We start from the raw sequence: 49,230 nt of genomic DNA on the forward strand, positions 1-49,230 counted from the left end.
GGCGTAGGCCAACAGCAACGCCTTGGCAGCGTCGTTGATACGGGCCCGGTTGAGCAGCTTGCGATAGGCGCCGACCTCGAGCAGTTTGGTGACCGGATCGCTCTCCAGGCTGACGGTCCAGCCGTCGCCCAGGTATTCGCGAAAGGTCTGCAGATCGGCCTGATAGAGGGCTTCGTAGTCGAGGTCCTCCAACAGTTGCGGAGCTGGCAGTTGTGACAGGTCGACCTGGCTCATACACGCACCTCCAGCAACGCTTCATCGCCCAGGTAGCGACCCTTCAAGGCCAGGCTGACCTGGCCATCGAGCACGGCGACGACCTTGACCCGATCCAGTTGCAAACGGGGCTCCCAACGGCCCAGTGCGCGAGCCACTTCGGCCTGCACGGCACTCTTCCAGCCCTCGTTGACCGGCAAGTCGACGAAACGCCGCAGCTGGCTGCCGTATTCAGGGCGCATGCGCCGGCTGCCCAGCGGCGTGGTCAGGATGTCTTCAATGGACTGGCGCAAATGATCGATGCCGGCCAGCGGCTGGCCGGTGCGGCGGTCCATGCCGATCATGGTGCACCGCCCTGTTCATGGGTATGCATGGCATTCTCCTGTTATGAAAAAGCCCGCATGCGCGGGCTTGATTCAATGTTTGTGGTTGGCCGTATTGCCGGCGGTGTCGATGATCCGCCCACCGCCATTGATGTCGCCGCTCACCTGCAGTGGGCCGTCGACCGTGACATTGCCTGTGAGATGTATCGCTGCCGCCTGCAGGCTGATCGCCGCTTCACTGACCTGCACGGTGCTGGCGCCGACCTTGATCGTCGCGCTGCCGCCAGGTAGTTCGATGTCGTAGTGGCTGGCCTGCCAGTCGTAGCTGAGCGAACCGCCATCGGCGAAACGCCAGACCTCGACATGCGCGCGGGTGTCCGGCGCACTGCCGGCATTGCCATAAAGCCCTGGCAGGAAGGTGCCCTGGGCCGGCTCGCAGCTGGGGCTGAGCAACACGCCCTGCTCGCCCAGGCTGGGGGCTCGCCAGTGCTGCGCCTGGCCGGCCGCCTGGGCGTGCCAGCGCAGCCAGGCGCTGGTCCAGCCGCTGCCGTCCGACACCCGCACCCGGGCGGCGGCAAGGTCAACCGCCACCACCCGGCAGGGAATGACCAGGCAGGCCAGCATGCGGTCATGCATGGCGCTGACATAGCTCATGACAGCTCCTCGGGGGCGATGTACTGCGCTTCATTGCCCACCCCGACTTCCGGCGCGAAACCCAGCACCAGGCTACCGGGAGGCTGGTCCGGCCAGTTCCAGCGGGCCTCGCCAAGCAGCACCGGCTGGTCCCAGCGCACGGTCCAGGCGCTGCCCTCGAACTGCGCCTGCACGTTGCGGCTGGCCTCGACGAAGTCCAGTGCCCAATGCTGCTGGCGCAGCAGGTCCATCAGTTGTGCGGCGAGCAGGCTGCCCTGCAGGCGCGCTTGCGGGTTGGCGCTGTCGGCGGTGATGTCGGCCTCGAAGGTGGCGATCAACACCGAGCGGCCATCGCGCGGCGCTGCATCTGCCGTCATTTGCACGATGCCGTGGCGCAGTGCCGGTCGTTCCGGGGCATTTCCTACAGCGGTATAGGCATCGACCGAGGCCAACTCCGGCATTGCCTCACGAATGGTTGCGGTCACGGCCGCATGCAAAGTGGCCAGTTCGCTCATGCATATTCTCCTTATCGCTCGTCGGCTCGCGTACTGTCGCGCAAGCCCAGGCGCCGGATCGCCCAGCGTTCGTAGAGGCGCATGGCGACATCGGCGCCGTCAACCGCAGTCATGCAGCCCAATGCACTGGCCGCCCAGATCGACAGGCCACCGGCATACAGCAGCATCACCGTCGACACGCCGCAGACCATGCAGGCCCCGGAGCGCAGCGCCAGCCGTCGCAGCAGCGACCAGCCCGTGGCACCGGCCTTGTCAGCCCGCCACATCTCTCCGCTGAGGCCCCCCAGCAATGCCAGGACGATTACCAGCCAGAGCGGCATTTCCAGCAACGCTTGTTGCTCGTTCGTCACTGTCCTGTCTCCTGTGTTATGCCTGTTGGCGGAGGCCAGCAGGCGGGTTGTGGGTACTCTGTCTCTTTCAAAAGTCTCGGCATTCCAAAAGGCCCGGCTCGCAGGCCTTTCAGTAATGCGTTGTCGAACCGCCGGACACGACTGGTGACGCCGCGCGGTTCCGCTACAAATTGGTGACTCCGACCGCGGCCGCCTGCCCGCCGGATAACTGTTCGTGGTGCTTTACGCTGCACACCCGGGCCAGTTGCCAACCCTCTGGACAGTTGAGGCCTGTCCATCGCTGCCTGTGTAACAACCGGTTTCCGTCCGGCTTGAGACACAGGCTATGCATTCATGCATATGCAGTCAATGCATTTCTTCACTTTCCTATGCATTGATTTTTGCTGATATGCATGCAGGCCATGCGCGGCCTGGTTTGTAGGGCTTTTCTGCAGACGAAAAAAAACCCGCCGAAGCGGGTTTGTTTGGCAGTGAGACTGTCAGCGAGCGTACATGCCCCACCAGAATACATGCCCAAGCAGGCTGATCTGCTCGTCCTGCATCTGCTGGAAGCTGTAATCCTCGTCGGGATGCTCATCGCGGTTGAAACTGCGCAGGCGGATGCCGGTAGGCAGGCGGTAGACCTGCTTCACCCGCAGCTGGCCATTATGGTTGATGGCGTAGAGATCACCATCGATGATGTCGCCAATCGAACATTTGCCGGTATTCACCCCGACCGTCGCCCCGTCCCGCAGCACAGGCAGCATGCTGTTGCCACGCACGGTCACACACTTGGCCTGGTCGAACTGCACACCATTGTGACGCAGGCTGCGCTTGCCGAAACGCAGCCGCGCACGCTCGCTCTCTTCGATGACGAATCTTCCTGATCCTGCTGCCAATTCGACCTCACGAAGGAAAGGTACCGACACCTCGTCATCCTCGACGGGGGTTTCATCGTCCCACAGGCTGATGTCGCTGAGGTCCGCGTGGCCGTGGGCCGGCAGCGCGGCTTCGCGCGACTCGCCAAGCTCGGCACGACCGCGCAACTGTTCGGTGCTCACGCCGAAGTATTCGGCGATCTTCGACACGTGCTTGTCGGAAGGGTCGACGATCTTGCCGCCGAGAATCCGCGACAAGGTGGATTGAGGGACACCCGTGCGCCGGTACAGCTCCGTCGGGGACAGGCCGTGGCGGTCGAGCAGTTCTCTGAGTACGGAGGCTACGTTGCGTTTTTGCATAGCGTGCATAATGCAGGCATAAGGCAGTGAATGCAATGCAGCGTTCAGCACACCTCGAGGCTTTCACGAGCCATTGCCATGACCACTTGCTCGTCGGTCTCTGGCAGACGTGGCAAGCCCCGGGGCCAACCGGTCGACCAGTCGCAACCACCCAGCCGGCGCATGTCCTCGACCGCCGAGCGCCACCAGATCACCTTGCATGCCTGTTGATACTCGTCGTTGCCGATGAAACTGCCGTACAGCAGCTTGCGGCCGATGCCACGCATTTCTGGCGGTAGCCGCTTGAGACTCCACTTGGCGATAAGGCGATCGAACCACGAGGGTTCTGGCCTTCGCACCGGCACCTGCAACGCCAGCTCGAGCATGCGCGCATCGAAGCGATCACCATAGCGCGCGAAGAAGACTTCAAGAACGGCATGAATAAACGGCTTCATCGCGAAGTAGTGGCTGATGACGCCCCGCGCCTGGTTGATCTGCCTGCCATGTAGCTCGAATGAAAAGGCGATCTGCTCAATGGTATGCAGGGTAGCAGCATAAGGCGTCCAGGCGTCTATGCGATGCACGGCACGCTCGGCGATACCGGCGTTTTCCAGGGAAAAGCCCAGTACTCCGCTGTTACAAAGCCGCAAGTCGCTTGCCGGCGCGTCCCCGCAGTCGGTCAGCGCCTGGGTGAAACTTGCGTAGTAGTTGGCGCGTGAAGCCTCTAGCCAGCTCATCTCGATTTCATCCACCAGGAACTGGCGAGCATCGACCTGCTGGAACAACTGCATCGGTGACTGCAGGAACACCGTATCGGTATCGATGAAGATGGTCTTTTCTGCCCACGGCGCAGCATGGGCGATTGCGCATGCCTTGCGGCGGTGAATATAGCCACCGTCGCCGCTCCAGGCCTGGAGCTGTTCAGCCTCAAGAGTGATCACTTCCACCGGCCAGCCATCGAAGGCCTGTGGCTGGTCGGTCAGCACGCGAATGGTCGGCAGCTCCCCAGGCTTGTTGCGCGCCAGCGCAGTGAGGATGCTCAGCTTCGCCTCCAGCTGGTAGATCCGCCGCTCACCATAAAGTAGGTAGATCAGCTGCTGTTTGGCAAAAGAGACCGTGCTGGAAACATTCATCGTGAAATTCAGGAATCGCGCTGCAAAGGGGGGGCATTGTAGGGAAGTGCGCGGCGCTTAACCACACTGCTTGCCGCGCGCCTCGCCTGCAACTCGGCGAAAAAGCCTGTACCATTGCCGGTTTCACAATCGCCAACCAGATCACCCGCTGTAAGGCCCCGAATGTCTGATCTTTCCGCACACACACCGATGATGCAGCAGTACTGGAAGCTGAAAAACCAGCACCCGGACCAGCTGATGTTCTACCGCATGGGCGACTTCTACGAAATCTTCTACGAAGATGCGAAGAAAGCCGCGAAGCTGCTGGACATCACCCTGACCGCGCGCGGTCAGTCGGCCGGCCAGTCGATCCCCATGTGCGGGATTCCGTTCCATTCGCTGGAGGGCTATCTGGCCAAGCTGGTCAAGCTTGGCGAGTCGGTGGTGATCTGCGAGCAGATCGGCGACCCGGCCACCAGCAAGGGCCCGGTGGAACGCCAGGTGGTGCGTATCATCACCCCCGGCACGGTCAGTGACGAGGCCTTGCTCGACGAGCGCCGCGACAACCTGATTGCCGCCCTGCTCGGCGACGAACGCCTGTTCGGCCTGGCGGTACTGGACATCACCAGCGGCAACTTCAGCGTCCAAGAGATAAAAGGCTGGGAAAACCTGCTGGCCGAGCTCGAGCGCCTGAACCCGGTGGAGCTGCTGATCCCCGACGACTGGCCACGCGACCTGCCCGCCGAGAAGCGCCCGGGTGCCCGTCGCCGCGCGCCGTGGGACTTTGACCGAGATTCGGCGCGCAAAGCCTTGTGCCAGCAGTTCGCGACCAAGGATCTCAAAGGCTTTGGCTGTGACAAACTGACCCTGGCCATCGGTGCCGCCGGTTGCCTGCTGACCTACGCCAAGGAAACCCAGCGCACGGCCCTGCCGCACCTGCGCAGCCTGCGCCACGAGCGCCTGGACGACACGGTGATCCTCGACGGTGCCAGCCGCCGTAACCTGGAGCTGGACATCAACCTGGCCGGTGGCCGCGACAACACCCTGCAATCGGTGATCGACCGCTGCCAGACCGCCATGGCCAGCCGCCTCTTGACGCGTTGGCTGAACCGCCCGCTGCGCGACCTCAAAGTGCTGCAGGCACGCCAGGACTCGATCCGCTGCCTGCTCGACGGCTACCGCTTCGAAAAGCTGCAGCCGCAGCTCAAGGAAATCGGCGATATCGAGCGCATCCTGGCCCGTATCGGCCTGCGCAATGCCCGACCGCGAGACCTGGCGCGCCTGCGCGATGCTCTCGCTGCCTTGCCCGAACTGCAGAACGCCATGAGCGAACTGGAAGCACCGCACCTGGCACGCCTGGCCGCCATCACCGGCACCTACCCGGAGCTGGCCAGCCTGCTGGAGCGCGCGATCATCGACAACCCGCCAGCGGTCATCCGTGATGGCGGCGTGCTCAAGGCCGGCTACGACAGTGAGCTGGACGAGCTGCTGGCGATCAGCGAGAACGCCGGGCAGTTCCTCATCGACCTGGAAACCCGCGAGAAGGCCCGCACCGGCCTTGCCAACCTCAAGGTCGGCTACAACCGTGTGCACGGCTACTTCATCGAGCTGCCGACCAAGCAGGCCGAGCAGGCACCGGGCGACTACATCCGCCGCCAGACCCTCAAAGGCGCCGAGCGTTTCATCACGCCCGAACTCAAGGCCTTCGAGGACAAGGCGCTATCGGCCAAGAGCCGTGCCCTGGCGCGCGAAAAGATGCTCTACGACGCGCTGCTGGAAACCTTGATCAGCCACCTGGCTCCGCTACAGGACAGCGCCGCCGCGCTGGCCGAGGTCGACGTGCTGAGCAACCTTGCCGAACGTGCGCTGAACCTCGACCTGAACTGCCCGCGCTTCACCGACGAGCCGTGCCTGCGCATCGAGCAAGGCCGCCACCCGGTGGTCGAGCAGGTGCTGACCACGCCGTTCGTGGCCAACGACCTGAGCCTGGACAACAGCACGCGCATGCTGATCATCACTGGCCCGAACATGGGTGGTAAGTCCACCTACATGCGCCAGACCGCCCTGATCGTGCTGATGGCGCACATCGGCAGTTTCGTTCCGGCCGCCAGCTGCGAGCTGTCACTGGTCGATCGCATTTTCACCCGTATCGGCTCCAGCGACGACCTGGCCGGTGGGCGTTCGACGTTCATGGTCGAGATGAGCGAAACCGCCAACATCCTGCACAACGCCACCGACCGCAGCCTGGTGCTGATGGACGAAGTCGGCCGCGGCACCAGCACCTTCGACGGCCTGTCGCTGGCTTGGGCTGCAGCCGAGCGCCTGGCCGAACTGCGTGCCTACACCCTGTTCGCCACCCACTACTTCGAACTGACCGTGCTGCCGGAGAGTGAACCACTGGTGGCCAACGTGCACCTGAATGCCACCGAGCACAACGAGCGTATCGTCTTCCTGCACCACGTGCTGCCTGGCCCGGCCAGTCAGAGCTACGGCCTGGCCGTGGCGCAGCTGGCGGGCGTGCCGGCGCCAGTGATCCTGCGCGCACGCGAGCATTTGGGCCGGCTGGAAACCACCAGCCTGCCCCATGAAGCCCCGCTGAGCAAAAAGGCCAAGGACGAGCCGCAAGTCCCGCACCAGAGCGACCTGTTCGCCAGCCTGCCACACCCGGCCATCGAGAAGCTGGGCAAGCTGGACCTGGACGACATGACCCCGCGTCAAGCTATCGAAACGCTATATCAACTAAAGAACCTGTTATAACGGCGCCCACTACAAGCTGGTAGAATCCGCCGCGGTTTGCTGGTGCTGCAGGCTATTAGCCTGGCCTGCAGCCACATGCCCGTAAACCGCGCGGCCCTGAGAGGAAGGGCCGCCGCCGTCGCCTGAGGAGAGAACTAGAAATGACCTTCGTCGTCACCGACAACTGCATCAAATGCAAATACACCGACTGCGTGGAAGTCTGTCCGGTGGACTGCTTCTACGAAGGCCCGAACTTCCTGGTGATTCACCCGGACGAGTGCATTGACTGTGCACTGTGCGAGCCTGAATGCCCGGCCCAGGCGATCTTCTCTGAAGACGAGATCCCCGCAGGCATGGAAAACTTCATCGAGCTCAACGCCGAGCTGGCAGAAATCTGGCCAAACATCACCGAGCGTAAGGACGCCCTGCCCGACGCAGAAGAATGGGATGGCAAGCCTGGCAAGATCGACGCTCTGGAGCGCTAAGCGCCCGGACACGAAAAAGGCCCGCAATGGGCCTTTTTTCATTTTCTGCAGGCGAAAAAAAGGGGCGGTTTGACCCGCCCACATTTTTTCCGTAGTCCCTGCTTGTCCCAAACATCGTCCTGATGAAATCGCTTCTTGCGATGTCCTTGGCTTTCTTCCTGAAAGCCTGTGCATGTCCGTGTGCACAGTTCGAATACTAGCGAGTTCCCCAAGCCGGGCAACTGCCAGATATCTCAGGATATTACTGGGGACACATTTCCACATAGCCAAAAAAATCATGAATTTCAGATGGTTACGAAAAAACCTGATGTGAAAACGGCTTTGATTTACTGGCATTTACACTGATGGCTTACATAAAGAGTAAGCAAAGGCTTACACGCCATGCATCAAGGGTAGCGCCGTACATATTGCTCGGCTCCGGATTACCGCCAGTCTGTTCCGGCCTCTTCGCGGGTAAACCCGCTCCCACAAAGGGAGTGCGAGACCTGAAGACTTTGCAAAATCAGTGGCAGCGGGTTTACCCGCAAAGAGGCCGGAACAGGCTGGCTCAATCTTGAATGCAAAAACGCCCCGAGGTGATCGGGGCGCTTCAGATGCGGTGAAACCTGTCTTACTGGAACAGCGACTCGCTGGAAAGCCCGTTCTTCTCAAGGATCTCCCGCAGGCGCTTAAGCCCCTCCACCTGAATCTGCCGCACGCGTTCACGGGTCAGGCCGATCTCCAGGCCAACATCTTCGAGGGTGCTGCTCTCATGCCCACGCAGGCCGAAGCGGCGCACCACCACCTCACGCTGCTTGTCGGTCAGCTCACCCAACCACTGATCGATGCTTTGCGACAGGTCGTCATCCTGCAGCAATTCGCACGGATCGGTCGGGCGGTCGTCGGTCAGCGTATCGAGCAGGGTCTTGTCCGAGTCCGGGCCGAGCGACACGTCCACCGAAGACACTCGCTCGTTCAGGCCCAGCATGCGCTTGACCTCGGCGACCGGCTTTTCCAGCAGAGTGGCGATTTCTTCGGGCGAAGGCTCGTGGTCGAGCTTCTGGGTCAGTTCCCGCGCGGCACGCAGGTAGACGTTGAGCTCCTTGACCACATGGATCGGCAGGCGGATGGTGCGGGTCTGGTTCATGATCGCCCGCTCGATGGTCTGACGGATCCACCAGGTCGCGTAGGTCGAAAAGCGGAAGCCGCGTTCCGGGTCGAACTTCTCCACCGCGCGGATCAGGCCCAGGTTGCCCTCCTCGATCAGGTCGAGCAGTGACAGACCACGATTGACGTAACGGCGGGCGATTTTCACCACGAGGCGCAGGTTGCTTTCGATCATGCGCTTGCGGCCGGCAGGGTCACCCTTTTGCGACAGGCGCGCAAAGTGCACTTCTTCTTCCGGCGAAAGCAGAGGCGAGAATCCGATCTCGTTGAGATACAGCTGGGTGGCATCGAGCGCCCGGCTGTAATCGATGTACTTGTGTTGCTTGAGCGAAGAGCCCGATTTCGCTCTGGTCCGAACCGAAGGTACAGCAGGTTCGTCTGACACCACATCCGTTTCCAAAACGATGCCCGTCTCCATGAGGAGGACGTCATCGTCGATGTCAAACTCCGGCGCTTCTTTACTGAGAGCCATTGTTATAGTCCTTTGCTGAGTTCGAACTCAGACTCTTGCGGCGCCTGTCTCCCTGGCATCGCAGGAGCCTGTCCCCTCTACATCCAAGGAACAGGCCGGGGTACAACGATCAACGGCGTGGCAGGAACTGGAGCGGATCGACGGGTTTGCCCTGGCGGCGAATCTCGAAATGCAGCTTCACCCGATCTGTGCCCGTAGACCCCATTTCAGCAATCGACTGCCCTGCTTTGACCTGCTGCCCCTCCCGAACCAACAGCCTGCGGTTGTGACCGTAGGCACTGACGTAGGTGTCGCTGTGCTTGATGATGATCAGTTCGCCGTAGCCCCTCAAGCCACTCCCGGCGTAGACCACCGTACCATCAGACGCAGCAAAAACAGGCTGTCCCAAATCACCGGCGATATCAATGCCTTTATTCAAACTACCGTTTGAAGCAAATTTTCCAATCAGCACGCCATTGGCCGGCCACGTCCAGTTCCCCACCGCACGCTCTGCGGCGGGCACCGTGGTAACCACCGGAGCAGGCGTGGCGGGGGTTGTTGGCGTCGACTTTCCGCCGTTTCCAGCGGGGCTGATAGGTGTCCCGGCAGGGCGACGAATGACCGTTGTCCGGCTCGATGAGGACGGGCTGGAGACCACGGTACTGCTGCCGGAGGAGCCGCTGCTGAAACGAATGGCCTGGCCCGGGCGAATGGTGTAAGGCGCGGCAATGCCGTTACGTGCCGCCAGCTCCTTGTAGTCCCATCCATAGCGGAAGGCGATGGAGAACAGCGTATCGCCAGGCTTGACCACGTACTGCCCCGACGTCACGGCCGGCCGCTTGGGCGCTGCAGCGTTTCGATCGACCACGCGCGCACCGCTGGAACTGCTGCTGGTGCTGGAGCAACCTGTCAGCAAGGTGCCCATGGCCAGTGCAATCAGCAGAAGCTTGAAAGCCGACCGATCCTTGCGCTGCCGAATGACTGTGTGCCCCACCCGCGCTCCCCTCATGGTGCCGAAAATCGATAAGACGAAAAGAAATGCAATATTGTTGCAATTATAACCAAGCCACACGACATTGGCAGGGCTCTGGCCCCGCCAGATAGACAGGGCCGTGCCGCAAGAATTCGTTGCTGCTGCAAATATTCCCGGCGCTTCAGGCCAGTGGGCCGTTGAGCAGCGGCACGAACCGGACCGCGCCCAGGACGCGACGGGAGAAACCGTGCTCTTCGCGCACGATCAGCATCAACTGCTGCACCTCACCGGCCTGGCCTACCGGGATCACCATGCGCCCGCCCGGCGCCAGCTGATCGAGCAGCGCCTGCGGCACTTCCGCCGCCACTGCCGTGACGATGATGCCATTGTAGGGCGCCAACGCCTGCCAGCCGTCACAGCCATCCCCCCAGCGAAACACCACGTTACGCAGGTTGAGTTCGACCAGGCGCTCCTTGGCTCGATCCTGCAGCACCTTGATCCGTTCCACCGAGAACACCCGCTCGACCAGCTGGGCCAGGATCGCGGTCTGATAGCCGGAACCGGTGCCGATCTCCAGCACCTTGTCTAACGGCCCGGCTTCCAGCAGCAGCTCGCTCATGTGCGCCACCATGAACGGCTGGGAGATGGTCTGGTTGTGCCCGATCGGCAGCGCCGTGTCTTCATATGCCCGATGCGCCAGCGCCTCGTCTACGAACAGATGGCGCGGGGTACGGCGAATCACCTCGAGCACCTTGGCGTTCGACACGCCTTCCTCGTAGAGGCGCTGGATCAGCCGCTCGCGGGTGCGCTGAGAGGTCATGCCGATACCGCCACGGCGCTGCAGATCGTCCTGTTCACGCATCAGAGCAGGCCCTCCAGCCAGCCGTCGAGCTGTTCGAAGGCATCGTTGAACGTGCGGTCCAGCTGCAAGGGCGTTATCGACACATAGCCTTGCATGACCGCATGGAAATCGGTGCCAGGCCCACCGTCCTCGGCATCGCCGGCCACGGCGATCCAGTAGCCTTCCTTGCCGCGCGGGTTGACGACCTTGGTCGGTGCCGCCGCCCGCGCCCGATGGCCGAGGCGGGTCAGCTGGATGCCGCGGATGTGCTCCAGCGGCAGATTGGGGATGTTGACGTTGAGCACGGTGCGCGGCGGCAATTGCAGGCGTGGCAGTGCCTCGACCAGGCGCCGGGCGATGTGGGCAGCAGTCGGCAGGTTGTCGGGCTGGCGCGACAACAGCGAGAACGCCAGCGAGGTACCGCCCAGGAAGCGGCCCTCCAGCGCGGCGGCCACCGTGCCGGAATAGATCACGTCATCACCCAGGTTGGCCCCCAGGTTGATGCCCGAAACCACCAGATCAACCGGCTCGGGCAACAACCCATTGAGCCCCAGGTGCACACAGTCGGTCGGCGTGCCGTTGAGGCTGATGAAGCCGTTGGACAGGGTCTGCGGGTGCAGCGGCCGGTCCAGCGTCAGCGAACTGCCGGCGCCGCTCTTGTCTTGATCCGGGGCGATCACCACGCACTCGGCATAATCCGCCAGCGCACCGTGGAGCGCGGCGAGGCCAGGTGCCGTAACACCGTCGTCATTCGAAATCAGAATACGCATGGGCTGTCCGTCTGCCCTGCCGGCACCAGATCGACGAGTTCGCGCACCACCACGGTGGCGAAGCATCCGGCCGGAAGGACGAATTCCAGTTGCAGGATATCAGGCTCGGGATAATGCCACGTCAGGCCGCCAATAGGGAGCCGCAGGATGCGCCGTTCGTGACTCATGCCCGCATATGCCAGCCATTGGCATAGCGCCAGGTGCTGCTCGCCGATCGCCGCTTCCCGCTCGAAAGTCGCACCGGTTGCGGGCGACGGCCCTTCTCCCCACATCGGGCCGGTGGGATGCAAGTCAAGTATTGCCAGGCGAGGATCAGAACACTCCTGCTCACCCGCCAGAAAGAAACTACGGCTGTCGGTGAATGCCAACAGATCCCCGACCTGAGCGCGTTGCCAGCTGCCATCGGCGACTCGCGCCGCCAGCACCTGGTTGAACACGTAGCTGCGTGCTGCCGAAAGCAGGCGCGAACGCACGTTGCGCTGCTCTGGCAGGGCCTTGCGCGATGCCCAGTCCTGAGCATCGTGGACATTGCCACCGCCGTAGCCGAAACGCTGGCTGCCAAAGTAGTTCGGTACGCCCTGCACCTTGAGCTGTTGCAGGCGTGCATCAAGGGCCTGGTGGTCGGCTGCCAGGGCGGTCAGGCGCAGGGTGAAGCCGTTCGCCGAATGAGCGCCGCGCTGCAGCTTGCGCTGGTGGCGCACTTGCTTCAATACGCGCAGGCTGTCGTCTTCGGCCCGCGACAGGTCCGGGTCGGCCTTGCCCGGCAGGTGCAGGCTGAACCACTGGCGGGTCAGGGCCTGGCGGTCCTTGAGGCCGGCATAGCTGATGGCACGCACCGGTACACCAGCAGCACGGGCCAGGCGGCGCGCGGCTTCTTCGGTGTTGAGGTCACGCTTCTCTACCCACAGCCACAGGTGCTCGCCCTGGCCGGACAGCGGTATGTCCAGCACCTCGTCGACCTGGAAGTCTTCGGCGACGGCTTTGAGCACTGCGCTGCCCAATGATTCACCCGACGCGCGCGGGCCCAGCAGGTCCAGTTCGGTCATGCTGGCAGCAGCAGGGCGACCGCATGCACGGCGATGCCCTCCTCGCGACCGGTGAAACCAAGCTTCTCGGTGGTGGTGGCCTTGACGTTGACCTGGTCGAGTTCGACCTGCAGGTCTTCGGCAATCAACTGGCGCATGGTTTCGATATGCGGAGCCATTTTCGGCGCCTGGGCGACGATGGTGGCGTCGACATTGCCGACCTTCCAGCCCTTGGCCTTGACGATAGCGACCACATGACGCAGCAACACGCGGCTGTCAGCGCCCTTGAATTGGGGGTCGGTATCCGGGAAGTGCTTGCCGATGTCGCCCAGCGCCGCAGCACCGAGCAAGGCATCGCTCAAGGCGTGCAGCAGCACGTCACCGTCGGAATGGGCCAGGAGGCCGTATTTGTGAGGGATACGCACCCCACCCAGGGTAATGAAATCACCGTCGCAGAAACGGTGCACATCGTAGCCGTGGCCAATACGCATAGAAAAACGCCCTGATTGAGTCAGGGCGTGATTCTACCTGCTTTGGACGCTATTGGGGCCGTCATGTAGGAGCGGCCTTGCGTCGCGAAAGGGCTGCGCAGCAGCCCCAGCGACTGAAGCGGTGGCGCCGAAATCCCGGGGCCGCTTTGCGGCCCATTCGCGACACAAGGCCGCTCCTACAGCCGTCCGAGTGCCATCGCGTGATGGCGCAGGTGCTCATCGATGAAGCTGGCGATGAAGAAGTAGCTGTGGTCATAGCCAGGCTGCAGGCGCAGGGTCAGCGCATGCCCCCCTTTGCGTGCGGCCTGCTCCAGCGTTTCAGGCTTGAGCTGCTTTTCGAGGAAGTCATCCCGGTCGCCCTGGTCCACCAGCAACGGCGGGCATTCGCCTGCAGCGGTTTCCGCCAGCAGCACACTGGCATCCCACTCGCGCCAGCGCGCACGATCTTCACCCAGGTAGCGGCTGAAGGCCTTTTCGCCCCATGGGCAATCCATCGGGTTGCTGATCGGCGAGAACGCCGACACCGAGCGATAGCGCCCTGGGTTGCGCAAGGCACATACCAGCGCGCCATGGCCACCCATGGAGTGGCCACTGATGCTGCGCTGGTCGGACGCCGGGAAGTGCGCCTCGATCAGTGCCGGCAGCTCCTGCACGACATAGTCGTGCATGCGGTAATGCTGCGCCCAAGGCTGCTGGGTGGCATTGAGGTAGAACCCTGCGCCGAGGCCGAAGTCCCAGGCGCCTTCAGGGTCGCTTGGCACCTGCTCGCCACGCGGGCTGGTGTCGGGGGCGACGATGATCAGGCCGAGCTCGGCAGCCAGGCGCTGGGCGCCGGCCTTCTGCATGAAGTTCTCGTCGGTGCAGGTGAGGCCGCTGAGCCAGTACAGCACCGGCAGCTTCTCGCCCTGCTCGGCCTGCGGCGGCAGGTAGACGGCGAACACCATGTCGCAGCCCAGCACCTTGGAGTGATGCCGGTAACGCTTGTGCCAGCCGCCGAAGCTCTTCTGGCAGGAGATGTTATCCAGGCTCATGGCTCACCTCAGAAGTGGATCACGCTGCGGATGCTCTTGCCTTCGTGCATCAGGTCGAAGGCCTTGTTGATGTCTTCCAGGCCCATGGTGTGGGTGATGAAGGTGTCCAGCGGGATCTCGCCCTTCTCGGCCATGTCCACGTAGCTTGGCAGTTCGCTGCGGCCACGTACGCCGCCGAATGCCGAACCACGCCAGACACGGCCCGTCACCAGCTGGAACGGACGGGTGGCGATTTCCTGGCCAGCACCGGCGACACCGATGATCACCGACTCGCCCCAGCCTTTGTGACAGCATTCCAGGGCCGCGCGCATCAGTTGCACATTGCCGATGCACTCGAAAGAGAAGTCCACGCCACCGTCGGTAAGGTCGACGATCACTTCCTGGATCGGGCGGTCGTAGTCTTTCGGGTTGATGCAGTCGGTGGCACCCAGCTGGCGGGCGATCTCGAACTTGGCCGGGTTGATATCGATGGCGATGATGCGCGAGGCCTTGGTCTTGACTGCGCCGATCACTGCCGACAGGCCGATGCCGCCGAGGCCGAAGATGGCCACGGTGTCACCGGGCTTGACCTTGGCGGTGTTGAGCACGGCGCCGATCCCGGTGGTGACGCCGCAGCCGAGCAGGCAGACCTTCTCCAGCGGCGCTTCCTTCTGGATCCTGGCCACGGAAATTTCCGGAAGCACGGTGTACTCGGAGAAGGTCGAGGTGCCCATGTAGTGGAACAGCTGCTGGCCTTTGTACGAGAAGCGAGTGGTGCCGTCCGGCATCAAGCCCTTGCCCTGGGTGGCACGGATGGCCTGGCACAGGTTGGTCTTGCCCGAGAGGCAGAACTTGCACTTGCCGCATTCGGGCGTATACAGCGGGATCACGTGATCGCCCACCGCCACCGAGGTCACGCCCTCGCCCACTGCTTCGACGATCGCACCGCCTTCATGACCCAGGATCGACGGGAAGATGCCTTCCGGGTCAGCGCCGGACAAGGTGTAGGCGTCGGTGTGGCAAACACCGCTGGCGACCACGCGCAGCAGCACTTCGCCGGCCTTGGGCATGGCCACGTCGACTTCGACGATTTCCAGGGGTTTCTTGGCCTCGAAGGCTACGGCAGCACGGGACTTGATCATCACAGGGTCTCCAGACAGAGGATCGGTTCAGTCCCGCAGTGTAATCCAGGCGCTTTTGGTGAATAATCCAGGCAAAGCCAAAACATTATTGCCATACAGGGATAATCCATGAGCAGCCGTTGGGAAGGCATCGACGAATTCGTCGCCGTGGCCGAGTCGGGCCAGTTCACGGCGGCAGCCGAGCGCCTGGGCGTGTCGTCGTCGCACATCAGCCGGCAGATCGCCCGCCTGGAAGAACGCCTGCAGACCCGCTTGCTGTACCGCAGTACTCGCCGGGTGGCCCTGAGTGAAGCCGGGCAGACCTTTTTGCAGCATTGCCAGCGCCTGCAGGACGGCCGCGAGGAAGCGCTGCGCGCCATGGGCGACTTGGCCAGCGAACCCAAGGGGCTGCTGCGCATGACCTGTGCGGTAGCCTATGGTGAGCGTTTTATCGTGCCGCTGGTGACGCGTTTCATGGCGCTGTATCCGCAGCTGCGGGTCGAAGTGGAACTGAGCAACCGTACCCTCGACCTGCTGCACGAAGGCATGGACCTGGCGATCCGCCTCGGCCGCCTGGCAGACTCACGGCTGGTGGCCACGCGCCTTGCACCGCGGCGCATGTACTTGTGCGCGTCGCCAGCGTACCTGGAGCGTTACGGGCGGCCGCACAGCCTGTCGGAACTGGCCCGGCACAATTGCCTGATCGGCAGTTCCGACCTGTGGGCCTTGCAGCAGGATGGCCGCGAGATCAGCCAGCGGGTGCAGGGCAACTGGCGCTGCAACAGCGGCCAGGCAGTGCTGGATGCGGCGCTGCTGGGGATGGGGTTGTGTCAGTTGCCGGACTACTACGTGCTTGAGCACTTGAACAGTGGCGCACTGGTATCGTTGCTGGAAGGGCATCAGCCGCCGAACACGGCGGTGTGGGCGCTGTATCCGCAGCAGCGGCATCTGTCACCGAAGGTCAGGCGGCTGGTGGATTATCTGAAGGAAGGGTTGGCGGGGTTACCGGAGTATCGGCATGGCTGATGTACTGGCTTTACCGCCCTCTTCGCGGGCACGCCCGCTCCCACAGGATCTGCCCCGGTTCTGAACTCTGTGCAATCCCTGTGGAGCGGGCGTGCCCGCGAAGAGGCCAGAACCGATCTGAAGATTCAGCGCCGCCCGGCCCAGCGCTGGCGCAGCCATTCCAGGTCTTCCGGCCGGGTGACCTTGATGTTGTCACTGCGCCCTTCGACCAGCCGCGGCGCCTGCCCCGACCATTCGATGGCCGACGCTTCATCGGTCACCACCACATCGGAAACCAGGCTCTCGGCCAGGGCCCGATGCAGCGCACCCAGGCGGAACATCTGCGGCGTATACGCCTGCCAGATGGTGCTGCGGTCGACCGTCGCGGCCACCCGCCCATTGGCATCGGCACGCTTGAGGGTGTCGCGCGCCGGCACCGCCAGCAGCCCGCCTACCGGGTCGTCGGCCAGTTCCGACAGCAACTTGTCCAGGTCGCTGCGCGCCAGGTTCGGCCGCGCCGCATCGTGCACCAGCACCCAATCGTTGTCCGACGCCCCTTGGGCATGCAGCAGCAACAAGGCATTGAGCACCGAGTCGGCACGCTCGTCACCACCCGCCGCCCGCTGGATACGCGGGTCGCTGGCACAACGCAGGCCTGGCCAGTAAGGGTCGTCTTCGGCAATGCTGACCACCACGCCCTTGAGCGAGGGGTGGCCAAGAAAACAGTCGAGGCTGTGCTCGAGAAGGGTCTGCCCCGCCAGCTCCAGGTATTGCTTGGGGCGGTCGGCAGCCATGCGGGCACCGACGCCCGCTGCAGGAATCACGGCCCAGAAGGCCGGCAGTGTTTCAGTCATTTTTGCGGCAACTGGAAGAGGGTTTCGCCCTCTTTGACCATTCCCAGTTCATGACGAGCCCGCTCTTCGACGGTCTCCATACCTTTCTTCAACTCCATCACCTCGGCATCGAGCACACGGTTACGCTCCAGCAGCCGTTCGTTCTCGGCATGCTGTTCGTCGATCTGCTGCTTGAGCTCGGCCACTTGCGCCAGGCTGCCGTTACCCACCCAAAGGCGGTACTGCAGGCCACCGAGCAGCAGGAGCAGGACAAGGAACAACCAATAGGGACTGCGCATCAAGGTATCCAGGTTAAAGACCGCCGCACACGGGCGTCATATAGCACGAAGCCTGGCCGAGGCCAGGCTTCGTTGACAGAAACCCGCATGAAGCGTCAGATGATTACGTACGAAAGCTCAGTACGGAAGATCCGACAACCTCGGCAGCTGTCTTTTTACCATCTCTTGCTTAGCCGCGAAACTCGGCACGACCACGGTAAACCGCTTTGGCGCCCAGCTGCTCTTCGATGCGCAGCAGCTGGTTGTACTTCGAGACGCGGTCGGAACGGCACAGCGAGCCAGTCTTGATCTGGCCAGCAGCAGTACCCACGGCCAGGTCGGCAATGGTCGAGTCTTCGGTTTCACCGGAACGGTGCGAGATCACCGCGGTGTAGCCGGCAGCCTTGGCCATCTGGATGGCTTCCAGGGTTTCGGTCAGCGAGCCGATCTGGTTGAACTTGATCAGGATCGAGTTACCGATGCCCTTCTCGATGCCTTCCTTGAGGATCTTGGTGTTGGTCACGAACAGGTCGTCACCGACCAGCTGGACCTTGGCACCGATCTTGTCGGTCAGGATCTTCCAGCCAGCCCAGTCGGACTCGTCCAGGCCGTCTTCGATCGAGATGATCGGGAAGCGCTCGGTCAGGCCCTTCAGGTACTCGGCGAAACCTTCGGCGTCGAACGACTTGCCTTCACCGGACAGGTTGTACTTGCCGTCTTCGTAGAATTCGGAAGCCGCGCAGTCCAGGGCCAGGGTCACGTCGGTGCCCAGCTTGTAGCCGGCTTTCTCGACCGCTTCGGCGATGGCAGCCAGTGCGTCTTCGTTGGACGCCAGGTTAGGGGCGAAACCACCTTCGTCACCCACGGCAGTGTTCAGGCCACGGGCCTTCAGCACGGCTTTGAGGTGGTGGAAGATTTCGGTACCCATGCGCAGGCCGTCGGAGAAGGTCTTGGCGCCAACCGGCTGAACCATGAACTCCTGGATGTCGACGTTGTTGTCGGCGTGTTCGCCACCGTTGATGATGTTCATCATCGGAACCGGCATCGAGTACTGGCCCGGGGTGCCGTTGAGGTTGGCGATGTGCGCGTACAGCGGCAGGTCCTGATCCTGTGCAGCGGCCTTGGCGGCAGCCAGGGACACGGCCAGAATGGCGTTGGCGCCCAGCTTGGCCTTGTTCTCGGTACCGTCCAGTTCGATCATGGCGCGGTCCAGGGCTTTCTGGTCGGAAGGATCCTTGCCCAGCAGCAGGTCACGGATCGGGCCGTTGATGTTGGCGACGGCCTTCAGCACGCCCTTGCCCAGGTAACGGCTCTTGTCGCCATCACGCAGCTCCAGCGCTTCGCGCGAGCCGGTGGAAGCACCGGACGGCGCGCAAGCGCTGCCGATGATGCCGTTGTCGAGCAGTACATCGGCTTCCACGGTGGGGTTGCCACGCGAATCGAGAACTTCACGACCTTTGATGTCGACGATTTTTGCCATTGTTGTAAGCACTCCAGAATTGACGAAAACAACGCAACTGTAGGGAATTCTTGCCTTGCACCAGGCGGGGACGCAGCAGGCAGGCCTGGCAGAAGCAACCCCTGACCGAGCGGTCAGGGGTAGATCGGGGCGTACTTTACCCGAGAAATGAGCCTTGCGCGGCTTTAACCGTCGGAAAACTCATCAAAGACCTGAAAAAATCAGGCCTTGTTCTTCTGCGCCAGGGCCGCCTTGACGAAGCCGCTGAACAGCGGGTGACCGTCACGCGGGGTGGAGGTGAACTCCGGGTGGAACTGGCAGGCAACGAACCATGGATGGTCCTTGGACTCGACCACTTCAACCAGCGCGCCGTCTTCGGAACGACCGGAAACCACCAGTCCAGCGTCCACCAGCTGTGGCAGCAGGTTGTTGTTGACCTCGTAACGGTGACGGTGACGCTCGGTGATCACATCCTTGCCGTAGCAGTCGTGCACCTTGGAGCCGGCAGCCAGTTGGCAATCCTGCGCGCCCAGGCGCATGGTGCCGCCCAGGTCGGAGGCTTCGGTACGGGTCTCGACGGCACCGGTGGCATCAGCCCACTCGGTGATCAGGCCGACCACGGGGTGGCCGCTGTTGCGGTCGAACTCGGTGGAGTTGGCGTCTTTCCAGCCCATCACGTTACGGGCGAACTCGATCACGGCTACCTGCATGCCCAGGCAGATCCCCAGGTACGGCACCTTGTTCTCACGGGCGTACTGCACGGCGGTGATCTTGCCTTCCACGCCGCGCAGGCCGAAACCACCCGGTACCAGGATGGCGTCGGCGCCTTCGAGCAGGCCGGTGCCCTGGTTCTCGATGTCTTCGGAATCGATGTAGCGCAGGTTGACCTTGGTACGGTTGGTGATGCCGGCGTGGCTCATCGCTTCGATCAGCGACTTGTATGCATCCAGCAGCTCCATGTACTTGCCGACCATGGCGATGGTGACTTCCTGCTCAGGGTTGAGCTTGGCATCGACCACCTTGTCCCACTCGGACAGGTCGGCGCTGTTGCACTGCAGGCCAAAGCGCTCGACGACGAAGTCGTCCAGGCCCTGGGCGTGCAGCACGCCTGGGATCTTGTAGATGGTATCGACGTCTTCCAGCGAAATCACCGCACGCTCTTCGACGTTGGTGAAGAGGGCGATCTTGCGGCGCGACGATGCGTCGACCGGGTGGTCGGAACGGCAGATCAGCACGTCAGGCTGCAGGCCGATGGAGCGCAGCTCCTTGACCGAGTGCTGGGTCGGCTTGGTCTTGGTCTCGCCAGCGGTGGCAATGTACGGGACCAGGGTCAGGTGCATCAGCATGGCGCGCTTGGAACCCACTTCGACACGCAGCTGGCGGATCGCTTCGAGGAACGGTTGCGACTCGATATCACCCACGGTACCGCCGATTTCCACCAGGGCCACGTCGGCATCGCCGGCACCCTTGATGATGCGACGCTTGATTTCGTCGGTGATGTGCGGGATGACCTGGATGGTTGCGCCCAGGTAGTCACCACGGCGTTCTTTACGCAGCACGTGCTCGTAGATACGACCGGTGGTGAAGTTGTTGTTCTGGGTCATGGTCGTGCGGATGAACCGCTCGTAGTGGCCCAGGTCAAGGTCGGTTTCGGCGCCATCGTGGGTGACGAACACCTCACCATGCTGGAACGGGCTCATGGTGCCCGGGTCGACGTTGATGTACGGATCCAGCTTGAGCATGGTGACCTTCAGGCCCCGCGCTTCCAGGATGGCCGCCAGGGATGCCGAGGCAATGCCTTTCCCCAATGAAGAAACAACACCGCCCGTGACGAATATGTAGCGCGTCATGAAAAACCCTAGAAGTCTGCGTTAAGGCGGCCAGCGCCGCCGGAGAAAGCGAAGGAAGGCCGAAGCCCCCGATCACCTGCGTCAATCACAGTGCATCTCGAAAAACTGCCGCGTCTGTACAGACCAGGGGTATCCCCGGCATGGAGCTCGCTCGTCATTTCCAGAATCAGCCCAGCAAAAAACTGCTTGGTAATCGGCAACTGCTGTGTTTCCGGGGAAGCCACAGAAGTTGTATCAAGAAGGGAGGGTAGTCTACCGGAATGTACCCTTCAGCTCAAACCTTGCGCGTTCGTCGGCGGCTGCCAGTGAAGCTGGCAATCGGCCTGCGCCAGTGAAGGCAGATTGGCCACCGCCAGCAGGCGCTCGCCACAATATAGCAACGGCAGTCGCGGGCGCACGAAGTGCGGGACCTGCAGCTCGTTGAGCAGGCGCTTGAGGTCGCGCCGGCCGCGGCCGGGGATGTCCAGCACTTCGCCGCCCTGGCGGTAGGCGATACGCAGTTCGCCCAGCGGCGCGGTGACATCAAGACGCACACTGCCATTGCCCGGCAATGCCAGGACCGCTCCGGGGTCGGCCCAGGCGTACTCGCCCATGGGTTGCTGCAGCCAGTCACCACTCAACCACCAGATACGGCCATGACTACGCAGCAACCGACCGTCGGCCAGCCGCCAGACCGGCTGCGCATCTGCCGCAGCATCGCGCAGATCGGCCCAGCCGGCCCAATGACGGGTATCGGGCAAGCGGGTTCGCGGGCGTAACCAGTGCTGCAGGGCATTGCGCTGCCGAGCAGGCGACAAGCGGGTGAGCGCCGCCAGGTCGAGTGACGGCAAGGCTGCCCAGGCGGGTGCAGCGCCCTCCCCGGCCTCGGCCAGATCGCCCTGCGCCAGTTCGTCGAGCAGGCCCAGTGCCTCACCCAGATGCTCCGCACAACGGGCGAAGTTCTGGCTGGCCTGTGGCCAACGCTGGTGCAAATGCGGAAACACCTCTGCGCGCAGATAGTTGCGGTCGAAGGCGGTATCAACGTTCGTCGGGTCTTCGATCCACACCAGCTCATTGACGTGGGCGTAGTCATGCAGCTGCTGGCGCGCGGTGGCCAGCAGCGGCCGGACCAGGCTGCCCAGCCCTAGCCTGCGCTGCCCGGGCATCGCCGCCAGGCCACGCAGGCCGGCACCGCGCAGCAGGCGGAAGAGCAAGGTCTCGGCCTGGTCGTCGCGGTGCTGGGCAGTGAACAGGATGTCGCCAGGACCGAGGACTTTCCCCAAGGCGGCATAGCGGGCATCACGGGCGGCCTGTTCGAGGCTGGCGCCGGGGGTGACCTGGACGTGGATGACCTGTAGCTCGATACCGAGCTGGTCGCAGATGGACTGGCAGTGGGCAGGCCAGGCGTCGGCGGCGGATTGCAGGCCGTGGTGGATGTGCAGGGCGCGTAGCGGGGGGGATGCGTGGTTGCGGGCGTGGTTGGCCAGCAGATGCAAGAGGACGGTGGAATCGAGGCCGCCAGAGAAGGCGATGTACCAGGCGGGGGCGTTGAGCCAAGGGGTGAGGTTGATCATCTGGGCCTCACTTGGCTTGAGATTGCCGGGGGTGCTTTGCACCCCTTTCGCGACACAAGGCCGCTCCTACAGGCGATCGCGTACCCATGTAGGAGCGGCCTTGTGTCGCGAAAGGGCCGCGAAGCGGCCCCCCAGGGCATATCAGAGGCCGTAGCTCATCAGGCGCTCGTAACGACGGGCCAGCAGCGCATCGTTATCGAGCTTGCCGAGCATGTCCAGCTGCTGCACCAGGTCGGCGCGGATGCTTTCGGACATCTTGACCGGGTCGCGGTGGGCGCCGCCCAGCGGCTCCTGGATGACCTTGTCGACAATGTTCAGGCTCTTCAGACGCTCAGCGGTGATGCCCATGGCTTCAGCGGCGTCGGCCGCCTTGTCGGCAGTCTTCCACAGGATCGAGGCGCAGCCTTCCGGCGAGATCACCGAGTAGGTGGAGTACTGCAGCATGTTCAGCTGGTCGCACACGCCAATGGCCAGTGCACCGCCGGAACCACCCTCACCGATCACCGTGGCGATGATCGGGGTCTTCAGGCGGGCCATGACGCGCAGGTTCCAGGCGATGGCCTCGCTCTGGTTGCGCTCTTCGGCGTCGATGCCCGGGTAGGCGCCCGGGGTGTCGATGAAGGTCAGGATCGGCATCTTGAAGCGCTCGGCCATTTCCATCAGGCGGCAGGCCTTGCGGTAGCCCTCCGGGCGCGGCATGCCGAAGTTGCGGCGCACCTTCTCGCGCACTTCGCGACCTTTCTGGTGGCCGATGACCATGACTGGCTTGCCGTCCAGACGCGCCGTACCACCGACGATCGCGGCGTCGTCGGAGAAGTGGCGGTCACCGTGCAGTTCTTCGAACTCGGTGAAGATGTGATCCAGGTAGTCCAGGGTGTATGGACGACGTGGATGACGGGCCAGGCGGGCGATCTGCCAGCTGGTCAGGTTGCCGAAGATGCTTTCGGTCAGGGTGTTGCTCTTGTCTTGCAGACGGGCAATTTCATCGCTGATGTTCAGCGAGTTGTCGTTGCCTACCAGGCGCAGGCCTTCGATCTTGGCTTGCAGGTCGGCAATCGGCTGTTCGAAATCGAGAAAATTCGGGTTCATAGTCATCCGTCTTGGGTCTACGGCCAGGCGGCCGGCCGGTTGATCCGTTTGGCGCCCTACCTTAAGGGATCAGGCGCATATAGGTCGAGATTAAATTTCGTCGATTCAACGATATTGCAGGAAGACGTTCTCACGCCCGAACTGGTCACGCAGCGCCTGAATCAGGCCATCAGCCGGGTCGATCTTCCACTGCTCGCCGAACTGCAACATGGCCTTGGCATCGCTGCCGGTGTACTCCAGCGTGATCGGGCAAGCCCCACGATGGCGGGTGATCAGTTCGCCCAGCCACTTCAGGCGGTCGCCCTTGAGCGCCTCGTGTGCCACTTTCAGGCGCAGGCTTTCGGCCAGCTTGGTGCGTGCGTCCTCCATGGTCATCACCTGCTTCACCCGCAGGCGCAGGCCGCCAGAGAAGTCATCGTTGCTGACCTCGCCCTCGACCACCACCATCGCATCCGTCTGGAGCAAGGACTGTGCCGCCATGTAGGCGTCGGCAAACAGCGAGGCCTCGATGCGCCCGGAACGGTCATCGAGGGTGACGAAGCCCATCTTGTCGCCTTTCTTGTTCTTCATCACCCGCAACGCAATGATCATCCCGGCGATGGTCTGGGTCTCACGCGACGGCTTGAGGTCGATGATGCGCTGGCGAGCGAAGCGGCGAATCTCGGTCTCGTATTCGTCGATCGGGTGGCCGGTAAGGTACAGGCCCAGCGTGTCCTTTTCGCCCTTCAGGCGTTCCTTGAGGGTCAGTTCGCGCACCTTGCGGTGGTTGGCGTAGACATCGACATCCGCCGCGTCGAACATGCCGCCGAACAGGTCGACGTGGCCGCTGTCAGCGGTATGCGCCGCCTGCTCGGCGGCCTTGATGGCTTCGCCCAGTGCCGACAGCAGGGTCGCGCGATTGCGGTCGATATTGGCCTGATAGGCCTTGATCTCGTCATGGAAATACGGGCCCAGGCGGTCCAGCGCACCACTGCGGATCAACGCATCGAGGGTGCGCTTGTTGACCCGCTTGAGGTCGATGCGCTCGCAGAAGTCGAACAGGTCCTTGAACGGGCCTCCCTGGGCACGCGCCTCGACGATGGCCTCCACCGGGCCTTCGCCGACGCCCTTGATCGCACCCAGGCCGTAGACGATGCGCCCGTCGTCGTTGACGGTGAACTTGAAGTCGGAGAAGTTCACGTCCGGCGCATCGAGGCGCAGTTTCATGCTGCGCACTTCCTCGACCAGCACCACCACCTTGTCGGTGTTGTGCATGTCCGCCGAGAGTACCGCAGCCATGAACGGCGCGGGGTAGTGGGTCTTCAGCCAGGCAGTCTGGTACGACACCAGGCCATAGGCAGCGGAGTGGGACTTGTTGAATCCGTACCCGGCGAACTTCTCTACCAGGTCGAAGATGTTACCGGCCAGATCCGCATCGATGTTGTTGGCCACGCAACCTTCGATGAAGCCGCCGCGCTGCTTGGCCATCTCCTCCGGCTTTTTCTTACCCATGGCTCGACGCAGCATGTCGGCGCCACCGAGGGTGTAGCCTGCCATCACCTGGGCAATCTGCATCACCTGTTCCTGATACAGAATGATGCCGTACGTCGGTGCCAGTACCGGCTTGAGGCCTTCGTACTGGTAGTCGGAATGCGGGTAGGCCAGCTCGGCGCGGCCGTGCTTGCGGTTGATGAAGTCGTCCACCATGCCGGACTGCAGCGGGCCCGGGCGGAACAGTGCCACCAATGCGATGAGGTCTTCCAGGCAGTCGGGCTTGAGCTTCTTGATCAGCTCCTTCATGCCGCGGGATTCGAGCTGGAACACCGCCGTGGTCTCGGCTTTCTGCAGCAGCTCGTAGGTCTTGCGGTCGTCCAGCGGGATGAAGTCGATATTGACGTTGGGCAGGTTCTTCTTGGCCTGCTCGCGGTTGATGATCTCCATCGCCCACTTGATGATGGTCAGCGTCCGCAGGCCGAGGAAGTCGAACTTCACCAGGCCGGCAGCCTCGACATCATCCTTGTCGAACTGAGTCACCAGGCCGCCGCCTTCTTCGTCACAAGCGATCGGCGAAAAGTCGGTGAGCTTGGTCGGGGCAATCACCACGCCACCGGCGTGCTTGCCGGTACCACGGGTGACACCTTCGAGCTTGAGCGCCATGTCCCAGATCTCGCGGGCATCCTCGTCGCCCTTGAGGAAGTCGCGCAGGATTTCTTCCTGCTCGTAGGCTTTCTCCAGGGTCATGCCCACTTCGAACGGAATCATCTTCGACAGGCGGTCGGCGAGGCCGTAGGACTTGCCCTGCACCCGCGCCACGTCGCGCACCACGGCCTTGGCGGCCATGGTACCGAAGGTGATGATCTGGCTCACGGCGTTGCGGCCGTAAGCTTCGGCCACGTAGTCGATCACCCGGTCACGGCCGTCCATGCAGAAGTCGACGTCGAAGTCGGGCATGGAAATACGTTCAGGGTTGAGGAAGCGCTCGAACAGCAGGTCGTAGGCCAGCGGGTCGAGGTCGGTGATCTTCAACACGTAGGCTACCAGCGAGCCGGCACCCGACCCCCGCCCCGGGCCAACCGGCACGTCGTTGTTCTTGGCCCACTTGATGAAGTCCATAACGATCAGGAAGTAACCGGGGAAGCCCATCTGGATGATGATGTCCAGTTCGAACTTCAGGCGGTCCAGGTAGACCTGGCGCTTCTCTTCGTAATTCGGTGTGGTCTCTTTCGGCCACAGCACCGCCAGGCGCTCTTCCAGGCCTTCGTAGGAGACGTGCCGCAGGTAATCGTCGATACCCATGCCGTTCGGCGTCGGGAAATCGGGCAGGAAATATTTGCCGAGCTGCACCTGGATGTTGCAGCGTTTGGCGATTTCGACAGTGTTGGCAAGGGCGTCGGGCAAGTCGCTGAACAGCTCGGCCATTTCCTCGGCCGATTTCAGGTACTGCTGGTCGCTGTAGATACGCGGCCGGCGCGGATCGTCGAGAGTCCAGCCCTCGCCGATGCAGACGCGGGTTTCGTGGGCGTCGAAGTCGGACTGCTTGATGAAGCGCACGTCGTTGGTGGCGACCAGTGGAGCGCCTAGTTGATCGGCCAGGGCCACGGCAGCGTGCACGTATTCTTCGTCGCCGGCACGATTGGTGCGTTGCACTTCGACATAGAAGCGCTCCGGGAACATGCCCATCCAGTCGCGCAGCAAGGCTTCGGCTTCATCCTGGCGACCACTCATCAGGGCCATGCCGATATCGCCTTCCTTGCCGGCTGACAGGGCAATCAGCCCCTCGCTCGCGGGCGCGATCCATTCACGCTGGAGGATCACCAGGCCGTTGCGCTGGCCCTCGGTCCAGCCACGGGAGATCAATTCGGTGAGGTTGCGATAGCCCTTGGGGTCCATGGCCAGGAAGCAGATACGCGACAACGGAGCTTCCGGGTCGTTGCCGGCCAGCCACAGGTCGGCACCGCAAATCGGCTTGATCCCGGCGCCCATGGCGGTCTTGTAGAACTTGACCAGCGAGCACATGTTGCTCTGGTCGGTGATCGCCACCGCGGGCATGTTCATGCCCGCCAGCGCCTTGGCCAGCGGCTTGATCCGCACCAGGCCGTCGACCAGCGAGAATTCGGAGTGGACGCGCAGGTGAACGAAGGGAACCGACATGGATAGTCCTGTAGCAGTGCTGAACGACAAGGGCGGGATTGTAGCGTAATTGAGTGGGGAATTTGGGGCCGCGTTGCGGCCCTTCGCGGGCACGCCCCACAGGAGAGAGTAACCCTCACGAATAGCGCTGTACCTGTGGGAGCGGGCTTGCCCGCGAAGGGCCGCAACGCGGCCCCCTTTCATCAGATAAGAGAATCGATAATGCCTTCGCGGGCTTCCCAGGCGGCCCGCACCGGGGCGAACGAGCGCCGATGAATGGGCGTCGGGCCAAGGCGCTCGAGGGCTTCGAGGTGCACAGGCGTTGGATAGCCTTTATGCCCGCCAATGCCGTAACCCGGGTAGATCAGTTCGAATGCGCTCATCTCCCGGTCCCGGGTCACCTTGGCCAGGATCGATGCGGCAGCGATTGCCGGCACCTGGCTATCGCCTTTGACCACTGGCGACGCCGGCACCGCCAGCTTGGGGCAACGGTTACCGTCGATCAGTGCCAGCTTCGGCGTCACATGCAACCCTTCCACCGCGCGCTGCATGGCCAGCATGGTGGCATGGAGGATGTTCAAGCGGTCGATTTCCTCGACTTCGGCGCGGGCGATGCAGAAGCTCAAGGCTTTTTCGCAGATCTCGTCGAACAGCGCCTCGCGCTTGGCTTCGGTGAGTTTCTTCGAATCGTTCAGGCCAAGAATCGGCCGAGCCGGGTCGAGGATCACCGCCGCCGTGACCACCGCACCGCACAGCGGGCCGCGGCCAACTTCGTCGACGCCGGCGACCAGGTCTTCGACCAGGTTGAAGTCCAGTCCAATCTGCATGTCAGCGGTCCTTGAGCAGGGCCAGCACTGCGTCGGCAGCCTGGTTGGAGGCGTCGCGGCGCAGGGTGCGGTGAATATCGTCGAAGCGTTCGGTCTGCTGGGCACCGTCGGTGACCAGCGGCGCCAGGGCCTGGGCCAGGGCTTCGCTGGTCGCGGCATCCTGCAGCAGCTCAGGCACCAGTTCACGCTGGGCCAGCAGGTTGGGCAGCGACACGTAGGGACTTTTCACCAGACGCTTGAGAATCCAGTAGGTCAACGGTGCCAGGCGGTAGGCTACAACCATCGGCCGCTTGTACAACAGCGCCTCCAGGGTGGCGGTACCCGAAGCGATCAACACCGCGTCGCAGGCAGCAAGGGCCCGGTGCGACTGGCCATCGAGCAAGGTCAACGGCAAATCGCGCCCTTCGAGCATCTGCTCGATCTGAGCACGACGCGCTGCGTTGGCGCAAGGCAGCACGAAGCGCACGCCAGGCACCCGTTCGCGCAGGCGCTGGGCGGCGTCGAGGAACAGCGCGCCCAGACGCCCGACCTCTCCACCACGGCTGCCCGGCATCAACGCCACCACCGGCCCTTCGGCGAGGCCCAGTTCGTTACGCGCAGCCTGACGGTCTGCCGTCAACGGAATGGTGTCGGCCAACGGATGGCCGACAAACCGCACCGGCACGCCCTGCTCTTCGTAGAAGCGTGCTTCGAAGGGCAACAGCGTGAGCATCAGGTCGCAACCTTCGCGAATCTTCAGCACGCGCTTCTGCCGCCACGCCCACACCGACGGGCTGACGTAATGTACGGTCTTGATCCCGGCCTGACGCAGTTTCAGTTCGATATTGAGAGTGAAATCGGGGGCATCGATGCCGATGAACACATCGGGCTTTTCGCCGATCAAGGTCTGGATCAGCAGCTTGCGTCGCTTGAGCAACTCACGCAGGCGCCCCAGCACTTCGACCAGGCCCATGACCGCCAGACGTTCCATGGGGAAGTAAGACTGAAGGCCTTCGGCCTCCATCAACGGGCCGCCCACACCGATGAAACGCACATCGGGATGGCGCGCCTTGAGGGCGCGCATCAGACCAGAACCGAGGATATCGCCGCTGGCCTCACCTGCGACCAGGGCTACGCAAAGCTGCGCCATGTCAGCGGGTGATGCCGCGGGCAGAGTTCACGATCGACTGGCGGAACAGCTCGACCTGTTCGTGCTTGGCGGCCAGTTCGTCCAGCTCTTTGATCGCCTCTTCCACGGTCAGACCCTGGCGGTAGACGATCTTGTATGAACGGCGCAAGGCATGGATGACCTCGTCGCTGAAACCACGGCGGCGCATGCCCTCGAAGTTCATGCTGCGGGCTTCGGCAGGGCTGCCGAACACCGTGACGAAGGCCGGCACATCCTTGCCGATCGCCGTGCCCATGCCAGAGAACGCATGGGCGCCGATGTGGCAGTATTGATGCACCAGGGTGAATCCGGACAGGATCGCCCAATCACCCACGTGTACATGCCCGGCCAGCGCGGTATTGTTGACTAGGATGCAGTGATTGCCGATGACGCTGTCATGGCCGATATGGGCATAGGCCATGATCAGGTTGTGATCGCCCAGGGTAGTTTCCGAACGGTCCTGGACCGTACCACGATGAATGGTCACCCCCTCGCGGATCACATTGTGATCACCGATCACCAAGCGTGTCGGCTCACCCTTGTACTTGAGGTCAGGGGTGTCTTCACCAATCGAGGAAAACTGGTAGATCCGGTTGTGCTTGCCAATCCTGGTCGGCCCTTTAAGCACGACATGGGGGCCAATGACGGTGCCCTCGCCGATTTCGACGCCGGGGCCGACGATCGACCACGGGCCAACCTCGACGCCCTCGGCCAGCTTGGCCGAGGGATCGATGATCGCCCGCGGATCAATCGAACTCATAGGGAGCGTTCCGCACAGGTGATCTCAGCCGAGCACACCGGCTTGCCGTCGACCAGGGCGCGGCATTCGAACTTCCAGATCATGCTCTTGCGGCTGAGGAACTTGGCTTCCAGCACCAGCTGGTCGCCCGGCAGCACCGGCTGACGGAAACGCAGCTTGTCGGAACCGACGAAGTAGTACAGGGTGCCATCGGCCGGCTTGGCATCGAGCATCTTGAAACCAAGGATGCCGGCCGCCTGGGCCATGGCTTCGATGATCAGGACGCCCGGCATGATCGGATGTGCCGGAAAATGGCCATTGAAGAACGGCTCGTTGATGCTGACATTCTTGTAGGCACGAATGCTCTGGGCCTCGAAGTCCAGATCCGTCACGCGATCTACCAGCAGGAACGGGTAGCGGTGAGGCAGGTATTCGCGAATCTCGTTGATGTCCATCATTTCGGGGGGAAGCCTGTAATAAGAATAGGGAGCGCAGGTGCTGACCACACGCTCCTTTTGCAGTCCAAAGAGGAGCCAGCTAGCGACTGTTCACTCTTGCTCAGGAAATGGTATCAGCCTTCTGATGTCGGCTGGCCACCTGAGGTCACGGTATCGACACGTTTTTCCAGCTGCTGGAGCCGTTTGGCCATGTCATCGAGCTGGCGAATGCGCGCCGCGCTCTTACGCCAGTCAGCCAGGGGCTGCATGGCCGTGCCGGATGAATAGGAACCAGGTTCGGTGATCGAGCGGGTCACCATGGTCATTCCGGAAACAAATACGTTATCGCAGATATCGATATGCCCCACCAGGCCCACACCACCCGCCAGCATGCAATGCTTGCCGATGCGCGCACTGCCGGAGATGCCGACACAGGCAGCCATGGCCGTGTGATCACCGATCTGCACGTTGTGGGCGATCTGGATCTGGTTGTCGAGTTTTACCCCATCACCGATCCGGGTATCGGACAGCGCGCCTCGGTCTACGGCGGTGTTGACGCCGATCTCGACGTCATCGCCGATGGTGACCCCGCCAATCTGGGCGATCTTGCGCCAGATGCCCTTCTCGTTGGCGAAGCCGAAGCCCTCACCGCCGATCACTGCGCCCGACTGGATGACCACACGCTTGCCAATGGTCACGTCGTGGTAGAGCGTGACGCGCGGGGCCAGCCAGCCACCTTCGCCGACCACGCAACGCGCACCGATGAAGCAATGCGCCCCGATGCTGACGTTGGCGCCGATGCGCGCACCGCTTTCGATGACCGCGAACGGCCCGATACTGGCGCTCGCATCCACCTGGGCATCCTCCGCCACCACGGCGCTGGGATGAATACCCGCCACAGCCTTGGGTTTGGGGTCGAACAGGTGGGAGATACGCGCATAAGCCAGGTACGGGTCAGCCACGACCAGGGCATTGCCGGCGAAGCCTTCGGCGTCCGCAGCCTTGAGCAGCACCGCGGCGGCCTGGCAGTTGTCCAGGTATTTGCGGTATTGCGGGTTGGCGAGGAAGCTCAATTGACCGGGGCCAGCCTCCTGCAAGGTAGCCAGCCCGGTAATCTGCAGCGCTTCAGGGCCTTTCAGTGTGGCCCCGAGGGCCTCGGCCAGCTGGCCGAGCGTCATGGTCACGGTCATATCAACGCGCTTGGTTCATACGCTCGATGACTTGGCGGGTGATGTCGTACTGAGGTTTGACATCGATGACCGCGCCGCGCTCGAGAACCAGGTCGTAGCCGCCTTTCTTGATCACTTCCTCGACAGCGCCGTCCAGCTTCGGCTTGAGCTGCTTGAGCATGTCGCGGTCAGCAACGGCCTTGGCCTCGTTCAGTTCCTTGGACTGGAACTGGAAGTCACGGGCTTTCTGCTTGAATTCGAGCTCCAGACGCTCACGCTCCTGCTGCTGCATCTTGTCGCCACCCTTGATCAGGCGGTCCTGGATGCCCTTGGCGCTGCTTTCCAGGCTCTTGAGCTTGGTCAGTTGCGGGCCGAACTTCTTCTCGGCGTCGACCGCGTACTTCTTGGCGGCATCGGATTCGAGCAGGGCCATCTGATAGTTCAGCACGGCGATCTTCATTTCGGCGAAAGCCGGGGTGGCGACCAGCGCCGCGGCCACTACGGCCAGTTGAGCCAATTTACGCACGATGCACTCCTGGAAAAACCGTTGTCGTTAAGCAAGGGCCGACCTTAGAAGGTCTGGCCCAGAGAGAATTGGAACACCTGGGTATCGGCATCGGTCGGCTTCTTCACCGGCATCGCCAGACTGAAGCTCAACGGGCCCAGGGCCGTGATCCAGGTGACACCCAGGCCGACCGAACTGGCCATGCCCGAGAAGCCCACCTTCTCGCAATCCGGCTTGCTGCCGCAGTTGGTGTCGAACACGTTACCCACGTCCCAGAATACCGAGGTACGCAGGGAACGCTGGTCCTTGACGAACGGCAGCGGGAACAGCAACTCGACACCACCTTGCACGAGCACGTTACCACCGAACGGCAATGGATCCTGATCCGGGTCGGCGATGGTACCAGGGTTGGTCCCCTTGCTCGGCGTACTGCGCGGGCCCAGCGTACTGTCTTTGAAACCACGCACGGAGTTGAAGCCACCCGCGTAGTAGTTTTCATAGAACGGCAGGCCCGAGGTGCTACCGTAGCCATCACCATAGCCCAGTTCGGTATGCAGGCGCAGGGTGTAATCGTTGGTAATCGGCTTGAACAGCTGGCCGCGGTAGTCGAGCTTGTAGAACGACAGGTCGCTGCCTGGAATGGTGCTCTCGAGCGTCAGGCTCTGGGAGTGACCACGGGTCGCCAGCACACCTTTGTTCAGGGTCGACTCGGACCAGCCGATCGAGGCCTTGAAGTTGGTGAAGTTGTCACCTTCCTGCTTGAGGAAGTCGAAGATCTCGTCAACGGTGTACTTACCGGTCTTGATCTTGTCCTGCTGAACGCTCAGGCCGTAGGTCAGACGCGAGGTTTCGCTGATCGGGTAACCGAGGCTGACACCGGCACCCAGGCTGTCCACCGCATAGCTGGCCACGTCGACGTCAAGGTCGCTGTAGTCGGTGCTGCGGTAGAAGGCGTTGTAGCCCAGGCTCACGCCGTCGGCAGTGAAGTAGGGATCAACGAAGCCGAAGTTGTAGCGGGTCTGGTACTCCGAACGGGTCAGGCCGATGGATACCTTGTTACCGGTACCGAGGAAGTTGCTCTGGCTGATCGAACCACCGAGGATCAGGCCGGCGCTCTGGGCGAAACCGACACTGGCGGTGATCGAACCGGAGGCTTGCTCTTCGACGCTGTAGTTGACGTCGACCTGGTCGTCGGTGCCTGGCACCGCCGGGGTCTCGACGTTGACTTCCTTGAAGAAGCCCAGGCGCTCAAGACGGGTCTTGGACTGGTCGATCAGGTAAGTCGAAGCCCAGCCACCTTCCATCTGGCGCATTTCACGGCGCAGCACTTCGTCTTCGGTCTTGGTGTTACCGCGGTAGTTGATGCGGTTGACGTAGGCACGCTTGCCCGGGTCGACCACGAACATGATGTCGACGGTGTGGTCCTGGTCGTTCGGCTGCGGCACGCCGTTGACGTTGGCGAAGGTGTAGCCTTCGTTGCCCAGGCGGCGGGTGATCAGCTCGGAGGTGGTGGTCATGACCTTGCGCGAGAACACCTGGCCCGGCTGCACCAGCAGCAGCGACTTGACCTGGTCTTCCGGCACCTTCAGGTCACCCGACAGCTTCACGTCGCGAACCGTGTACTTCTCGCCTTCGTTGACGTTTACGGTGATGTAGACGTGCTTCTTGTCCGGGGTGATCGACACCTGGGTGGAGGCGATGTCCATATTGATGTAGCCGCGGTCCAGGTAGTAGGAACGCAGGCGCTCCAGGTCACCGGAGAGCTTTTCGCGGGCGTACTTGTCGTCGTTCTTGAAGAACGATAGCCAGTTGGTGGTCTTCAGTTCGAACAGCTGCTGCAGCTCTTCATCGCTGAACACGGTGTTGCCAACGATGTTGATGTGCTGGATGGCGGCAACGGTACCTTCGTTGATCTTGATCTTCAGCGCCACACGGTTGCGCGGCTGCGGCACGACTTCGGCGTCGACCTCGGCCGAGTAGCGGCCCTGGGCCACGTACTGGCGCTGCAGCTCGTTGCGCACGCCTTCGAGGGTGGCGCGCTGGAAGATCTCGCCTTCGGCCAGGCCCGACTGCTTCAGGCCCTTCATCAGGTCTTCGGTGCTGATCGCCTTGTTGCCTTCGATCTCGATGCTGGACACCGACGGGCGCTCGACCACGTTGATGATCAGGACGTTGCCATCGCGGTTCAGCTGGATGTCCTGGAAGAAGCCGGTCTTGAACAGCGAACGGGTGGAATCCACCAGGCGGCGGTCGTCAGCCTGGTCGCCAACGTTGAGTGGCAAGGCGCCGAACACGCTGCCGGCGGACACCCGCTGCAGGCCGTTGACACGAATATCGGAGATAGTGAAGGACTCGGCGTGAACTTCAGCGATCATCAGTGCGGACATGACCGCAGTTAGCAGCAGACGTTTCATGAAGTCCTTTTATTCCAACTGGCAATAAACAATCCGCCGCATGGTGACGGCAGGTTCGCAATTGAGCGAAGCTTTTAAAGTCGACCCAGATCGTTGATCAGGGCGAGCAACATCACCCCTACGACCAAACTGATACCGATCTGGACCCCCCAACCTTGCACCCGTTCTGACAATGGACGACCGCGCGCCCACTCGACCAGGTAAAACAGCAAATGCCCCCCATCCAGTACTGGAATGGGCAGCAGGTTAAGAACCCCCAGGCTTATGCTCAGGTAGGCCAGGAAATTCAGGAAATCCCCCACGCCGGACTGGGCTGAAGCGCCCGCCACTTTAGCAATGGTTATCGGTCCGCTCAAGTTTTTTACCGAGAGCTCACCGAACAGCATTTTCTTCAGCGACTCGAGGGTCAGGACGCTCATGTTCCAAGTCCGCGAGAGCCCCTCGCCCACGGCATCCAGCGGGCCATAGCTGACTTCGCGAAGCATGCTGGCAGGCCATTCGGCGCCCTTCACACCCGCGCCGAGGTAGCCACCGGCCGCTTTGCCTTCGCCTTTGTGAGCCAGCATGACCGGCACATCGAGGGCCGCGCCGTCGCGCTCGACTCGCAGCACCACCTGGGAATCAGGGCGCGCACGAACGCTGTCTACCACCTGCTGCCAATCACTGAGCGCCGCGCCGTCGAGGGCGAGCAATTTGTCGCCGGCCTTCAGGCCAGCGGCAGCAGCCGGGCCTTTCGGATCGATCTCGGCCAGTACGGGCGATACCGCCGGCCGCCATGGGCGCAGGCCCAGGGACTGAATAGGGTCCGGCTCGTCGACACCCTTGAGCCAATGCTCCAGCTTCACCTGCAGCTGGCGCTCGGCGGTGGCGCCATCGTCGCGCACCCCAACCTGCAGGGTGCCACTCTCACCCAGGCGGCGAACCAGCTGCAAATTGACTGCCGACCAACCGCTGGTCGCCTTGCCATCAATAGATACAATTTCCTGACCAGCAGCCAGGCCTGCCGATGCTGCCAGGCTACCCGGCTCGACCGCACCGATCACCGGGCGGACCTGCTGGGTACCGAGCATGGCCAGCAGCCAGAAGAACACGATGGCCAGGAGGAAATTGGCGACGGGGCCTGCGGCTACGATGGCGATGCGCTGACGCACCGACTTGCGATTGAACGCTTGATCGGCAAGCGCCGGAGGCACTTCGCCCTCACGCTCGTCGAGCATCTTGACGTAGCCACCCAGCGGAATCGCTGCCACCACGAACTCGGTGCCCTGGCGGTCATGCCAGCGCAGCAACGGCATGCCGAAGCCGACGGAGAAGCGCAGCACCTTGACCCCGCAACGCCGTGCGACCCAGAAGTGGCCAAACTCGTGGAATGTGACCAGTACACCCAGGGCCACCAGGGTGCCGACAATCATGTAGAGCGCAGTCATATCTATCTCCGAATGACGTTCAGCAGAACCCTGGTAGCGCGCCAGGCCTCAACGACCGTGACGCCTCAGCCACTCACGGGCCAGTTCTCGGGCACGCTGGTCGGCAGCGAACACGGCCTCCAGCGATGGCAGCGGCACCACAGGTTCCTGATCAAGCACTTGCTCGATCATACCCGCGATCTCAGGGAAGCGGATACGCCGCTGGAGAAATGCCTCGACCGCGACCTCGTTGGCCGCATTGAGCACCGCAGGCGCACTGTTACCGGCTTCGGCCGCCTCGCGCGCCAGGCGCAGGCAAGGGAAGCGTTGTTCGTCCGGCGCCTGGAAGTCCAGACGGGCGATGGCGAACAGGTCCAGCGGGGCAACCCCGGAATCGATACGCTCTGGCCAGGCCAAGGCATTCGCGATGGGGGTGCGCATGTCCGGATTGCCCAACTGGGCCAGCACCGAACCGTCGATGTAGTCGACCAGCGAATGGATCACGCTTTGCGGATGCACGACCACCTCGACCTTGGCCGGCGCCGCATCGAACAACCAGCAGGCCTCGATCAGCTCCAGGCCCTTGTTCATCATGCTGGCCGAGTCCACGGAAATCTTCCGCCCCATCGACCAGTTGGGATGAGCACAGGCCTGTTCCGGAGTGACATCGACCAAGGCCGCCTGCGGCGTCTCGCGGAACGGCCCACCCGAGGCGGTCAGCAGGATACGACGCACGCCGACCTGGCTCAGGCCGCGAGCATAATCGCCCGGCAGGCACTGGAAGATCGCATTGTGCTCGCTGTCGATCGGCAGCAGCACGGCGCCACTGCGCCGCACCGCGTCCATGAACAGCGCGCCGGACATTACCAGCGCCTCCTTGTTGGCCAGCAACACCTTCTTGCCCGCTTCAACGGCGGCCAGGGTCGGACGCAGGCCAGCGGCGCCAACGATGGCAGCCATCACCGCATCCACGTCAGGGGCTGCCGCGACCTCGCACAGACCCGCCTCCCCTACCAGCACCTGGGTAGCGCAGCCCGCACCCACCAGACCATCACGCAGGCGCGCAGCGCCTTCGTCATCGGGCACCACGGCATAGACCGGGTGGTGCCGAACGCACAGGGCCAGCAGCTCGTCGATGCGCGAATAGCCGCTGAGCGCGAACACCTGGTAGCGTTCGGGGTGCCGCGCAATCACATCAAGGGTATTGAGACCGATCGAGCCGGTCGCACCCAGCACAGTAATACGCTGCGTGCGACTCACATCACACCCCATTCGGCAGCCCACAGCAGCACGGCGAAGATCGGGATAGCTGCGGTCAGGCTGTCGATGCGATCCAGCACCCCACCATGGCCAGGCAGCAGGTTACTGCTGTCCTTGATGCCGGCCCGACGCTTGAACATGCTCTCGGTCAGGTCACCGATCACCGACGACATGACCACCAGCGCAGCACCCAGCAGGCCTAGCAGAAGCTGGCCGAAGCCCCAGTCACGGCTGATGCCCACCACCAGGGTGATCACCAGGCTGACCGCCATGCCACCATAGACGCCTTCCCAGCTCTTGCCCGGGCTCACTTGCGGCGCCAGCTTGCGCTTGCCAAATGCACGACCGGAGAAATAGGCACCGACATCAGCTGCCCAGACCAGCACCATGACCGACAGGATCAGCCAGTTGCCGAGCTGCCAATGCTTGAGCAGGATCAGCCCTTGCCATGCCGGCAACAGGATCAGCAAGCCGATCAGCAGCTTGCAGGCTGCACTGGCCCACAGTTCGCTGCTGCGTGGATAGGTGAGCACCAACCAGGTGGCCAGCGCCCACCAGATGACCGAAGCGCCAAGCACCCATGGTGCCAGGTCCGGCATGAGATGGAGCAGCATCAGCGCTCCGGCGACCACAGCGGCGTAGGCGATGCGCAATGACTGAGCCACTAGCCCGGCCAGACGCGCCCACTCCCAGGCACCGAGGGTCACCACGAAGCCGATGAACAGGGCGAAGTCCCCACCGTTGAGCAGGAAGAAACCACCCAGCGCGACCGGCAACAGGATCAGCGCGGTAATGATGCGTTGTTTAAGCATTAAGCACGAGCTCCAGCCTCGACCTGCTCGCTGGTCTTACCGAAGCGGCGCTGGCGCGAAGCGAAATCGGCCAGGGCTTTGCGCATGGCCTCGTGTTTGAAATCCGGCCAGTAGAGGTCGGAGAAATACAATTCGGCATAGGCCAGTTGCCACAGCAGGAAGTTGCTGATGCGATGCTCGCCACCGGTACGGATGCACAGGTCGGGCAATGGCAGCTCGCCTGTGGCCAGGCAGGTCTGCAGCAGGCCAGGGGTGATGTCGTCCGGGCGCAGATGGCCGGCCTGAACCTCACGCGCCAGGCGTTGGGCGGCCTGGGCGATATCCCACTGGCCGCCGTAATTGGCGGCGATCTGCAGAATGAAGCGGTTACTGCCCGCTGTCAGCGCCTCGGCTTCGCGCATGGCAGCCTGCAGCTCGGGGTGGAATCGCGAACGGTCACCGATGATGCGCAGGCTGATGTTGTTCTCGTTGAGGCGCCGGGCCTCACGGCGCAAGGCCGAGAAAAACAGCTCCATCAACGCACCGACCTCTTCGGCCGGGCGCTGCCAGTTTTCACTGGAGAAGGCGAACAGGGTCAGCACTTCGACCCCGGATTCGGCGCACACCTCGATGACTGCGCGCACCGCGTCGACGCCAGCCTTGTGCCCGGCGACGCCGGGCAGCAGGCGCTTCTTCGCCCAGCGGTTGTTGCCATCCATGATGATCGCGACATGACGCGGCACCGATGACGGTGCCGCCAACTTGGACTTTTCCATTAAAAAACCTCGGCCTTAAACGGCCATCAGGTCCTTTTCCTTGGCTTTGTAAGCGGCATCGACTTCAGCAATGAACTTGTCGGTCAGCTTCTGGATCTCGTCAGCGGCGCGACGCTCTTCGTCTTCGCTGATTTCCTTGTCCTTGGTCAGCTTCTTCAGATCACCCAGGGCATCGCGGCGCACGTTACGCACAGCCACCTTGGCATCTTCGGCAACGCTGCTGGCCTGCTTGGTGTAGCCCTTGCGGGTCTCTTCGGTCAGGGCCGGCATCGGTACACGGATGGTGGTACCGGCGCTGGAGGGGTTCAGGCCCAGGTCGGAGGTCAGGATGGCTTTCTCGATGGCAGCGCTGAGGTTCTTGTCGTGAGCGACGATCTTCAGGGTGCGGGCATCTTCGACGGTGATCGCAGCCACCTGGTTCAGCGGCATCTCGCTACCCCAGGCCGTGACCTTGACGCTGTCCAGGATGCTTGGGTGGGCGCGACCGGTACGGATCGCCGCCAGGTTGCGAGCCAGGGCTTCGATGGATTTGCCCATGCGCTCCTGCGCGTCTTTCTTGATGTCGTTGATCATGCTTGGCCTTCCTCGATCAGAGTACCTTCAGCGCCACCCACCACGATGTTCAGCAGGGCGCCAGGCTTGTTCATGTTGAATACCCGCAATGGCATCTTGTGGTCACGGCACAGGCAGATTGCGGTCAGGTCCATCACACCCAGCTTGCGATCCAGGACCTCGTCATAGGTCAGGTGATCGAACTTCTCGGCATGCGGATCCTTGAATGGGTCGGCAGTGTACACGCCATCGACCTTGGTCGCCTTCAGCACCACGTCGGCATCGATTTCGATGGCGCGCAGGCAGGCTGCAGAGTCGGTGGTGAAGAACGGGTTGCCGGTACCGGCAGAGAAAATTACCACATCCCCGGAGTTGAGGTGGCGAATAGCTTTGCGACGATCGTAATGATCGGTGACGCCAACCATGGAAATGGCCGACATGACCAGGGCCGGGATGTTCGAACGCTCCAGCGCATCGCGCATGGCCAGGCCGTTCATGACAGTGGCCAGCATCCCCATGTGGTCGCCGGTGACACGGTCCATGCCGGCTGCGCTGAGCGCTGCGCCGCGGAACAGGTTGCCACCACCGATCACCAGGCCGACCTGGACACCGATCCCCACCAGCTGGCCGACTTCAAGGGCCATGCGATCCAGCACCTTCGGATCGATGCCGAAGTCTTCCGAGCCCATCAGGGCCTCGCCGCTAAGTTTGAGCAAAATGCGTTTATAGCGAGGTTGGCGACCACTCACCTGCTGAGCCATTGCGAGTCTCTCCTGCGGCGTACTTTTAGAAAATTCGTGCGAGCCGTTTTCGGCTTGCTAACTGTAGCGTGGCACCGTTTTGGTGCCAGCGGCGTCGGGCCCTGTAAACCCTTCGCCGTTTTGACAAAGAGGCTGCGCGCGTGAGCGGGCAGCCTCTTTGGGGCGACAGACGGGGCTGTCTTACTGCTTGGCAGCAGCTACCTGAGCGGCAACTTCTTCAGCGAAGTTGTCGACTGGCTTCTCGATGCCTTCGCCAACCTTGAAGTAGGTGAAGGAAACGATTTCAGCACCGGCTTTCTTGGCCAGCTCGCCAACCTTGACTTCTGGGTTCATGACGAAAGCTTGCTCTTTCAGCGAGGCTTCGGCCTTGAACTTGGTGATACGACCGTTGATCATGTTTTCAACGATGTTTTCCGGCTTGCCAGCGATCTTGTCGGCGTTCAGCTGCAGGAAGACGTTCTTCTCGCGCTCGATGGCTTCAGCGGAGATTTCCGACGAATCCAGGAACTCCGGGTTCGAAGCTGCAACGTGCATGGCGATGTTCTTGGCCAGCTCGACGTCGCCGCCTTTCAGAACAACGGCAGCGCCGATCTTGTTGCCGTGCAGGTAGGCACCGACAACATCACCTTCAACGCGCACCAGGCGACGGATGTTGACGTTCTCGCCGCACTTGGCGACCAGGGCTTCACGAGCTGCTTCACGCGAGGCAACCAGGGGAGCGGCGTCGGTCAGCTTCTGAGCGAAAGCTTCTTCCAGGCTTTCGGCCACGAAGTTCTTGAAGTCGTCTTGCAGGGCCAGGAAGTCGGTCTGCGAGTTCACTTCCAGCAGGACGGCGGCTTTGCCGTCGGTCTTGACGGCGATAGCGCCTTCAGCAGCGACGTTGCCAGCCTTCTTGGCGGCCTTGATGGCGCCCGAGGCACGCATGTCGTCAATGGCTTTTTCGATGTCGCCGCCGGCCTTTTCCAGGGCCTTCTTGCAATCCATCATGCCTTCGCCGGTACGCTCGCGCAGTTCTTTGACCAGCGCTGCAGTAATTGCTGCCATTTCAAAATCCTCTTGGAAAGTTTTTCAACCATTCCACCCGCTCGTCACGGGCGTTAAATTCTGCAAATCGCTGCCTTTATATCAGCTCGCCCATCATGCGGGGCCGTTGCTGACAGCAGGATTTCAAGGTGGCAAAAAGGGGGCAGAGCCCCCTTTTCGCGTGCCAAGTAGACGCTAGCGCCTATTACTCAGCAGCAGGTGCAGCCGCTTCTTCAGCGTAGACTTCAGTACCGCCGGCAACGTTGTTGCGGCCGCGGATGACGGCGTCAGCCATCGAAGTCATGTACAGCTCGATAGCGCGGATGGCGTCATCGTTACCTGGGATAACGAAGTCAACGCCTTCTGGGCTGCTGTTGGTATCGACAACGCCGATAACCGGGATGCCCAGCTTGTTGGCTTCGGTGATAGCAATGCGCTCGTGGTCAACGTCGATCACGAACAGGGCATCAGGCAGACCGCCCATGTCCTTGATACCACCCAGGCTGCGGTCCAGCTTTTCCAGATCGCGCGAACGCATCAGGGCTTCTTTCTTGGTCAGCTTGGCGAAGGTGCCATCTTCGGCCTGGGTTTCCAGGTCGCGCAGACGCTTGATCGAAGCACGGATGGTCTTGTAGTTGGTCAGCATGCCGCCCAACCACCGGTGATCAACGTATGGCGAACCTGCGCGAGCAGCTTGCTCGGCAACGATCTTGCCGGCGGAACGCTTGGTGCCGACGAACAGGATCTTGTTCTTGCCCTGGGCCAGGCGCTCTACGAACGACAGAGCGTCGTTGAACATCGGCAGGGTTTTTTCCAGGTTGATGATGTGAATCTTGTTACGCGCGCCGAAAATGTACTTGCCCATTTTCGGGTTCCAGTAACGGGTCTGGTGGCCGAAGTGCACACCGGCCTTCAGCATATCGCGCATGTTGACTTGGGACATGATAGTTCCTTGATAAGTCGGGTTGGGCCTCCACGTATCCCAATGACCAACCCACGCTTCCGGAGAATCGGGGCACCCAGGCCATCGTGTCGACACGTGTGTGGGTTTGGAGCTGACGGGGTCGTCCCCGAAAGCGGCGCATTTTATACCACAGACCGCGAGCGAACGGAACCCGGATCAGGTTGCGTCCGTCAGCAGTTTTTGCAGCACCCTGCCAAACAGGCCAGAATGCCTCCTTATAGACAGCAGCATGACCGCCTTTATCCCGACAGAATGCCGCCCTGCTCTGCTAGAATCCGGCCTTTCCCGTTTGTTCGCGCCGTCTGCGGCGCCGTAGAGAGCCTGTAATGACCGTCACCATCAAGACTGCAGAAGACATCGAGAAGATGCGCATCGCCGGCCGCCTGGCCGCCGAAGTGCTGGAAATGATCGAAGAACACGTCAAGCCCGGTGTCACCACCGAAGCGCTCGACCGCCTGTGCCACGACTACATCGTCAACGTCCAGCAGGCCATCCCGGCGCCCCTCAACTACAAGGGCTACCCGAAGTCGATCTGCACCTCGATCAACCATGTGGTCTGCCACGGCATCCCCAACGACAAGCCGCTCAAGGACGGGGACACGCTCAACATCGACGTTACCGTGATCAAGGACGGCTACCACGGCGACACCAGCCGCATGTTCCACGTCGGCACCGTGCCAGTCTGGGCCGAGCGCCTGTCCAAGGTCACCCAGGAATGCATGTACAAGGCCATCGAACTGGTCAAGCCGGGCTGCCGTCTGGGCGATATCGGTGAGGTGATCCAGAAGCACGCCGAGAAGAATGGTTTCTCGGTGGTGCGCGAGTTCTGCGGCCACGGCATCGGCAAGGTGTTCCATGAAGAGCCGCAGATCCTCCACTACGGCCGCGCTGGCACCGGCATGGAGCTCAAGGAAGGCATGACCTTCACCATCGAGCCGATGATCAACCAGGGCAAGGCCGACACCAAGGTGCTGGGCGACGGCTGGACGGCCATCACCAAGGACCGCAAGCTCTCGGCCCAGTGGGAACATACCCTGGTGGTGACGGCTACCGGTTACGAGATATTCACCCTGCGCAAGGACGACACCATCCCGCGCACCTCGGCCTGATACCCAAGGCAACCTAAAGACAGGAACGCGACGCGATGCCCCAGGTGGATCCCGAGCTGTTCGACCGTGGCCAGTTCCAGGCGGAACTGGCCCTCAAGGCGAGCCCCATCGCCGCCTTCAAGAAAGCCATCCGCCAGGCCGGCGAGGTGCTCGACAAACGCTTTCGTTCGGGCTGCGAAATCCGCCCGCTGATCGAAGCCCGCGCCTGGCTCGTGGACAACATCCTGCAACAGGCCTGGAACCAGTTCGACTGGGGCGACCCGAGCGGTATCGCGCTGGTGGCGGTCGGCGGCTATGGCCGCGGCGAGCTGCACCCGCACTCGGACATCGACCTGCTGATCCTGCTCGGGGCCGCCGAGCATGAACAGTACCGCGAGGCCATCGAGCGCTTCCTCACCCTGCTCTGGGACATCGGTCTGGAGGTCGGCCAGAGCGTGCGTACCGTCGACGAATGCGCCGAGCAGGCCCGCGCCGACCTGACGGTAATCACCAACCTGATGGAAAGCCGGACCATCGCCGGCCCCGAAGACTTGCGCCAGCGCATGCTCGAGGTGACCAGCACCGGCTACATGTGGCCGAGCAAGGATTTCTTCCTGGCCAAGCGTGCCGAACTCAAGGCCCGCCACCACAAGTACAACGACACCGAGTACAACCTCGAGCCCAACGTCAAGGGCTCGCCCGGTGGCTTGCGCGACATCCAGACGGTGCTCTGGGTCGCCCGCCGCCAGTACGGCACGCTGAACCTGCATGCCCTGGCCGGCGAAGGCTTCCTGCTGGAAAGCGAGAACGAACTGCTGGCCTCGTCCCAGGACTTCCTGTGGAAAGTGCGCTATGCCCTGCACATGCTCGCCGGTCGCGCCGAGGACCGCCTGCTGTTCGACCACCAGCGCAGCATCGCTGCACTGCTCGGCTACAGCGACGACAACCCCAAGCGCGCCATCGAACAGTTCATGCAGCAGTACTACCGGGTGGTGATGAGCATCAGCCAGCTTTGCGACCTGATCATCCAGCACTTCGAAGAAGTCATCCTCGCCGATGATGGCAGCGGCACCACCCAGCCGCTGAACGCGCGCTTCCGCCTGCATGACGGTTACATCGAAGCGGTCAGGCCGAACGTGTTCAGGCGCACCCCGTTCGCCATGATGGAGATCTTCGTGCTGATGGCTCAGCATCCGGAGATCAAGGGCGTGCGTGCCGATACCGTGCGCCTGCTGCGCGAACATCGGCACCTGATCGACGACACCTTCCGCAACGATATCCGCAATACCAGCCTGTTCATCGAGCTGTTCAAGTGCGAAATCGGTATCCACCGCAACCTGCGGCGGATGAACCGCTACGGCATCCTTGGCCGCTACCTGCCGGAATTCGGCCTGATCGTCGGGCAAATGCAGCACGACCTGTTCCACATCTACACGGTCGATGCGCACACCCTCAACCTCATCAAGCACCTGCGCAAGCTGCAGTACACGCCGGTATCGGAGAAATTCCCCCTGGCCAGCAAGCTCATGGGCCGCCTGCCCAAGCCCGAGCTGATCTACCTGGCGGGCCTGTACCACGACATCGGCAAAGGTCGCCAGGGCGATCACTCCGAGATCGGTGCGGTGGATGCGCAGAAGTTCTGCGAACGCCACCAGTTGCCGGCCTGGGACAGCCGGTTGATCGTCTGGCTGGTGCAGAACCACCTGGTGATGTCGACCACCGCCCAGCGCAAGGACCTGTCCGACCCGCAGGTGATCAACGATTTCGCCTTGCATGTGGGCGACGAGACGCGTCTGGACTACCTGTATGTGCTGACCGTGGCCGACATCAACGCCACCAACCCCAGCCTGTGGAACTCCTGGCGCGCCAGCCTGCTGCGCCAGCTCTACACCGAGACCAAGCGCGCCCTGCGCCGTGGCCTGGAAAACCCGTTGGACCGTGAGGAACAGATCCGCCAGACCCAGTCGGCCGCGCTGGACATCCTGGTGCGCGAGGGTACCGACCCGGACGATGTCGAGCAGTTATGGTCGCAGCTGGGCGATGACTACTTCCTCAAGCACAACGCCGCCGATGTGGCCTGGCACAGCGACGCCATCCTGCAGCAACCGGCCGATGGCGGGCCGCTGGTGCTGATCAAGGAAACCACCCAGCGCGAGTTCGAAGGCGGTACGCAGATCTTCATCTACGCGCCCGACCAGCACGACTTCTTTGCCGTGACCGTGGCCGCCATGTCGCAGCTGAACCTGAACATCCATGACGCGCGGATCATCACTTCGAGCAGCCAGTTCACCCTCGACACCTACATCGTGCTCGACAACGATGGCGGCTCGATCGGCGACAACCCGCAGCGGGTCAAGCAGATCCGCGACGGCCTGACCGAAGCGCTGCGCAACCCCGAGGACTACCCGACCATCATCCAGCGCCGGGTGCCGCGCCAGCTCAAGCACTTCAACTTCCCGCCGCAGGTGACCATCCTCAACGACGCACAGCGCCCGGTGACCATCCTCGAGATCACCGCGCCAGACCGCCCCGGCCTGCTGGCACGGCTCGGGCGGATCTTCCTGGAATTCGACCTGTCGCTGCAGAACGCCAAGATCGCCACCCTCGGCGAGCGGGTGGAAGACGTATTCTTCATCACCGATGCCGACAACCAGCCGCTGTCCGACCCGCAGCTGTGCAGCCGCCTGCAGGAAGCCATCGTGCAGCAGCTGCAGGCCGGCCAGGCCAGTGATGCCAACCCGACCCGCGTGACTTTTTAACGATTAGACGATTGACGAGACCTCCTGCCGATGAACCATGCCTTGACCCAGCTTCAGCCCTACCCGTTCGAGAAACTGCGCGCCCTGCTGGGCACTGTGAAGCCGGCGGCGGACAAACGCGCCATTGCCCTGTCGATCGGTGAACCGAAGCATGAATCGCCGGCGTTCGTCGCCCAGGCCATGGCCGACAACCTCGACAAGCTGGCGGTGTACCCGAGCACCCTCGGCCTGCCGGCGTTGCGCCAGGCCATCGGCCACTGGTGCGAGCGCCGCTTCGGCGTGCCGGCCGGCTGGCTCGACGCCGACCGTCACATCCTGCCGGTCAATGGCACCCGTGAGGCGCTGTTCGCTTTCACCCAGGCCGTGGTCAATCGTGCCGATGACGGCCTGGTGGTCAGCCCCAACCCGTTCTACCAGATCTACGAAGGCGCCGCCCTGCTGGCCGGCGCCACCCCGCATTACCTGCCCTGCCTGGAAGACAACGGCTTCAACCCGGACTTTGACGCCGTGCCGGCCGAGGTGTGGAAGCGCTGCCAGATCCTGTTCCTGTGCTCGCCGGGCAACCCGACCGGTGCGCTGGTGCCGATGGACACCCTGAAGAAGCTGATCGCCCTGGCCGACGAGCACGACTTCGTGATTGCCGCCGACGAGTGCTACAGCGAGCTGTACTTCGACGAAGACGCGCCGCCGCCAGGCCTGCTGAGCGCTTGTGCCGAGCTGGGCCGCAGCGACTTCAAGCGCTGCGTGGTGTTCCACAGCCTGTCCAAGCGCTCCAACCTGCCAGGCCTGCGTTCGGGCTTTGTTGCCGGTGATGCGTCGATCATCAAACCGTTCCTGCTGTACCGCACCTACCACGGCTGCGCCATGCCCGTGCAGACCCAACTGGCCAGCGTCGCCGCCTGGCAGGACGAGGCCCATGTGCGCGAGAACCGTGACCAGTACCGTGCCAAATACGATGCCGTGCTGGATATCCTGCAGCCGGTGATGGACGTGCAGCGTCCGGATGGCAGTTTCTATCTCTGGGCCAAGGTGCCGGGCGGCGATGCCGAGTTCACCCGCGACCTGTTCGAGGCCGAGCATGTGACCGTGGTGCCGGGGTCGTACCTGTCGCGTGAAGTCGACGGTGTGAACCCGGGGGCCGGCCGCGTACGCATGGCACTGGTTGCACCGCTGGCCGAGTGCATCGAGGCGGCGGAGCGGATTCGCGCATTCCTGCAAAACCGCTGATTGGCCCGGGGGCGCTTTGCGCCCCATTCGCGGGTAAACCCGCTCCCACAGGTACAGCGCAAGCCGCGAATGCGGTGCATGATCTGTGGGAGCGGGTTCACACGCGAATGGCCCACAACAGGCCTACCTGACCTGCCCCAGGTTGGCCTCACTCAGATCCAGCTCCCCCAGCACCTGCCTGACCACCTCATCGCCCACCAGATGCTGGCGATGCAGGTTGTACAGTTCCAGCCGCTGTGCCCGCAGCGCGCGCAAGCGCAAACGCCGCTCCAGCAAGTCCATCTGTTCGGCCAGCGCCCGTGCCTCGGCCGTGTCGTTGTAGCTATCCAGCTCATCCCGATATTCGGCCATCAACCGCGCCTTGAGCTCCGTGGCCAGGGTTGCCTGTGCCGCATCCTGCGGCGCGCTGGCATCAATCACCTCTTCCGCCTCCAACGCATGGATCGCCGCCTCGGCCGTACGCCGCCAGGCCTCCTGCACTTCCTGATGCAGCCGTTCGTCCGGGCTCTTGGTGATACCCCGCAGGAGCAGCGGCAAGGCTATGCAGGCACTGATAAGCGACAGCAGGATCACCCCGGCGGCGATGAAGATCAGCAGGTCACGTTCAGGGAAGGCCTGGCCCGCGCCCATCAACAGCGGCACCGACATGACACCGGCCAGGGTCACTGCCCCGCGCACACCGCCCAGGGTCAGCAACCAGCAAGAGCGCATGGTTGGCATCAGCACCAGCGTCGGCCTGCCGCGCCAGCGACGAACCACACCGATCGCCCGCCAGATGCTCTGCACCCAGACGAAACGCAGCAGGATCAATGCGGCGAAGATCGCCAGCACGTCGAGGCAGCGCCAGGCCAGGGTCGGCCAGACGGTGGTCTCGTGGCTGACAACGGCCTTGATGATGTCCGGCAGTTGCAGGCCCAGCAACAGGAAGATCAGGCCGTTAAAGGCGAACTCCAGCAGCGACCAGACGCTGCGGTTGAGCAGACGGGTACTGGTCTGGCGCGGCAACAGGTCGAGCCAGCTCTGCATCATGCCGGCGGCCACCGCCGAAAGGATGCCCGATACGCCCAGGCGCTCGGCAAGCACATAGGCGGCAAAGGGCAACAACAGCATGAATACCACATGGGTGGCCGGGTCATCCCAGCCACGGGCGATCATCCAGGCGCGCAGGCGGCCGATCAGCCAGCTCAGGGCCACACCTACGGCGAGGCCACCTAGGGCCACCAGCACGAAACTGAAGCTGGCGTCGGCCAGCGAAAACGCCCCGGTAATGGCGGCGGCCAGGGCGAACTTGAACGTCACCAGACCCGAGGCGTCGTTCATCAACGCCTCACCCTGCAGCATGTGCATCAGCGGGGTTGGCAGGCGATCCTGGGTAATCGCCGACACCGCCACAGCGTCGGTAGGCGACAGCACGGCGGCCAGGGCAAAGGCCACCGGCAACGGAATGCTCGGCAGCAGCCAATGGATGAAGTAACCGGCACCGACCACGGTGAACAGCACCAGCCCAACGGCCAGCGCCACTACCGGGCCGCGGATGCGCCACAGCTCGCGCTTGGGGATGCGCCAGCCGTCGGCAAACAGCAGCGGCGGCAGGAAAAGGAACAGGAACAATTCGGGGTCCAGGGCAACATGCAGGCCCAAGGTCGGCCAGGCCAGCAATGCGCCAGCGGCGATCTGCACCAAGGGCAACGGCAACGGGATCATGCGCCCGACCAGTTTCGACACGCTTACCAGCGTCAGCAGGATGAGGACGGTGTAGGCGGACTGCATCCGTGAAGGCTTCCTTTGTGAACCAAAAACGACAGCGGGGGCGAGAGATCGCCATTGAAACAATATGTTAGCGGGGTATCGCGAAACGAGGCCGCTGCACGATAGTCGCAGGTGACAGATGAATATGTAACACGATGATACCCAGTGCTTGTGGGTTGTGCAGGTTAGGGCCTGTATTGGCTTGGAGGTGCATGCCTTGAGAGTTTCTGCGCCTGTAAGATCGAGCGCCGCCCGCGCGGCGCATCGCGGGCAAGCCCGCTCCCACATCTGTTTCGGGCCAGTCTCTCCTGTGCCGCCAACAGGGACCGCCTTGTTGGCATGGCGATACATCGCGGTGGGCGCTGATGTCGCTCCACCTGTCTTCAGACATGCACCAGGGCGGTCCCTGTTGGCTTCACAGGATGGACTGGCCCGAAACAGATGTGGGAGATTCTATGGTTTTCAGCAAGCCAGTTTCCCGCCTTTGGTGACGTATTCGTCCTGATTTTTCATCAGGGCGAATGCCACCCGCGCGAGCTTTCTTGCCAGGATTACCAGAGCTTGGGTTG

44 protein-coding genes and 1 pseudogene (1 of these 45 cut by a window edge) are annotated in these 49,230 nt (G+C 62.6%); 6 read left to right on the plus strand and 39 right to left on the minus strand.

Features of this window, described 5'->3' with window-relative positions:
• From CQW31_RS15920 to CQW31_RS15950, 7 genes are all read right to left on the minus strand, one after another.
• Positions 1-234 carry the 5' portion of a baseplate J/gp47 family protein gene (locus tag CQW31_RS15920; RefSeq protein ID WP_099814873.1) on the minus strand. The gene continues 648 nt to the left of window position 1, outside the view, so the window shows 234 of its 882 coding nt (coding positions 1-234); its start codon is at positions 232-234; the stop codon falls past the left edge of the window.
• Positions 231-557 carry a GPW/gp25 family protein gene (locus CQW31_RS15925; RefSeq protein WP_054885343.1) on the minus strand — a complete coding sequence of 109 codons (327 nt, stop codon included), beginning with the start codon at positions 555-557 and terminating at the stop codon, positions 231-233. Before CQW31_RS15925 ends, CQW31_RS15920 begins: the two co-directional genes overlap by 4 nt.
• Positions 558-629: 72 nt before the next feature.
• Entirely contained in the window at positions 630-1,190 is a 561-nt protein-coding gene (locus CQW31_RS15930; RefSeq protein WP_099814874.1) for a phage baseplate assembly protein V, read from the minus strand.
• Positions 1,187-1,684, minus strand: coding sequence for a hypothetical protein (locus CQW31_RS15935; protein ID WP_054885345.1), 498 nt, complete (start codon positions 1,682-1,684; stop codon positions 1,187-1,189). The genes CQW31_RS15930 and CQW31_RS15935 overlap by 4 nt, the downstream gene beginning before the upstream one ends.
• Positions 1,685-1,695: 11 nt before the next feature.
• Positions 1,696-2,034, minus strand: a complete 339-nt coding sequence (locus CQW31_RS15940; RefSeq protein ID WP_099814875.1) for a phage holin family protein — start codon at positions 2,032-2,034, stop codon at positions 1,696-1,698.
• A 479-nt stretch (positions 2,035-2,513) separates the two neighbouring features.
• Complete coding sequence (locus tag CQW31_RS15945) at positions 2,514-3,260, minus strand: S24 family peptidase (protein ID WP_099814888.1); 747 nt, start codon at positions 3,258-3,260, stop codon at positions 2,514-2,516.
• Positions 3,261-3,295: 35 nt separating this feature from the next.
• Complete coding sequence (locus tag CQW31_RS15950) at positions 3,296-4,363, minus strand: hypothetical protein (protein WP_099814876.1); 1,068 nt, start codon at positions 4,361-4,363, stop codon at positions 3,296-3,298.
• Positions 4,364-4,525: 162 nt separating this feature from the next.
• On the opposite strand from CQW31_RS15950, the gene mutS reads away from it, so the two are divergent.
• Positions 4,526-7,099, plus strand: a complete 2,574-nt coding sequence (mutS, locus tag CQW31_RS15955) for a DNA mismatch repair protein MutS (RefSeq protein ID WP_099814877.1) — start codon at positions 4,526-4,528, stop codon at positions 7,097-7,099.
• 140 nt (positions 7,100-7,239) lie between these two features.
• Positions 7,240-7,563 (plus strand): ferredoxin FdxA, encoded by a 324-nt coding sequence (gene fdxA / locus CQW31_RS15960; protein ID WP_054885350.1) that lies wholly within the window; start codon positions 7,240-7,242, stop codon positions 7,561-7,563.
• Positions 7,564-8,173: 610 nt separating this feature from the next.
• Here the strand turns inward: fdxA and rpoS are convergent.
• The 8 genes from rpoS to CQW31_RS16000 all read right to left on the minus strand — a co-directional run bounded on the left by rpoS (position 8,174) and on the right by CQW31_RS16000 (position 15,412).
• Positions 8,174-9,181, minus strand: coding sequence for an RNA polymerase sigma factor RpoS (rpoS, locus tag CQW31_RS15965; protein WP_016392283.1), 1,008 nt, complete (start codon positions 9,179-9,181; stop codon positions 8,174-8,176).
• A 109-nt stretch (positions 9,182-9,290) separates the two neighbouring features.
• Positions 9,291-10,154, minus strand: a complete 864-nt coding sequence (locus CQW31_RS15970; protein ID WP_054885403.1) for a peptidoglycan DD-metalloendopeptidase family protein — start codon at positions 10,152-10,154, stop codon at positions 9,291-9,293.
• 160 nt (positions 10,155-10,314) lie between these two features.
• Complete coding sequence (locus tag CQW31_RS15975; RefSeq protein ID WP_176506620.1) at positions 10,315-10,953, minus strand: protein-L-isoaspartate(D-aspartate) O-methyltransferase; 639 nt, start codon at positions 10,951-10,953, stop codon at positions 10,315-10,317.
• 41 nt (positions 10,954-10,994) lie between these two features.
• On the minus strand, positions 10,995-11,744 hold the full coding sequence (gene surE / locus CQW31_RS15980) for a 5'/3'-nucleotidase SurE (RefSeq protein ID WP_054885352.1): 750 nt from the start codon (positions 11,742-11,744) through the stop codon (positions 10,995-10,997).
• Positions 11,732-12,790 carry a tRNA pseudouridine(13) synthase TruD gene (gene truD / locus CQW31_RS15985; protein WP_054885353.1) on the minus strand — a complete coding sequence of 353 codons (1,059 nt, stop codon included), beginning with the start codon at positions 12,788-12,790 and terminating at the stop codon, positions 11,732-11,734. The genes surE and truD overlap by 13 nt, the downstream gene beginning before the upstream one ends.
• Complete coding sequence (gene ispF / locus CQW31_RS15990; RefSeq protein WP_054885354.1) at positions 12,787-13,260, minus strand: 2-C-methyl-D-erythritol 2,4-cyclodiphosphate synthase; 474 nt, start codon at positions 13,258-13,260, stop codon at positions 12,787-12,789. Before ispF ends, truD begins: the two co-directional genes overlap by 4 nt.
• Before the next feature lie 176 nt (positions 13,261-13,436).
• Complete coding sequence (gene fghA / locus CQW31_RS15995) at positions 13,437-14,291, minus strand: S-formylglutathione hydrolase (protein ID WP_099814878.1); 855 nt, start codon at positions 14,289-14,291, stop codon at positions 13,437-13,439.
• 8 nt (positions 14,292-14,299) lie between these two features.
• Positions 14,300-15,412 (minus strand): S-(hydroxymethyl)glutathione dehydrogenase/class III alcohol dehydrogenase, encoded by a 1,113-nt coding sequence (locus tag CQW31_RS16000; protein WP_099814879.1) that lies wholly within the window; start codon positions 15,410-15,412, stop codon positions 14,300-14,302.
• A 108-nt stretch (positions 15,413-15,520) separates the two neighbouring features.
• On the opposite strand from CQW31_RS16000, the gene CQW31_RS16005 reads away from it, so the two are divergent.
• Entirely contained in the window at positions 15,521-16,417 is an 897-nt protein-coding gene (locus CQW31_RS16005) for a LysR substrate-binding domain-containing protein (protein WP_054885357.1), read from the plus strand.
• Positions 16,418-16,542: 125 nt separating this feature from the next.
• On the opposite strand, the gene ispD is transcribed toward CQW31_RS16005, so the two are convergent.
• The 22 genes from ispD to rpsB all read right to left on the minus strand — a co-directional run bounded on the left by ispD (position 16,543) and on the right by rpsB (position 41,817).
• Positions 16,543-17,250, minus strand: coding sequence for a 2-C-methyl-D-erythritol 4-phosphate cytidylyltransferase (gene ispD / locus CQW31_RS16010; RefSeq protein WP_054885358.1), 708 nt, complete (start codon positions 17,248-17,250; stop codon positions 16,543-16,545).
• On the minus strand, positions 17,247-17,528 hold the full coding sequence (gene ftsB / locus CQW31_RS16015; RefSeq protein WP_054885359.1) for a cell division protein FtsB: 282 nt from the start codon (positions 17,526-17,528) through the stop codon (positions 17,247-17,249). The genes ispD and ftsB overlap by 4 nt, the downstream gene beginning before the upstream one ends.
• Positions 17,529-17,697: 169 nt before the next feature.
• Positions 17,698-18,987 carry a phosphopyruvate hydratase gene (eno, locus tag CQW31_RS16020; RefSeq protein WP_054885360.1) on the minus strand — a complete coding sequence of 430 codons (1,290 nt, stop codon included), beginning with the start codon at positions 18,985-18,987 and terminating at the stop codon, positions 17,698-17,700.
• Between the two features lie 200 nt (positions 18,988-19,187).
• Complete coding sequence (locus tag CQW31_RS16025; protein ID WP_054885361.1) at positions 19,188-20,816, minus strand: CTP synthase; 1,629 nt, start codon at positions 20,814-20,816, stop codon at positions 19,188-19,190.
• Between the two features lie 269 nt (positions 20,817-21,085).
• Complete coding sequence (gene tilS / locus CQW31_RS16030) at positions 21,086-22,369, minus strand: tRNA lysidine(34) synthetase TilS (protein ID WP_099814880.1); 1,284 nt, start codon at positions 22,367-22,369, stop codon at positions 21,086-21,088.
• Positions 22,370-22,510: 141 nt separating this feature from the next.
• Positions 22,511-23,458, minus strand: a complete 948-nt coding sequence (gene accA / locus CQW31_RS16035; protein ID WP_054885363.1) for an acetyl-CoA carboxylase carboxyl transferase subunit alpha — start codon at positions 23,456-23,458, stop codon at positions 22,511-22,513.
• Positions 23,459-23,563: 105 nt separating this feature from the next.
• A complete protein-coding gene (gene dnaE, locus CQW31_RS16040) occupies positions 23,564-27,088 on the minus strand; it encodes a DNA polymerase III subunit alpha (protein WP_099814881.1) in 3,525 nt (1,174 codons plus the stop codon).
• 182 nt (positions 27,089-27,270) lie between these two features.
• Positions 27,271-27,894 (minus strand): ribonuclease HII, encoded by a 624-nt coding sequence (gene rnhB / locus CQW31_RS16045; protein WP_054885365.1) that lies wholly within the window; start codon positions 27,892-27,894, stop codon positions 27,271-27,273.
• A gap of 1 nt (position 27,895) precedes the next feature.
• A complete protein-coding gene (gene lpxB, locus CQW31_RS16050) occupies positions 27,896-29,023 on the minus strand; it encodes a lipid-A-disaccharide synthase (RefSeq protein WP_099814882.1) in 1,128 nt (375 codons plus the stop codon).
• A gap of 1 nt (position 29,024) precedes the next feature.
• Positions 29,025-29,801 (minus strand): acyl-ACP--UDP-N-acetylglucosamine O-acyltransferase, encoded by a 777-nt coding sequence (gene lpxA / locus CQW31_RS16055; RefSeq protein WP_054885367.1) that lies wholly within the window; start codon positions 29,799-29,801, stop codon positions 29,025-29,027.
• Complete coding sequence (fabZ, locus tag CQW31_RS16060; protein WP_003252314.1) at positions 29,798-30,238, minus strand: 3-hydroxyacyl-ACP dehydratase FabZ; 441 nt, start codon at positions 30,236-30,238, stop codon at positions 29,798-29,800. Before fabZ ends, lpxA begins: the two co-directional genes overlap by 4 nt.
• A 113-nt stretch (positions 30,239-30,351) precedes the next feature.
• Entirely contained in the window at positions 30,352-31,407 is a 1,056-nt protein-coding gene (gene lpxD, locus CQW31_RS16065) for a UDP-3-O-(3-hydroxymyristoyl)glucosamine N-acyltransferase (protein WP_054885368.1), read from the minus strand.
• Position 31,408: 1 nt separating this feature from the next.
• Positions 31,409-31,912, minus strand: a complete 504-nt coding sequence (locus CQW31_RS16070; RefSeq protein WP_054885369.1) for an OmpH family outer membrane protein — start codon at positions 31,910-31,912, stop codon at positions 31,409-31,411.
• Positions 31,913-31,956: 44 nt separating this feature from the next.
• Positions 31,957-34,305 (minus strand): outer membrane protein assembly factor BamA, encoded by a 2,349-nt coding sequence (gene bamA / locus CQW31_RS16075; protein WP_054885370.1) that lies wholly within the window; start codon positions 34,303-34,305, stop codon positions 31,957-31,959.
• A 74-nt stretch (positions 34,306-34,379) separates the two neighbouring features.
• The gene (rseP, locus tag CQW31_RS16080; protein WP_099814883.1) at positions 34,380-35,732 is read right to left on the minus strand and encodes a sigma E protease regulator RseP; all 1,353 of its coding nucleotides are present in this window, start codon (positions 35,730-35,732) and stop codon (positions 34,380-34,382) included.
• 48 nt (positions 35,733-35,780) lie between these two features.
• Positions 35,781-36,971: a 1-deoxy-D-xylulose-5-phosphate reductoisomerase gene (gene ispC, locus CQW31_RS16085; protein ID WP_054885372.1), complete on the minus strand. Its 1,191-nt coding sequence runs from the start codon at positions 36,969-36,971 to the stop codon at positions 35,781-35,783.
• Positions 36,968-37,783: a phosphatidate cytidylyltransferase gene (locus CQW31_RS16090; protein ID WP_099814884.1), complete on the minus strand. Its 816-nt coding sequence runs from the start codon at positions 37,781-37,783 to the stop codon at positions 36,968-36,970. The genes ispC and CQW31_RS16090 overlap by 4 nt, the downstream gene beginning before the upstream one ends.
• Positions 37,783-38,538 (minus strand): polyprenyl diphosphate synthase, encoded by a 756-nt coding sequence (uppS, locus tag CQW31_RS16095; protein WP_027920033.1) that lies wholly within the window; start codon positions 38,536-38,538, stop codon positions 37,783-37,785. The genes CQW31_RS16090 and uppS overlap by 1 nt, the downstream gene beginning before the upstream one ends.
• Positions 38,539-38,553: 15 nt before the next feature.
• A complete protein-coding gene (gene frr / locus CQW31_RS16100; RefSeq protein WP_054885374.1) occupies positions 38,554-39,111 on the minus strand; it encodes a ribosome recycling factor in 558 nt (185 codons plus the stop codon).
• Positions 39,108-39,851 (minus strand): UMP kinase, encoded by a 744-nt coding sequence (pyrH, locus tag CQW31_RS16105; RefSeq protein WP_003252294.1) that lies wholly within the window; start codon positions 39,849-39,851, stop codon positions 39,108-39,110. The genes frr and pyrH overlap by 4 nt, the downstream gene beginning before the upstream one ends.
• 180 nt (positions 39,852-40,031) lie before the next feature.
• Complete coding sequence (tsf, locus tag CQW31_RS16110; RefSeq protein WP_054885375.1) at positions 40,032-40,895, minus strand: translation elongation factor Ts; 864 nt, start codon at positions 40,893-40,895, stop codon at positions 40,032-40,034.
• Between the two features lie 184 nt (positions 40,896-41,079).
• On the minus strand, positions 41,080-41,817 hold the full coding sequence (gene rpsB, locus CQW31_RS16115) for a 30S ribosomal protein S2 (RefSeq protein WP_027920037.1): 738 nt from the start codon (positions 41,815-41,817) through the stop codon (positions 41,080-41,082).
• A gap of 347 nt (positions 41,818-42,164) precedes the next feature.
• On the opposite strand from rpsB, the gene map reads away from it, so the two are divergent.
• From map to dapC, 3 genes are read left to right on the plus strand one after another with little or no spacing between them, the layout of a single operon-like run.
• On the plus strand, positions 42,165-42,947 hold the full coding sequence (gene map, locus CQW31_RS16120) for a type I methionyl aminopeptidase (RefSeq protein WP_016712936.1): 783 nt from the start codon (positions 42,165-42,167) through the stop codon (positions 42,945-42,947).
• Positions 42,948-42,982: 35 nt separating this feature from the next.
• Positions 42,983-45,685 carry a [protein-PII] uridylyltransferase gene (locus tag CQW31_RS16125; RefSeq protein WP_054885376.1) on the plus strand — a complete coding sequence of 901 codons (2,703 nt, stop codon included), beginning with the start codon at positions 42,983-42,985 and terminating at the stop codon, positions 45,683-45,685.
• 30 nt (positions 45,686-45,715) lie between these two features.
• Complete coding sequence (dapC, locus tag CQW31_RS16130) at positions 45,716-46,912, plus strand: succinyldiaminopimelate transaminase (RefSeq protein ID WP_099814885.1); 1,197 nt, start codon at positions 45,716-45,718, stop codon at positions 46,910-46,912.
• Positions 46,913-47,035: 123 nt separating this feature from the next.
• On the opposite strand, the gene CQW31_RS16135 is transcribed toward dapC, so the two are convergent.
• Together CQW31_RS16135 and CQW31_RS31660 are read right to left on the minus strand one after the other, a co-directional pair.
• A complete protein-coding gene (locus CQW31_RS16135; RefSeq protein ID WP_099814886.1) occupies positions 47,036-48,682 on the minus strand; it encodes a Na+/H+ antiporter in 1,647 nt (548 codons plus the stop codon).
• Positions 48,683-49,123: 441 nt separating this feature from the next.
• Positions 49,124-49,230 (minus strand): annotated as a pseudogene (locus CQW31_RS31660) (IS110 family transposase); the annotation flags it as partial.

Source organism: Pseudomonas sp. 382 (assembly GCF_002759075.1).
GTDB classification, from domain to species: domain Bacteria; phylum Pseudomonadota; class Gammaproteobacteria; order Pseudomonadales; family Pseudomonadaceae; genus Aquipseudomonas; species Aquipseudomonas vlassakiae.

Excerpts from the sequence above, each read along its gene's own strand:
- CQW31_RS15925 (WP_054885343.1), bottom strand. The coding sequence starts at position 557 with ATGATCGGCATGGACCGCCGCACCGGCCAGCCGCTGGCCGGCATCGAT.
- CQW31_RS15930 (WP_099814874.1), bottom strand. The coding sequence starts at position 1,190 with ATGAGCTATGTCAGCGCCATGCATGACCGCATGCTGGCCTGCCTGGTC.
- CQW31_RS15935 (WP_054885345.1), bottom strand. The coding sequence starts at position 1,684 with ATGAGCGAACTGGCCACTTTGCATGCGGCCGTGACCGCAACCATTCGT.
- CQW31_RS15945 (WP_099814888.1), bottom strand. The coding sequence starts at position 3,260 with ATGCACGCTATGCAAAAACGCAACGTAGCCTCCGTACTCAGAGAACTG.
- CQW31_RS15950 (WP_099814876.1), bottom strand. The coding sequence starts at position 4,363 with ATGAATGTTTCCAGCACGGTCTCTTTTGCCAAACAGCAGCTGATCTAC.
- mutS (WP_099814877.1), top strand. The coding sequence starts at position 4,526 with ATGTCTGATCTTTCCGCACACACACCGATGATGCAGCAGTACTGGAAG.
- fdxA (WP_054885350.1), top strand. The coding sequence starts at position 7,240 with ATGACCTTCGTCGTCACCGACAACTGCATCAAATGCAAATACACCGAC.
- rpoS (WP_016392283.1), bottom strand. The coding sequence starts at position 9,181 with ATGGCTCTCAGTAAAGAAGCGCCGGAGTTTGACATCGACGATGACGTC.
- CQW31_RS15975 (WP_176506620.1), bottom strand. The coding sequence starts at position 10,953 with ATGACCTCTCAGCGCACCCGCGAGCGGCTGATCCAGCGCCTCTACGAG.
- surE (WP_054885352.1), bottom strand. The coding sequence starts at position 11,744 with ATGCGTATTCTGATTTCGAATGACGACGGTGTTACGGCACCTGGCCTC.
- truD (WP_054885353.1), bottom strand. The coding sequence starts at position 12,790 with ATGACCGAACTGGACCTGCTGGGCCCGCGCGCGTCGGGTGAATCATTG.
- ispF (WP_054885354.1), bottom strand. The coding sequence starts at position 13,260 with ATGCGTATTGGCCACGGCTACGATGTGCACCGTTTCTGCGACGGTGAT.
- fghA (WP_099814878.1), bottom strand. The coding sequence starts at position 14,291 with ATGAGCCTGGATAACATCTCCTGCCAGAAGAGCTTCGGCGGCTGGCAC.
- CQW31_RS16000 (WP_099814879.1), bottom strand. The coding sequence starts at position 15,412 with ATGATCAAGTCCCGTGCTGCCGTAGCCTTCGAGGCCAAGAAACCCCTG.
- CQW31_RS16005 (WP_054885357.1), top strand. The coding sequence starts at position 15,521 with ATGAGCAGCCGTTGGGAAGGCATCGACGAATTCGTCGCCGTGGCCGAG.
- ispD (WP_054885358.1), bottom strand. The coding sequence starts at position 17,250 with ATGACTGAAACACTGCCGGCCTTCTGGGCCGTGATTCCTGCAGCGGGC.
- ftsB (WP_054885359.1), bottom strand. The coding sequence starts at position 17,528 with ATGCGCAGTCCCTATTGGTTGTTCCTTGTCCTGCTCCTGCTGCTCGGT.
- eno (WP_054885360.1), bottom strand. The coding sequence starts at position 18,987 with ATGGCAAAAATCGTCGACATCAAAGGTCGTGAAGTTCTCGATTCGCGT.
- CQW31_RS16025 (WP_054885361.1), bottom strand. The coding sequence starts at position 20,816 with ATGACGCGCTACATATTCGTCACGGGCGGTGTTGTTTCTTCATTGGGG.
- tilS (WP_099814880.1), bottom strand. The coding sequence starts at position 22,369 with ATGATCAACCTCACCCCTTGGCTCAACGCCCCCGCCTGGTACATCGCC.
- accA (WP_054885363.1), bottom strand. The coding sequence starts at position 23,458 with ATGAACCCGAATTTTCTCGATTTCGAACAGCCGATTGCCGACCTGCAA.
- dnaE (WP_099814881.1), bottom strand. The coding sequence starts at position 27,088 with ATGTCGGTTCCCTTCGTTCACCTGCGCGTCCACTCCGAATTCTCGCTG.
- rnhB (WP_054885365.1), bottom strand. The coding sequence starts at position 27,894 with ATGCAGATTGGACTGGACTTCAACCTGGTCGAAGACCTGGTCGCCGGC.
- lpxB (WP_099814882.1), bottom strand. The coding sequence starts at position 29,023 with ATGGCGCAGCTTTGCGTAGCCCTGGTCGCAGGTGAGGCCAGCGGCGAT.
- lpxA (WP_054885367.1), bottom strand. The coding sequence starts at position 29,801 with ATGAGTTCGATTGATCCGCGGGCGATCATCGATCCCTCGGCCAAGCTG.
- fabZ (WP_003252314.1), bottom strand. The coding sequence starts at position 30,238 with ATGATGGACATCAACGAGATTCGCGAATACCTGCCTCACCGCTACCCG.
- lpxD (WP_054885368.1), bottom strand. The coding sequence starts at position 31,407 with ATGACCGTGACCATGACGCTCGGCCAGCTGGCCGAGGCCCTCGGGGCC.
- bamA (WP_054885370.1), bottom strand. The coding sequence starts at position 34,305 with ATGAAACGTCTGCTGCTAACTGCGGTCATGTCCGCACTGATGATCGCT.
- rseP (WP_099814883.1), bottom strand. The coding sequence starts at position 35,732 with ATGACTGCGCTCTACATGATTGTCGGCACCCTGGTGGCCCTGGGTGTA.
- CQW31_RS16090 (WP_099814884.1), bottom strand. The coding sequence starts at position 37,783 with ATGCTTAAACAACGCATCATTACCGCGCTGATCCTGTTGCCGGTCGCG.
- uppS (WP_027920033.1), bottom strand. The coding sequence starts at position 38,538 with ATGGAAAAGTCCAAGTTGGCGGCACCGTCATCGGTGCCGCGTCATGTC.
- frr (WP_054885374.1), bottom strand. The coding sequence starts at position 39,111 with ATGATCAACGACATCAAGAAAGACGCGCAGGAGCGCATGGGCAAATCC.
- pyrH (WP_003252294.1), bottom strand. The coding sequence starts at position 39,851 with ATGGCTCAGCAGGTGAGTGGTCGCCAACCTCGCTATAAACGCATTTTG.
- tsf (WP_054885375.1), bottom strand. The coding sequence starts at position 40,895 with ATGGCAGCAATTACTGCAGCGCTGGTCAAAGAACTGCGCGAGCGTACC.
- rpsB (WP_027920037.1), bottom strand. The coding sequence starts at position 41,817 with ATGTCCCAAGTCAACATGCGCGATATGCTGAAGGCCGGTGTGCACTTC.
- map (WP_016712936.1), top strand. The coding sequence starts at position 42,165 with ATGACCGTCACCATCAAGACTGCAGAAGACATCGAGAAGATGCGCATC.
- CQW31_RS16125 (WP_054885376.1), top strand. The coding sequence starts at position 42,983 with ATGCCCCAGGTGGATCCCGAGCTGTTCGACCGTGGCCAGTTCCAGGCG.
- dapC (WP_099814885.1), top strand. The coding sequence starts at position 45,716 with ATGAACCATGCCTTGACCCAGCTTCAGCCCTACCCGTTCGAGAAACTG.
- CQW31_RS16135 (WP_099814886.1), bottom strand. The coding sequence starts at position 48,682 with ATGCAGTCCGCCTACACCGTCCTCATCCTGCTGACGCTGGTAAGCGTG.